The sequence below is a fragment of the Pedobacter steynii genome (assembly GCF_900103665.1).
Classification (GTDB): Bacteria; Bacteroidota; Bacteroidia; order Sphingobacteriales; family Sphingobacteriaceae; genus Pedobacter; species Pedobacter steynii.
The window spans coordinates 1-57,671 of the sequence record NZ_FNGY01000010.1 but is presented as its reverse complement, the minus strand read 5'-3'; the positions used below and the strand labels follow the sequence as shown (position 1 = coordinate 57,671).

Sequence of the window (57,671 nt, the reverse complement as noted above, 5' to 3'; positions counted from 1 at the left end):
GTTAAAATATTCACATGACACAATAATTTTACAAAACAATAAGATTGGCATCAGGTTTGATTAAAGCTCTGAGTAAAATAAATAATAAGATTATGATTACTTCAAAATTTAAAATAGCAACATTTAGTATCGCTTTAGCCATGGGTGCAATGACATTTCAAGGTTGCGATAGTTTAACTAAAACCCAAAAAGGAGCTGGTATCGGTGCTGCTGCAGGTGGTGTTCTAGGTGCTATTATAGGCAAAAAAGCAGGTAATACTGCCGTTGGAGCTATCATTGGTGCCGCTGTAGGTGGTACTGCCGGTGGATTTATTGGAAAAAGAATGGACAAACAAGCTGCTGAGATTCAAAATGCAATCCCTAATGCTGAAGTAATCCGTGAAGGAGAAGGTATCATTGTTAAATTTGATAGCGGTATCCTATTTGGTTTTGATAAATCTGACTTAACAGCTGCAGCAAAAACAAACATCCAATCTTTGGCTGGCTCGATCAATCAATATCCTGGAACAGACATTAAAGTAATTGGTCATACTGATAATAAAGGTACAGAGACTTATAACATGAGCCTTTCTGAAAGAAGAGCTGCTGCGGTTAAAGCTTATGCAGTTTCTCAGGGCGTTCCTTCTTCACGTTTAATCACGGTAGGAAAAGGTTTCTCTGAACCAATTGCAGACAATACTACTGACGCAGGAAGAGCTGCTAACCGTAGGGTTGAAGTAGTTATCGTTGCTAACGATCAATTGAAACAACAAGCCAAACAACAAGGCAAATAACACGCACATTTACATCTACCTATAAAAACGAAAACCCGTCGTACTCAGTACTTCGGGTTTTTTATTGTATTTTATTTTTCGGGTTCTTATTTTAAGAATAGATGTCCTCAAAATAATGGATCGCCAGAGATTTTAAGAGTAACTCCTGCTCCATCATTGCAAATGAAGGGACGGGTTTTACCAGTTTCCAATGTGGCCATCCATCCTGATCCAGTCCTTCCAGTTCATAGAATCCCATTTCACTTAACAAACGGCAGGTAGCGATATGCATCAGCTCCTCCTTTTGACGTTTACTGTACTTGCCAGGTCCTTTGCCCAATTCCTGCACACCGATTAAAAATAGCATGACCTTTAAATCGGGGATATCAGAATCGAACTCCTGAGCTATCTTTTGTTGCAAAACTTTCCATTTCGCGTGTATTTCTGCAGGTTTCATGCGACAAAGATACAAATTAGCTTTTGTGCTTTATTACATTAAGATTAAGCGTTAAGTAAACCGTTTTTGTTATTTTTAGCGTAATAAAAGCAGCAAACAGATTACTTATGGAAAAAGAAATAATAACAGGGCTGATGGCCTATGGAATGTCAGGAAAAGTCTTTCACGCTCCATTTGTACATGCCCATCCTGGTTTTAAACTACATGCAATAACAGAGAGAAACCATAAGCATGCAGAAAACGATTATCCTGGAATCATCAGTTATAACAGCATTGACGAATTAATCGGAGATGAAAAGATTGAGCTGATCATCATCAATACGCCAAACAATACGCATTACGACTACGCCAAAAAAGCATTGGCTGCTGGAAAACATATTTTAGTAGAAAAACCTTTCGCCGCCAGCTCTGCGGAAGCAAAAGAAATTTTTAACCTTGCAAAACAGCTGGATAAAAAAGTGCTTTTCTATCAAAACAGAAGATGGGATAGCGATTTTACCGCAGTACGCCAGGTCATTGAAAGTGGAAAATTAGGGAAGCTGAGTGAGGTTCATTTCCGTTACGACAGATACCGCTCTACTATCGGAGTAAAAAGCTTTAAAGAAGAGCCGGTAGCAGCGAGTGGCCTTATGTATGATCTTGGGCCGCATTTGCTGGATCAGGCCTTAAGCATTTTCGGAAAGCCGGATTCTTTTCATAAAATTTTAGGAAAGAACCGTGTAGATACAAAGGTGGATGATTATTTTTCTATTCACCTGAGCTACCCAAATAGCGTCAATGTATTTGTTCATTCCAATATGATGGTGGTAGATGCTTTACCAGCTTTTGTGATCAATGGCACCAATGGTTCTTTACATAAAGTAAGAGCGGATTCCCAGGAAGAGCAATTGCTGAAAGGGATGAAAGTTTCTGATCCTGCTTATGGCTTTGAAGCCGTCGGAACCGAAGGAAAGCTGACCTTAATTGATGAACAGGGAAACAAAACGAAACAGGACATTCCATCTTTAAGAGGAAGCTACCTGCCCCTGTTTGAAGCCGTATACCAAAGCATCGCTCATCAGCAAACTTACCCGGTAACCGAGGAACAAGTGATTACTCAACTGGAAATCCTCGAAGCTTAATCTATGCAGGCCTTTTTTATCCTTATTCCGATCCTTTTACTGGTGATCTATTTCATCTTCAGAAAAGATAACCATAAAAATTATGTGAGCCTTAGTGAGGCCGACAAACAACTGCTATTCCAGCATGTGACCTATTACCAGCACCTGACGGTAGATGACCGAATCAGATTTGAGCACAGAATCTCTGCCTTTTTGAGCGGGATACATGTGGAAGGCGTGGGTACCCCCATCACGGTATTGGATAAACTGCTGATTGCATCGAGTGCAGTGATCCCCGTCTTTGGCTTTGAAGACTGGAGATATGATAACCTGACGAACGTACTGTTGTATCCGGATACCTTTAATAAAGACTTTCAGTATGAAGGAGGAGACCGGAATATCCTGGGTATGGTGGGAACCGGTTATATGAACGGACAAATGATCTTATCGAGATCAGCATTGCAGCAAGGCTTTTCCAATGCAGCAGACAAGGAGAATACCGCCATCCATGAATTTGTACACCTGGTGGATAAATCAGACGGGGCAACAGATGGGGTTCCGGAAAACCTGATGAAACATGAGTACACCATCCCATGGATCAAAATGATCCATGAGGAGATGCATAAAATTGAACAGGGAAAATCAGACATTAACCCTTATGCGATTACCAATGAGGCAGAGTTTTTTGCCGTGGTATCGGAGTATTTCTTTGAGAAACCAGATCAGTTCAAATCGAAACATCCGGAGCTTTATGACAGCTTGTCCATGATGTTTTTACAGGACCTGGCAAAAAAAGAACTATAAACTGCCCAATAAGGCAACGTTGAATTCTGTGGGTATTTCTATATGAGGGATGTGCCCACAGCCTTCAAATTCAACAATCTTGGCACCTGGGATTTTCGCCGCAGTTTGCTTTCCAAGGAAGCGGTATTGTCCATGTAAAGCTTGCTGATCCGGGCTGAGTAAGCCTTTTCCTACGATGGTCTTGTCTTCCTTACCGATAAACAATATGGTAGGAACACGGACATTGATAAACTCATGTACGACCGGTTGCTCATAGATCATGGTAAAAGTCATTGCGGCAACCCTGGCCCATCTTGGGAAATCAGCGCTATTGGTTACCCCTCCGGCAATACGGACCAATTCATCATATTCTGGTTTCCAAACGGTAAAGTAAGAACTCTGGTAGTATTTTTTAGTGCTCTCGGCAGTGGCTTTTAACTCTGTTTTATATTGATCGTCTGTACTTACATAAGGAATAAAACTCCTGTAATCTTCCAGTCCGATTGGGTTTTCCAATAATAATTTCTCTGTACTTTCCGGATATAATAAGGCAAACCGGGTAGCCAGCATTCCTCCCATAGAATGACCAAGGATACTGGCTTTTTGAATGCCTAGGGTATCGAGCAATGCTTTATTCCAACGGGCCATCTGGTGAAAACTATAATGAATGAAGGCTTTTGAGGATTTCCCAAAACCAATCTGGTCAGGAACAATTACCCTGAATCCTCTTTCTCTTAATGCTTTAATGGTATTTGTCCAGTAATACCCTCCAAAGTTCTTCCCATGCAAGAGCACAACCGTTCTTCCGTTTGGTGCATTCAGCGGTGCAACATCCATATAGGCCATCCGCAAGTCCTGCCCTTCTGTATGGATTGGGAAATATTTTACGGGATAATTGTATTTAACATTTTCTAAAGTGATAGACAAAGTATCCGTTTGCTGGGCTCTGACAGCTGTTGCGGCAAAAAGTAATAAAAAGTAAAGTGAGATTTTCTGGTAGAACATAGATGAGATTTTAGGAAAAAACAATAAAAGGGATCGAAAGTTCTAAACTTAAGCATTATTTATAATTTTGCAGAAATATAAAAAGTATGAGCACTTACCAAATAGGTTTGGAAAGATTATCACTGTCGCAAATTGCAGAGATCATCACAGAAAAACAAACCCTACAATTATCCGATGCGGCCCTTGCTAAAATAGAAAAATGCAGAAACTATCTGGACGACAAACTTAAACGTCACGATGGCCCTATATATGGAATCAATACCGGATTTGGTTATTTACAAAATGTAGAGATCGAATCTGAGAAACTTTCTCAGCTACAACACAACCTGTTACTATCGCATGCTTGCGGAACAGGAGAAGAAGTATCCCCTGACATTGTACGCTTAATGTTGCTGCTGAAAATACAGTCCCTGAGCTATGGCCATTCTGCAATTGCACTAACGACTGTTCAGCGTCTTGTGGATTTTTACAACAATGATATCTTACCTGTGATCTATACCCAGGGTTCTTTAGGCGCTTCCGGCGACCTTGCCCCTCTTGCCCACCTGGCATTGCCATTAATTGGAGAAGGTATAGTGCTTTATAAAGGGGTAAAAACCAGTACTAAAGACCTATATCAGACTTTAGGATGGGAAACCTTAAAACTTCAGTCGAAAGAAGGTCTGGCACTGATCAATGGCACCCAGTTTATGAGTTCTTATGGCGTTTTTTGCTTGCTTAAAGCACAAAGCCTGGCGAAATGGGCGGATGCCATTGCAGCGATCTCTATAGATGGATTTGATTGTAGAATTGATCCTTTTGATACTTTTAGTCATGTCATCAGACCACATGCGGGACAGGTACATACGGCACAAAATATCAGCAAATGGCTAAGTGGAAGTGAGCTGATCAAACGTGAAGGAAAACAAACCCAGGATCCATATTCTTTCCGCTGTGTACCTCAGGTCCATGGTGCAAGTAAAGACAGCATCAATTATATACAGTCTGTTTTTGAAACAGAAATCAATTCCGTAACGGATAATCCAAATGTATTTCCGGATGAAGACCGCATCATCTCTGCAGGTAACTTTCATGGTCAGCCTTTGGCCTTAACTTTAGATTTTCTATGTATTGCGCTTGCTGAATTCGGATCTATTTCCGAAAGAAGAACCTTCCAGTTGATTTCAGGACAAAGGGGATTACCTCCATTCCTGGTAAAAGATGCAGGTTTAAACTCAGGTTTGATGATTACGCAATATACCGCGGCATCGATTGCCAGTGAAAACAAACAACTGTGCACACCGGCATCAGTAGACAGCATCGTTTCCAGCAACGGGCAGGAAGATCACGTGAGTATGGGTGCAAATGCGGCAACGAAATGCCTGCGGGTAGTGAACAACCTGGAAAGAATTTTAGCAATTGAATTGTTAACCGCAGCACAGGCATTGGATTTAAGAAAACCTTTGGCTTCTTCTCAGGCTATTGAAGCATTGATTGCCAATTATAGAAAAGTAGTTTCTTTTAATGATGCAGATCGTTTACTAGCGACAGACATTGCGGCTTCTGTAACCTTCCTAAGGACAGAAAAGATTTAATACTTCCCTCATAAGGAGGTCTATACCCTTTTATTTTGAAAAAAAAGAGCCGGTAGTACAAATTGTGCTACCGGCTCTTTTTGATCTAAAACTACGTTCTTCTACATAAAAGGAACATTGATTCCGAAAGTAACATTACGTCCTGTATTGTAAATACCGGCAGGTTTATACCTGCTCAGGTGGTTATAATATTTTTTATCCAGCAGATTCTGCCCTGTCACCCATAGATTCAGTTTCCCCTTCTTAGTATTGATAGATGCTCCTATTCCTGCATCCAACAAAGTATAACCGTCCGTTTGTGTTTCAAAACTATCAAAACGCGCCTGTTTTAATACATTACTTACCCCAACTTTAACATAGCTACCGGCAAGACCTTTAATATTTGGTTCAAAGCGCAATTCATTGTTAATAGATGCGGCAGGAATAAAGGGCAGCGGAGAATCATCAGCACGGTTAATTCCCCTTACGTAAGCAAAGGAATTTTCAAAGTGTAGTGATTTCACGAGGTGAAAGTCCATAGAAGCTTCACCACCGATCAAGTCTGCTTTCGTTTGTACAAATCGGTAAACAGGCAAAGTTTCTACTTCACCGGCCTCATTGGTCAGATCTTTTGTTTCTTTATTGAAGTTTCCCGGATAGATGTAATTAAAGATTCTGTTCGCATAAGCATTCAATCCGAAAGTCACATATTTAGCCGTATACTCTAATCCAAGGTCAAACTGTAAACTGGTTTCCTGTTTTAGCTTGCTATTTCCGATTTCATACCTGAACGTTCCCTCATGACGACCATTTGCTGCAAGTTCTGCAATATTTGGCGCTCTGAATCCCGACCCTGCATTTCCTTTTAATACCAGGTTTTTGGCCACCTCATAAGCAAAACCTATGGAACCGGAAACATTAGAGAATTTGTTATCAAAACCATTAAATACTTGCTCCCCATCTACAGAAAGGTCCTGACCATTTACTTTTTTGTAGTCATAGCGAGCACCGATATTGACCGCTCCTTTTTCAAAATTGCGTTTCAGGTATACAAAGGCACCAATGTTATTGCTGTTATAATCCGGGATCAGGAATTCATCACCCTTATTGACATTCTTCTGATACATGCCCTGAACGCCAATTGCTGGTTCCCACTTACCGGCATTCGGAAAGTAATATTTTACGTCATAAGTATAAGAGTTCAGGTTTAAATTCAAACCGGGCTCAGCAGCACTTTCTTCAAATTCCTTTCTCATGTTCCGCTGAAAAGCAAAAGTGGTTTTCAATTGTCCTTTGCCAAGGATGAAATTACTGTTCAATGCCGCGCGGTAATGGTTAATGTTCTGAAAAGGTAAGCCTAATCTTCTTTGCTGTGCTTCTGCTTTTGTAATGACCTCTCCATCTTCATTCACAAAATTACCGTCCTCGTTAGGTCCATCTTCTACAAGACCTATATTGGTATGGAAACGGGAAAAGGTCAGGTGAGAATATCCCCAGCTCTTATTTAGCCCCACCATTCCGTTGAGGTTAAATTCGTTAAATCCGGAGTTCGGAACCGTTGTATTTTTATAAGCAAAGCCATAGGCGTTTTTATAAGATACACGACCGCGGTATACAAATCCGTTGTCATTTCCCTGCATCATCAGCGAAGAGGCGCTAAGGCCATTATTAGTTCCATAAGAAGTGGTAAAATCTCCGTTGAACACTCCCGGAGGAGGAACAAGATCATCAATGATATTAATAACCCCACCTAAAGCGTCTGATCCATAAAGCAAACTCGCAGGTCCTTTTAAAATCTCCACTCTTGCTGCCGAAAACTGATCTACCTCAATCCCGTGTTCGTCACCCCATTGCTGGGCTTCCTCTCTTGCGCCGTCTACCATTGTCAGCACCCTGTTATAACCTAGTCCTCGGATAGTCGGCTTAGAAATCGCACCTCCTGTACTGACTTGCGAAACACCCGGAATTCTGGAAATCGCGTCTACCAGGTTTGTTCCTCCGGCCTGAGCCAGCTTATCTTTTCCAACGGTAACCACAGATAAACTGTTGGTTTTATTATTGGAACTGAAAGGAGATCCGGTAATCACGACTTCTGCGCTCTCTATGACTGAAGATTCCATCGCAATACTTAAGGTATTGATGGTCGCAAGGTCTACCATTTGAGAATGGGTTTTATATCCGACAAAGCGGACTTCCATCAGGAACCTTCCTTTTGAAGGGATATTTTTTAAAGTAAACTCTCCCTTACTGTTAGTGGTGGTTACTGCTTTTAAATCACTTATATATATCGTGGCGCCAACCAAAGGCTCCTGAGTACTGCCATCGGTAATCTTACCTTTAACTTCTGAAAGGTCTGCCGCAAAGCTGCTTGCAGAAAAAAAAGTATATAATAGAACAACCAATACAAGGTGTATTTTTTTCATGTGTGTTTTTATTTATCGGCAATAAGCCAATGATTCAATAGATGTATAGAATGAAAACTGCCAAATATAAATTCAGCGCCCGGGCATATAAAATGCACACATCAGTGTACGCGAATTTATATGCTCAGGATAACAATAAAAAAAAATTGATTAGGCTGTTGGGGGTCCACGGAGTGAGGAGCCAATAAGTTCAGTATAAGAACCGCTAACTAAAGCGTAATATTTTGACAGGTTTCTGATTTCCAGGAATACCTGAAAATGAGTGTATTCATGAAGGTAGTTTTTCTCGAAATGTGCTGCACAAACCAAACAGGTCTCGGTATGGTTACTAACGTGTAATTTGTGGGTACAGGTTTTCTCGTTTTTTAGACACTGAGGTGCTTCATCGTGATGATGTAAAGCCCCGAAAGGAGTCAATGCGATAGCAAATACCCATAGCAAAGCTATAGATATGATGCGGTTGATATGTTGCTGACTCTTTTTCAAATTTAAAGGCTAAAAATACTCAATTTCGTATAAATACATACATTTGTTTTATAACATTGCCCTTATATGACTTCAAATATGGATTTTAGTTTAGATTTAAGTAAAAAACAAACCCCAACAGGAAATACATTAACCTGTAAAGGATGGGTACAGGAAGCGGCATTACGTATGCTCCTGAACAACCTTGACCCGGAAGTAGCCGAACGTCCGGAAGATCTGATCGTTTATGGCGGTCGCGGTAAAGCTGCCAGAAACAAGGAAGCTTTAGCATTGATCGTAAAAGCACTACAAAATTTAGAAGATACAGAGACCTTACTCATTCAATCGGGAAAACCGGTGGGTGTATTGCCAACACATAAAGATGCACCAAGAGTATTGATCTCCAATTCTCAACTGGTTCCAAAATGGGCAACTCAACAACATTTTGATGAACTGGAAGATAAAGGACTGATGATGTATGGCCAGATGACCGCAGGGTCATGGATCTATATCGGTTCCCAGGGAATTGTACAGGGAACATATGAAACGTATGCTGCTTTAGCACGCAAACATTTCGACAGTAACCTGAAAGGCACCTTAAATGTAACTGCCGGACTCGGTGGAATGGGTGGTGCACAACCGCTTGCCATCACCATGAACCAAGGTGTTTGTCTCGCTGCTGATGTAGAAGAATGGCGCATTCAAAAACGCCTGGAGACCCGTTACATTGATGAAATTGAACATGATATCGATACGGCTATTGATAAAGCCTTACAATATAAGAAAGACGGAAAGGCCATCTCCATCGGAGTGGTATGTAATGCGGTGGAATTGTTGCAAAGATTAATCGACCGCAACATTACACCGGACACTTTAACCGACCAGACTTCTGCCCATGATCCACTAATCGGTTATTTCCCGGAAGGACTCAGCGTTGCTGAAGCCAATAAATTACGCGTTGAAAATGCAGAGGAATATGTGAAACAGTCTTATGCCACCATGGCAAAACATGTGGAGCAAATGCTGGAACTACAAAAACGCGGTGCCATCACTTTTGACTACGGAAACAACCTTCGCGGAAGGGCATTGGAAGCTGGGGTTAAAAATGCATTTGATTTCCCTGGCTTTGTTCCTGCCTATATCCGCCCTTTATTTTGTGAAGGAAAAGGACCTTTCCGCTGGGCTGCATTAAGTGGAGATCCACAGGATATTTATGAAACGGATAAACTGATTCTGGAACTTTTCCCTGAAAATGAAAGTCTGAAACAATGGATTACCATGGCACAGGAACGCATTGCCTTCCAGGGCTTGCCGGCACGTATCTGCTGGCTGGGACAAGGCGAAAGAGAAAAAGCAGGTTTGGCATTTAATAAACTGGTAGCTGATGGAAAAGTAAAAGCACCGTTGGTGATTGGCAGAGATCACCTCGACACAGGTTCTGTAGCTTCTCCAAACCGGGAAACTGAAGCCATGCTGGACGGTTCTGACGCCGTAGCCGACTGGCCGATTTTAAATGCGTTGATCAATACTGCCGGTGGCGCAAGCTGGGTTTCTTTACACCATGGTGGCGGCGTTGGAATCGGTTATTCCATCCATGCAGGAATGGTGATCGTTGCCGATGGAACCGAAGATGCAGCAATCAGAATCAAGCGTGTCTTACACAATGACCCTGCAATGGGGGTGATCAGACATGCTGATGCAGGATACGACATTGCAAAAGATACTTTACGCAAGCACAGACTAGGTCTTTAGACCTTTCTTCTTTTTTATCTGTCTTTATTTTTTATTACAAAACGATGATGGAATAATGAACTAAATTGAGCGGTCTGCGAAACTAAGCAGACCGCTTTAACGTTTATTAAAATAAAAAGAAATGGCAACGGCTCAGCAAATTAAGAATGCGTACATCGATTATGTACTCATCAATGATGAAAAACCAAAATCAGTATACAGTTTCGTTAAGAAATTAAAGATTACAGAGGCTGATTTTTATGAATTCTACGCTTCTTTTGAAAGTATTGAAAAGAACATCTGGGTAGAACTCACCCTGGAAACGATCAGTGCGATTGAGGAACAGGAAGTCTGGAACCAGTATTCATCCCGCGAGAGAATCCTTGCCTTCTTCTACAGCTATGTGGAAGTTTTGAAGAAACAAAGAAGTTTCATTATCTATACCCTTAAATCTCATGTCAGTAAATTCAGTACACCAGATGCTTTATCAGGTGTAAAACCAATATTTGAGAACTTCGCCGAAGAAATCATTAATGAAGGTCTGGAAAGTGGGGAATTGGCCGACCGTAAATTCTTAAGTAAAAAATATAAAGATGCAGTATGGCTGCAGTTCGGTTTTATTCTCAATTTCTGGATCAATGACAACAGCGCCGGCTTTGAAAAAACAGATGAGGCCATTGAAAAAGGCATCAATGTGACCTTCGACCTTTTTGAACGCTCTCCATTGGACAATCTACTGGAATATGGGAAATTTCTTTCCAGAAATGGCAAATTCAAGGAAAAGATGGGGCTATAACTCATGAAAGAACAAGAAAGTATTCCGGTAACGAAGGGACAAAGATCTGCAAAGTTTGTAAAAACGGGTATTCAGATTGGTGGCAATTACATCAAGCATTATTCAAAAAAATTATTCAACCCTAGCCTGAGCAGGGATGAACTGAATGAGGACAATGCAACCGACATTTATAAATCACTCAGTGAACTTAAAGGAAGTGCTTTAAAGATTGCGCAAATGCTGAGCATGGATAAAAATATACTGCCTAAATCTTATGTCGACAAGTTTACCCAATCTCAGTACAATGCGCCTCCCCTTTCCGGTCCGCTGATTGTCCGGACTTTTAGTAAGAACTTTGGCAAGACACCCGATCAGATCTACGATAAGTTTAATATTCATTCCAGTAATGCGGCTTCTATCGGGCAGGTACATCAGGCAGAACTGGATGGCAAAACACTGGCCATCAAAATTCAATATCCCGGAGTGGGCGATAGCATCTCTTCAGACCTGAAACTCGTAAAGCCCTTTGCTTTCCGGCTATTGGGAATGAGTGAAAAAGACCTCAATATTTATATCAAAGAAGTAGAGGAAAGGCTGTTGGAAGAGACAGATTATGAACTGGAAGTCAGAAGATCAATTGAATTCTCTGAGGCTTGCAAACACCTGAGCAATGTGGTCTTTCCAAAGTATTACCCAGCACTGTCCGGAAAGCGGATTATCACCATGGACTGGATCGAAGGCTTACACCTGAAAGAATTTTTAAAAACAAACCCTTCACAGGAACTTCGCAATAAAATTGGTCAGGCTTTGTGGGATTTTTATAATTTCCAGCAACACGAGCTCAGAGCAGTACATGCGGATCCGCATCCAGGTAATTTTATGATCACTTCCGATGAAAAGTTAGGGGTCATTGATTTTGGCTGTATCAAAGAAATGCCGGATGATTTTTACTATCCGTTTTTCTCCCTGATTTCCACAGATGTGATCAAAGATAAAGCAAAGACCATTGCAGCCTTCCGCAAACTGGACATGATTCATAAAGAGGATACGGAAAGCCAGATTGAATTCTACTATAAAGCATATCGGGAAATGATTGAACTGTTTGCCCGTCCATATACGAGCAAAACATTTGATTTCAGTAAACCTGAATTCTTTGAACAACTCTATGCTTATGCGGAAAAGGTAGCCACTATGCCCGAATTTAAGCAGGCCAGAGGCGTTAAACACTTCATCTATGTAAATCGCACCAACTTTGGATTATATACAATTCTACAGGAGTTAAAATCGATCGTCAACACAGACACCTTCCAACCACATCTTAAATGAAAATATTATCGACGGGTGCCAACGGTTATATTGGCACCCGTCTATTGCCTCTTTTTTTTAGAACAGGGTCTGGTTGGTAGGCGATGTTCCCCTTCCATCTTTTTCTTTTTAAAGGTATGGCCAGACAAATCACGCTTTTTAAAGCGCAATAAAAAAGGCACAATCGCCACAATTGCACCTTTTCTCTAACCTAAAACTTATATATAAGACGGTCTTAAACACAAAAGGTTTCATTTTTATTTATATTTCTTTCGATAATTCCTCCATTTGTCCGATAGCAGGATATTTACAGAAACTTGTTTATAAAAATCAAATAATATATGAACAAGCCGATCTTGTTAAATATATTTGTATTCCATAAAACACATCCTGATTTTGGCAAAAAGCTCTAAGACTCAAAAAAACATACTTGTCATTGAAGACAATCACGCCATCCTTGATGTCATCACGTTAATCCTTCAAAGTGAGGCTTACAAGGTTACTGGTCTGAATAAAAGCGCAGATATGATGATGCATATCGAACAGCTTAGACCTGATCTGGTTATTCTTGATATTATGCTTCCTGATGGAGACGGCAGGGAATTATTAACCCAACTTCGGTCTGAAGCCAGTACGGAAGATATTCCGGTGCTCATGATCTCCGCGAGATATACGGAGGAGAATATTCAGCATGGCGCTTTCAAACCAAATGGATTTCTCGCCAAGCCTTTTGATATTGACGATCTTCTGGATAGGATTGAAGGTATTCTTGCCGGAAAAGTTTATTAATCCAGACCATCGGTTCCTGTTAAATTCGTATCTTAAACTCAAATTACCGAAACGATATGAATGCCAACGAAGCGCTCATCACCAAGTTCTATACTGCCTTTCAAAATAAAGACATCTCCACAATGCAGGAATGCTACAGCGATCAGGCAACGTTCAGTGATGCAGCATTTATAGACCTCAATGCCACACAAGTTCGCGCCATGTGGGCAATGTTGATTAAAGGTGGAAAAGACATGCGTGTAGAGTTCAGCAATATCAGGGCTGATGAGCATGGTGCAAAAGCACACTGGGATGCTTACTATACTTTTTCAGCAACGGGAAGAAAAGTTTTAAATCAAATCGACGCCAGCTTTATCATTGAAAACGGCAAAATTGTGAAGCATACCGACCACTTTGACTTTTATACCTGGTCAAAACAGGCATTGGGACTTCCGGGACTTTTATTGGGATGGACTTCTTTCCTAAAAAACAAGGTAAGAAAGCAGGCCAGCGCTAAACTGGCTGCTTATATGGCAAAAGAATAATCAGAAGATTAATCCTTGATTTTTTCGATGATGGTTTCCAGGGATAATTTATCCTGTTGTCCGCTCTGCATGTCTTTTAACGTTAGTGCTCCGCTTTGCATTTCGTCGCTGCCAATCAGAATTACATAAGGGATATTCTTTGCATCTGCATAGCTCATTTGTTTTTTAAGCTTCGCCGCACTTGGATATAATTCAGCAGCGATACCTGCATTTCTCAATTGCTGAACAATTGGCAGGGCATATAATTCAGCAGCTTCATCAAAGTTACTGATCAGGACTTTCGTTCCCGCAGCAACAGACTCCGGGAAAAGGTTAAGTTCCAATAATACGTCATAGATACGGTCTGCACCGAAAGAGATGCCGACTCCGGTTAAACCTTTCAGGCCAAACATTCCGGTCAGGTCATCATAACGACCACCCCCACCGATGCTTCCCATTGCAGCTTCATTGGTTTTTACCTCAAAAATACAGCCTGTATAATAATTTAAACCACGTGCCAGGGTAATGTCCAGCTCGAGGTCAGGGCTAAACGCCGGATTAGACTGCAGTAATCCTTTTAAATATTTAAAGACAGTTTCTATCTCTGCAATACCGCTCATTCCGGTAGCAGAATCCGCAAGTACCGTACGCAGGCTATTTAATTTTTCTTCGTTACTTCCCTGCAATAAAATCACGGGTTTCAATTTCTCCAAATCAGCTTCCGTGAATCCACGTTCCAGCAATTCTTTACTTACACCATCCAAACCAATCTTGTCCAGTTTATCAATCGCGACCGTCATGTCGATAATCAACTCTGGCTTACCAATAATTTCAGCAATTCCTGATAATATTTTACGGTTATTGAGTTTGATGGTAAAATCTTTCAGGCCGAGGTTACTTAAGGCTTCCTGATAGATCAAGACAAACTCCGCTTCATTTAATAAACTATCCGATCCTACCACATCCACATCACACTGATAGAACTCTCTGTAGCGACCTTTCTGTGGCCGGTCAGCTCTCCACACCGGCTGAACCTGGAAGCGCTTAAAAGGCAGAGAAATGTCATTCTGGTGCATCACCACGTAACGGGCAAAAGGCACGGTTAAATCATATCTCAATGCTTTCTCACTGATGGATGAAATCAGCTTCTGAGAATTAGCGTTGGCCAGTAATTCCGGATTTGCTTTAGAAAGAAAATCTCCGCTGTTTAAAATCTTAAAGATCAGCTTATCTCCTTCATCTCCGTATTTACCTGTTAAAGTACTCAGGTTTTCCATGGTTGGCGTTTGTATTTCGGCATATCCGTATTTTTTAAATACCGTTTTAATGGTATCAAAAATATGATTGCGTTTGACCATTTCCTGAGGTGAAAAATCACGGGTTCCTTTAACTAGAGAAGGTTTAATATTCGACATAGCGACAAAAGTACAAAAAGTAACAGGCATAAAAAAAGCTGCCGAAGCAGCTTTTCAGATTATTTAAATATTTTAAACCAATAATCTTACTGGTTCTTCTAACAATGCTTTTAGCGTTTGTAAGAAAGCAGATCCTGTTGCACCATCCACTACGCGGTGATCGCAACTTAAAGTTACCTTCATTACATTACCAGGAACTACTGCACCATTTTTAACCACCGGAACCTGAGAGATTCCTCCGATTGCAAGAATACAGGCATCTGGCGGGTTAATGATTGCTGTAAATTCATCAATTCCGAACATTCCTAAATTAGAAATGGTGAATGTTGAACCTTCCCAATCTGCAGGTTGTAATTTCTTTGCTTTAGCACGCTGCGCAAAGTCTTTAACTTCTGCTGAGATATGAGACAATGATTTACCATCTGCAAAACGAACTACAGGAACCAATAAACCATCTTCTACAGCTACAGCTACACCAATGTTCACATGCTCATTGTAACGGATCTTATCGCCCAACCATGAAGAGTTTACATTAGGGTGTTGTTTTAAAGCAATTGCTACTGCTTTTAACACCATATCGTTGAAAGAGATTTTAACAGGCGCATATTCATTGATTTTAGTACGGGCAGCAATTGCACCATCCATATCAATAGACATTGTTAAATAGAAATGCGGTGCTGTGAATAAGCTTTCAGATAAGCGTTTAGCAATTACTTTACGCATCTGGGTAACCGGTTTCTCTGTATATTTTTCTTCGCCAACAAATACAGGAATACTTACCTGAGCTTGTTTCTCCGCAGGAGCTGCTGAAGTTGTAGCTGCCGTTGTGGCCGCCACTGCTGCTGCAGGCTTGAAGTTCTCAATATCTTTTTTGATGATACGTCCGCCATCAGCACTACCTGCCACCTGAGCAAGGTCAATACCTTTGTCTTTCGCAATTCTCTTTGCTAAAGGAGATGCTTTTACACGATCTGAACCTTCAGCAGTTGCAGTTTCTGCTGCCACAGATGAAGCGCTTTCCGCTACCGGAGCGTCTGCTTTTTTATCTGCTGCAGGTTTTGCAGGAGCATCGCCTTGCGCAAGGATACCGCTGATGTCAGTCCCTTCAGGACCAACAATAGCAATAATACCGTTCACTTTAGCTGCTGCACCTTTTTCTACACCAATATGTAATAAAGTCCCATCTGCGTATCCCATTACTTCCATAGTTGCCTTATCGGTTTCTACATCAGCAAGGATATCATCATTTTTAATTTTATCACCAACTTTTTTATGCCATTCTGCAATTACGCCTTCAGTCATGGTATCACTTAGCAAAGGCATTCTTACAACAGTAACGCCCATTTTTTCTAAATCTGCATCAGTGATCCCTGCCGCAGCAGTTGCTTCTTTTTTATCTTCAGCAGGTTTTCCAGCCGGAGCAGCTTCTGCTGCCGGTTTTGCTTCTGCCGCTGGCGCCGCAGCACCTTCAGCGTCTAATGCTGCTTTATAATCTTCACCTTCTTTACCTATGACTGCAATAACCGCGTCAACAGGAACAGCTTGACCTTCTTCTACACCAATGTATAATACGGTACCGTCCCAATATGACTCTAAATCCATGGTCGCCTTATCGGTTTCCACTTCGGCCATTACATCGCCACTTTTAACTTTATCGCCAACTTTTTTATGCCACTTCGCCATCACACCTTCGGTCATGGTATCGCTCATTTTGGGCATTCTAACTATTTCAGCCATTCTATATTATTAAATGAAATGCGTTCTAAATTAATCTAGTACGTAAGGATAATCCTGTTGTACATAAACATCTTGATATAATTCTGATTCTTCCGGCCAAGGTGACTCTTCCGCAAATTTAACAGCATCATCGACAATTTGTTTCACTTTAGCTTCAATCTCTTCAATCCATGCCTGATCAGCATATTTTTCCTGAAGGATTGTCTCTCTTACAGCTTCAATAGGATCTTTAGTTTTGTAAGATTCTAATTCGTCTTTAGAACGATATTTAGCAGGATCAGACATCGAGTGACCGCGGTAACGGTAAGTTCTGATCTCCAGGAAGGTTGGTCCGTCACCATTTCTTGCACGTTGAGCAGCTTCGTCCATTGCAGTGTGAACTGCTACAGGATCCATTCCGTCTACCGGTGCACATGGCATATCAAAACCTAAACCTATTTTATATATATCAGTCATGTTTGTGGTACGCTCAACAGAGGTTCCCATTGCATAACCATTATTCTCACAAACAAAGATGACAGGAAGTTTCCATAACATCGCCATATTAAAGGCTTCGTTTAAAGCACCCTGACGAACGGCTCCATCACCCATGTAACAAACATTTAAGTTTTTAGTGCCTTTATATTTCTCAGCGAAAGCGATACCTGCTCCTAATGGGATCTGTCCACCAACGATACCGTGTCCACCGTAAAAGTTATGTTCTTTGCTAAACATGTGCATAGAACCACCTTTTCCTTTAGAACATCCGGTAGCTTTACCATACATTTCTGCCATAATACTGTTAGCACTCACACCTTTTGCTAAAGCATGTGCATGATCGCGGTAGGCAGTGATCATAGAATCTTCTGGTTGTAGTGCCGAAATAGCTCCTGCTACCACAGCTTCCTGACCTATGTATAGGTGACAAAAACCACGGATTTTCTGTTGTCCGTATAATTGACCTGTTTTCTCTTCGAACTTGCGCATCAGCAACATCGACTCAAACCACTTCAGATAGGTATCTTTATTAATTTCTACTGCACTCATTTTTGGGTATTGGTTTTTATTTACAAGAGCAAATCTACTTTTTTATTGCAACATATAGAAGAAATACATGTAAAATGAACACTAAGGTTACATAAAATGTGGATAACTTTTAGATTTAAACATTTTACATTTGGATAACATTTGTAAAATACATAGTTTTGGCACCGGACAATAAGCCCCAAGTGGTGTACGTTTAAGTGTAAGTGTCTATTACCCAAACTTAATAGTATGATAAAAAAATTTTTGTTTTCTACCCTCATTGTCTCGTGCAGCCTTTCTGCCGTTCACGCACAGACAAAAACAAAAGAAACCAATAAATTAGAAGATCCTGATAATTTAGCTTCACAATATTTTTCTCAGGTAATGGGTGTTGCGGTAGATGCAACCTCTAACATCAAACTCTACAAATTCATTTATGAATGGATTGGCACTCCTTACCGTTTTGGAGGAAATACCAAGAGAGGCATTGATTGTTCTGCTTTCACAAAAGCGATTTACGATAAAGTTTTCAACACCACCATACTCCGCAATTCACGTGATATCTTTAGCATGGTAGATCCATTGCCAAAGGATGAACTAAAAGAAGGAGATCTGGTATTCTTTAAGATCAAAAGCCGCAGCATTACGCATATCGGCATTTACCTTGGAGATAACCGCTTCGCTCATGCATCTTCCAGTCGTGGAGTCGTGATCAGCAATTTAAACGAACCTTATTATTCCCGGTATTTTTACAAAGGTGGCAGAATTCTCGATCCTGTAAAAAATGACCTGATTGAGGAGTAAGCCTCAGCAAACTAAAAATATATTGAGTCCTCCTAATTTTTAGGAGGACTTTTTTTATGACAAAGCACTACCTCTAAACAAATGAAATTCTCAAACACCATTGCCCTTGCACTTTCCTCAGTTATATTTATGTTCAGCTGCCAGGGAAACAGCGCCAGTGTCCCTCAACAACTCAAATCAGACACGACCAGGCAAACGATAAAAAAAGATACACTTTCCATTACAGACACGATTTCTATTACTGCGGTTGGAGATATGATGCTGGGATCGGCTTTCCCCGACAAAGCTAACCTCCCGGCCGACGACGCCATCAACAGTTTCAAAGAAGTGGATCGCTTTCTAAAAGGAGACATCATTTTCGGAAATCTGGAAGGTTGTTTACTCGACAATGGGAAATCCACTAAATGTAGCGACCCTAACAGCAATAGCTGTTTCGCTTTCAGAATGCCGGAACGGTATGCTGGTATCTTCAAAAAAGCAGGTTTTAACCTCTTCAGCGTGGCCAACAACCACGTGGGAGACTTTGGCAAAAAAGGCCGGACAAGGACTACCGAAATCCTGGATTCTCTTCAGATTAATTACGCAGGTCTTCAATCTCACCCTTTTAAAATTTTTGAAAAAGACAGTGTGAAATATGCGTTCTGTGCTTTTGCGCCCAATGAAAATACGGTTTCCATCAATAAGATCGATAGTGCAAAAGAATTTGTAGCACGGTTAAAAAAACAGGTAGATATTGTCATTGTCTCTTTTCATGGTGGTGGAGAGGGTGCGAAATTTGAGCATGTACCCCGAAAAAATGAAATCTTTTACAAAGAAAACAGAGGTAATGTTTACAAATTTGCCCATTCAGTAATTGATGCAGGAGCAGATATCGTGATAGGACATGGCCCCCATGTAACGAGAGCAGTAGAAGTTTATAAAAATAAATTTATTGCTTATAGCCTCGGTAACTTCTGTACCTATGGAATGTTTAGTTTAAAAGGCCCCAATGGCATTGCTCCACTGATGCAGATTAAGCTCAATGGCAAAGGAGATTTTCTCTATGCAGACGTCGTATCCGTAAAACAGGATAAATCAACCCGTCTGACCCTGGATGAAAACTATGGCGCATTCAAAAAAATAAAGTTTCTTACAGATACAGATTTTCCGGGTCATCGCCTTGATTTCTCAGAAAACGGACATATTGAATTGAAAAATAACTAAGCCTCGTCTTTTGTATTTTTCACCAGTCCGATTCCCGAAACAAAGAAAATCAGACCAATAATAGCCGCTACAATCAGCTCTCTGGTTTGCAGGCTATGTTTAATAAACCCGTAACCGGCATAAATTAGGCCTATAATCCCTAAAATAGTTAGAATAGTTCCAAAAGTGCGTTTAACATTCATCATATTTTAGTTTAAGTTCAACTCATCAATGCAAAATCTATGCCCCATCGTTCTTCTCCCTATAAAATAATTTTGCCTCCACCATACGGCAGGAATTCTTTGTATCTTGAAGAAGTTATTTTTTAATCAAAAACCCATACTTATGGACTATACATCTTACATTTTCGTATTCATTGTTCTTGTTGTTCTGGTCAGCTCTTTTGTTACGGTAAAACAAGGAACGATTGCCGTGATCACCATCTTTGGGAAATACCGACGCCTGCTAAGACCGGGACTGAGCCTAAAGATTCCTTTAGTTGAAAACATTCATTCCAGAATTTCGATTCAGAATCGTTCTGTTGAACTTTCTTTCCAGGCGGTAACACAGGATCAGGCAAACGTCTATTTCAAGGCTATGCTGCTTTATTCAGTCCTTAATCATGATGAAGAAACCATTAAGAATGTAGCGTTTAAGTTTGTAGACTCTACCAACCTGATGCAGGCCTTGATCCGTACGATCGAAGGATCGATTCGCGCATACGTAGCCACTCAGCGTCAGGCCAATGTTTTGGCGCAAAGGAATGAAATCGTTGACCATGTAAAACATCAGATTGACCAGGTACTGGAAAGCTGGGGTTATCACCTCCAGGATTTGCAGTTGAACGACATCACCTTTGATGAGGAGATCATGCGTTCCATGAGCAGAGTGGTGGCTTCAAACAATTTAAAAGCCGCTGCAGAGAATGAAGGTCAGGCTTTACTGATTACCAAAACAAAAGGCGCAGAAGCAGATGGTAATGCCATCAAAATTGCCGCAGCTGCGGAAAGAGAAGCTGCCCAGTTACGCGGGCAAGGTATTGCGTTATTCCGCGCAGAAGTTGCACACGGGATGACTAAAGCAGCCCAGGAAATGGAAGAAGCAAACCTTGATATTTCCGTGATCCTCTTCACGATGTGGACAGAATCTATTAAACATTTTGCAGAGAATAGCGATGGCAATGTGGTATTCCTTGATGGTTCCACAGAGGGAATGAATAAAACCATGAAAGAAATGATGGCCATGCAAATCCAGAAGAACCGAGACGATAAGCCGGCGAAATAAGCAAATAATAAAGACATAAAAAAAGAGTTCATCAGCTGATGAACTCTTTTTTTATGTCTGAACTACTGCTCAGTCTCGAATTTATCTAGTTAAATCCGCCTTTAACTTTCACCAATTCTGCTTTATTGGGATTGGTAAATCTCATTAAGTCTGCCATTATCTGTAAGCTTTCATCTTCAATGAAATCAAAGTTTTCTTCCTTCTTGATCTTATCTCCTTTTTTAACAGGGGCCAAACCTTTAGCTGCTCTTAACTGATTAATTCTGGCAAGTGATTTCGTCTCCAGACTATCACGTTCTGCTTTCAGTTTCGTTTCATTTAACGTCACTGATACTTCTCCTTCGCGTTTTTTAACATCAGCAATATCTTGTTCCAATGTTTTATAATCTAATGAATTTGCCATTCTTGCCTGATGAAGTTTCATCAATTCCGGTTTCAATGGATTCAGGTCCGCTACCGCCTTGAAATTAGATCGTTGTACTTCGTCCCAAGGCAAGGCCGAAGGTTCCGTATCTTCTCCAATTTTATTCAAAGGGTAAAGTGAAGGAAACTGAATATCAGGCATTACCCCTTTATGTTGCGTGCTACTTCCGGTTACACGATAAAACTTAGCCATCGTTAAGTTGATCTGTCCCAATTGAACCGGCGCACCGTTTTTCCCATCAACGGTTTTAATTGTTGTCTTCGCATCTTTACTGACTAAAGCAGCAATTCTTTGCAAAATAGATGGATTTACCAACCTGTTCAAGTCTATTGAGGATTGCACAGTTCCTTTACCATAAGTTTGTGTTCCCATGATTATTCCTCTTCCGTAATCCTGAATAGCACCGGCAAAGATCTCGGATGCAGAAGCACTCAGACGATCCACCATCACTCCAAACGGACCACTCCAGGCAACGCCTGCGTTGGTATCCTCACTTACCTCAACACTGTTCTTAATGTCTTTTACCTGCACTACCGGTCCTTTATCAATAAACAAACCCGTCAGATCAATTGCTTCTACCAATGAACCACCACCATTGGCACGTAAGTCCATCACAATCGCATCTACTTTATCTTTATTCTTTAAGGTATCAATCAGTAACTTCACATCACGGGTTGTGCTTTTATAGTTCGGATCACCAGCATTCGCCGCTTTGAAATCTGCATAAAAGGCAGGAACCCTAATGATTCCGATTTTATAAGATTTGCCATCCGACTGAATTGTCTTTACTGTCTTTTTGGCCGATTGATCTTCCATCACGATCCTTTCTCTTGTCAATTCAATGATGACAGGCTTAGAAGAAAGCTCACGCCCTACAGGGATGATTTTCAACCTGACCTTAGTTCCTTTAGGCCCTTTTATCTTAGCAACAGAATTATCGATTCTCCATCCGATGATGTCTTCAAATTCACCAGCTCCCTGAGCTACGCCCACAATTCTGTCGCCGGCACTTAGGAGCTTGCTTTTGAAGGCTGGTCCACCCGGAATGATCTCTTCAATTTTAAGAATATCATTATCCTGTCTCAGTCTCGCACCGATTCCCTCAAACGAACGGGCCATATCTTCATTGAACTGCTGCGCATTTGCCGGATTAAAATAATTGGTATGCGGATCGATGGTTTCTGTAAAGGCGTCCATAATCGTCTGAAATACATCCTGGTTATTTACCTTCGACGCCTGCGATTTTAGACTTTCATATCTTTTAGTTAATGTTTCTATATTTTTTGCCGGAGTTGCTCCCGCAATCTTCAGATTTACAAGGTCATATTTCACCTTTTTTTTCCAGACATCATTAAGTCCTGCAACAGATGTGATCCATGGCATTTTCTCTCGGTCAAACACATAGGTATCGTCCTGGGTAAAATCATATTTCGTCTTTACCTGTGAAAGCGTATAGGTAAGCCATTCATTATATCGTTTTAGATATACATTAAAGATGTAGAAAGGCGCACTCAGATCACCATTTCTGAAGTCATCATCCAATGAATTCCTAAATTGCTCAAAATCTTTAATGTCAGAAGCCAGAAAATAGTACTTATAAGGATCCAGGTCCTTAATGTACTTATCCAGGATTAATGAGGAAATAGAATCATTTAGCTTTATCTTTTTATAATTGTAGTTTTCGATCAGTCCAACAACCTCTTTAACTACGAGAGCCTGTCTTTCATCCGGCACAATATTACTTACGCCCTTCACTAATTGTTGTGGCTTCGGGGCAGCAGCCTGGCACGCAAGTACAGCCGCAGTAAAGGCCACCAGTAATGTTCTTTTTAACATCTCTTTGAATAATTTAAAATCCATTTTGTAATGCACAACTAATATGATACCAATATCACTAATAAACAGAAAAGAGACAGTAATATTACCGTCTCTTTTCTGTAAACTTATCAAAAGTAATTAAAAATTCTATACAAAAAACAATAGGTCCGAGATAATTTCACACCCCGACCTACGACTTCTTAACCGTTAGTTTAGAAGGAATTAAGGATTTCACTTCCTTAATCTTATTTTTAAATTGAGTCGTATTTGACGATTTGGCCAATAATTCAGCTCTGTTAATATCTCTTAAAGCAAGGGTGTATTCCTTTTTCTTGATTTTCACCTGAGCAATACCAAGAACAGATTCAATATAAGCATTATTGTTGTTTACCTGCTTCGCCAAAATTCCCTGCTGTGTGTAAAACCATAAAGATTGTGTCAGTTTATTTGCAGCAAAATAAATCCTTCCCAATTGATAGTAAGATTCCATTTGCCCTGTTTTACTTCCAATACGGGAATAGTTCTTTAATGCAACATTCAGGATTACCTGTTCTGCTTCTCCATAATGGCTCATCAGAAAATGAACATTTCCTAACCTTAACAATGCTTCTCCATAGCGAACAAACAGTTTAGAGCTGTTATATTCAAATGCTGCTTTACCAAATAAAGTGAGGGCATCATTCAAATCGCCTCTTTTTTCGTTTTTTACAGCCTCAGCAAAATAAGTATTTCCATCTGCTTCTTCCAGACTGGAAGTCACAATATTTATTGCTCCGCTGGTCACCGGAGGCTCTTGTGGTAGAAAAGTATTGGTTTGTGTCATCGCCCTCCCTGAAAATAACAGGCAAATGATTACTAAACAAATTTTGTTCATCCGATAAAGATATAACAAATTTAGTTAAACACCTGTAAACTACCGTCAAAAGCAGCCCAGACCATATAAGGATGGGAGTCAGTATGATAAACCTCTCCTTTGGAGGAGATTCCGATTACCCCTGCAAAACCATCAAAAGTTTTTAATTCTGCAAAGGATTTATCGCTTGCATCTTTCAAGGTAAATCCATCTGTAACACGCGTCACAATCTTCGCCGCAAGCGCTGTGCTTACAATATCTTCACCAACCCCGGTACAGGAAATACCTGCATATTCGTTTGCAAAATTTCCCGCAACAGTAGCGGAATCACTCACACGACAGGGAATTTCAAATCCTTTTCCTCCGGTAGACGTTGCTGCAGCCAGATTTCCATCTGCATCTAGCGCGACACACCCAACAGTGCCTATCCTGCTGGATTGAGCTAGTTTTTGTTCATATTCCCGTTGTCTCTGTGGAATAATGGGATTGAAAAAATCAAAACCATGGTCACGTGCAAAATCCAGAGCCCCGCCTCCACTAAGAACTTTATCCTCGTAGTTTAGCAACTGCTCAGCAACCTGAATTGGGTTTTTGACATTTTCAATATTGATTACACCGCTAAATTTTTGGCTTTTACCATCCATCAATGAGGCACTTAGCCGCACCTTCCCATCACTTTGAATCTGGGATCCCAGTCCGGCGTTAAATAGTTCATTATCTTCCAGCAGGCCAACTGCATAAATAACAGTTTCTAATGCCGTATGTGTCTGTAAATAGGTATAAGATTGACTCACAATTGCCGATAAGGCATCTTGCTTTGCTTTTTTAGTTTCCTGGTTGGTTCCAGACTCACTAAAAAATCCACCGTGAATGATTATTTTCATTGATTTAATCTATTGGAACAACCTTCGGGTGGTGAATGGTCAGTTTATGTGCAGTAAGGTCATAAATGTCTCCATCACACATCACATGGACGGTCATATTGTTAATAGAAACAGGTTGCCCCATATCCACATCAGTAAGGTTCGTATCGGCCATATTTCTGCCATCCACCAGGATAACCATTCCGGACCCGATGGCTTCCATAATGTTACCATTTGAAATATATAAGCCTGTATCTTCGCCAAGGCCAATCCCAAGGATTCCGGGATTACTTGCCGTAGCATATAAAAGCCTGCCTATTCTGCCACGCTGTACAAAATGGGTATCTACGATTACGCCGTCAATAAAGCCCAGTCCACCGGTGATCTTAACTTCTCCTTTCAATAACGCATCTTTACTGCTTCCCTGATAGATCATATTTTTAGAACTAGCCGCAGCCCCGGCAGAAGTTCCGGCTATCACTACCGGTTCATCCTGGTATTTATCCAAAAGAATCTGATGAATAGCAGTGCCCCCAAATATGGACGACAAGCGCAATTGATCACCACCGGTAAAAATGATGACGTCTGCCGCCTTTACACGACCGCTGTTTTCTTCAGAATTCGCCTGCTCACGGCTATTGATATTTAAAACGCCTACATCCTGGACATCCAACTGCCCGAAAGCTTTGATATATTCTTCTCCAACCCTTTCCGGAACCAGGGATGCTGTAGTAATGATCTCGAAACGAGATGCCGTTCCCTTTAATGATTCCGTTGTAATTTTCTTTAAAATACCTCTTTCAAAAAAGTTCATATTCTGGGGCAATCCAAAAGTTGTCTCTGTGAAACTTCCTGTATTAATTGCACCGCCTATAATTATTAGTTTACCCTTTGGAGTCATCTTAAATCTTTACATTTCCTATAATTCCAAATATATATGCATTAGCCTAATATCAAGGAATTATTTATCAATATTACACCCTTATTAACAATTTCCTGTAGAGTTATCCCCCATCAATCCCTTGCTTAAAATATATTCCTAACATTTAACGGGCCAATAGCGGAACTTTCGAAAAATATTTATACTTTAATCTCTCCATTGACCTTATCAAATTAGCTACTAACAGTTCCCGTAATATGGTCACTACCAACACAAAATAACCAATCTAGAATGAAAATATTAGGCATACAGGTGCTACGAGGACCAAACATATGGTCTATAAACAGAAAAAAGTTAATTCAAATGCGCCTTGACCTGGAGGAGATGGAGCAAAATCCGACCAATGTAATTGATGGATTTGCAGAAAGGATTGAAAAATTAATACCAAGTCTATACACACACCGTTGTTCAAAAGGGGCACCTGGAGGATTCCTGATGAGGATTCAGGAAGGTACCTGGATGGGGCATGTAATCGAACATATTGCATTAGAAATTCAAACGCTTGCTGGAATGGATACCGGCTTTGGCAGAACCCGGCAAACGAAAACAGACGGCATCTACAATGTCGTATTTAGCTATCTGGAAGAAAAGGCTGGTCTATATGCTGCAGAAGCTTCTGTAAGGATTGCAGAAGCGCTCATCAATGGAACGGATTACGATCTGGAACACGACATTCACCGCATGCGCGAGCTAAGGGAGCTGGAGCGTCTTGGGCCAAGTACAGGCTCTATCGTTAATGAAGCCATTTCTAGACACATCCCCTGGATCCGATTGAACAAGAGTTCGCTGGTACAGCTGGGATATGGAAAGAATCAAGTTCGTTTCCGCGCCACGATGACTGAGAAGACAAATTCAATCGCAGTTGACATTGCCTGTAACAAGGACGAAACAAAGAGACTATTGCAGGACTCTGCCATCCCCGTTGCAAAAGGTGTAACCATATCCGACCCTAATGACCTTGCCGATGCCATTCGAAAAGTAGGATATCCATTGGTATTTAAACCCCTTGATGGAAACCATGGAAAAGGAGCGACCATCAATGTAAAAACGGATGAAGCCGCCAAAGAAGCCTTTGAGTATGCACAAAACTATTCCAGGAAAGTCATCATTGAGCGCTTCATTAACGGCTATGATTTTAGAATTCTGGTGATCGATCATAAAATGGTTGCTGCAGCACTTCGTGTCCCTGCACATGTGACCGGAAATGGTCAGCTAACGATTCAGCAACTTATTGATAAAGAAAATACAGATCCCAGAAGAGGCTATGGTCATGAGAATGTGTTAACGGAGATCACAGTAGACCGAGACACATTAGACCTTCTGGCAAAAAAGGAATATACACTGGAAACGATCCCTTCACAAGGAGAAATTGTCTACCTCAAATCTACTGCAAATTTAAGTACCGGTGGGACCTCCATTGATGTGACGGATCTTGTCCATCCACAAAATGTATTTATCAGTGAACGGATCTCCAGAGTAATCGGACTGGACATATGTGGGATTGATATCATGGCAGAGAATCTGACACAGCCCTTAACCGAAAATGGAGGCGTGGTACTGGAAGTAAATGCAGCTCCCGGTTTTAGAATGCACCTGGCCCCAAGTGAAGGCCTCCCAAGAAACGTTGCCGCTCCGGTAATTGATATGCTTTACCCTCCTGGAAAATCTGCGATAATTCCAATTATCGCCGTAACCGGAACCAATGGAAAAACCACCACTACAAGGCTAATTGCCCATATTGTTAAAAGTAACGGAACCAGGGTTGGTTTTACCACATCAGACGGGATCTATGTACAGAATACCATGCTGATGAAAGGGGATACTACCGGCCCTGTGAGTTCAGAATTTATACTCAGAGATCCTACCGTAGAATTTGCCGTTCTGGAAACCGCAAGAGGCGGAATTCTGAGGGCAGGACTGGGTTTCAACAGATGCGATATAGGCGTCATTACTAATATTCAGGCCGACCATTTAGGCATCTCCGACATCCATACCCTTGACGATCTCGCCAGAGTAAAAGGAGTTGTTATTGGTGCGGTGAAAAGAAGTGGCTGGGGCGTTTTAAATGCAGACAATAAATACTGTATTAAAATTGCAGCCAATGCAGAATGTAACGTTGCCTACTTCAGTATGGATGAAAACAATCCTGTGATTGTGGAGCATTGTAAAAAAGGAGGAATAGCTGCCATCTATGAAAACGGCTATATCACAATCAAAAAAGGCGACTGGAAAATTAGGGTAGAGAAAGTAACCCACGTTCCATTGACCTTTGGTGGTAGTGTTGATTTTATGATTCAGAATGTGCTCGCGGCAACACTTGCGACCTTCCTTTGGGGTTATAAGATTGAAGACATTCGCATGTCTCTGGAAACATTTATTCCTTCCGCAGCGCAAACGCCAGGCAGGATGAATACCTTTAAATTCAAAGAATTCCAAATCATGGTCGACTTTGCTCATAATCCTGATGGGTATAGCGGCATTAAGTCGTATTTAAAGACCATTGATGCAACAGAACATGTCGGCGTCATCTCTGCTACTGGCGACAGAAGAGATTCAGACATTAGAGAGACTGCAAAAATTGCTGCTCAAATGTTCAATAAGATCATTATCTGTCAGGAGAAATACCTGCGTGGCCGAAACCAGCAAGAGCTAATTGACTTACAGATTGGAGCTATTCGCGAGATTAATCCGGATATGGATATCATCATTAACAATAGTGGCGATGATTGTCTTAAATATATTATTGCTACTGCTCGCTCAGGTTCATTTATCACCATTTTAAGTGACACTATAGACGAAGCGATCATTAAGGTCTCTGACTACCTGGATAAAGAATTCGGAATGTAATAAGAAGACACTTATCTTTTGAAATGCCCCATAAAGTTAATTTATTGGGGCATTTTTTTTAGAGTTCCTGTTAAAAAAGAAGCCATTACTATTCAAAGGCTGGAACCTTTGCCCTGAAGAGGGCAAAATTCCTATGCCTTTTCTTAGAACGGCTTCTTTTTTTTGAAATTAAGGTCTAAATCACAGCTGGTCATCAAACCGATCACTAGAATGATCAAATTAAAAATCCTGCACGTTTATACCCTCTGTAAGAGCGGTACAAATGTGCAGGATTAAAAAAAGAGGAGTTTCTTTGAAGACATTCGAATATTTGCCCTCCAGCAAATATTCGGGGATGAAAAGAGACTCCTCTTTTTTAAAGTATTATATTTTACTGAATTTCAGATAACCGAGATTGATCTCATCTTTTGGTAGCCCTTTGGTAAGCTCAATCTTCAGGTCATACTGAAGTTTCAGTTCATCAGAAAGAACATCAACGATTTCAAAAGCATCATCTATATCTACTCCATATTTATCATCTATGTGAGAAGTTGCTCCTTCAAAACCGGTGTGTTTATAAAATGCCGTTTGCTTTGCCTGCTGAATGGCTGAAGCCTTATCCGCGGCGACAATTAGCATTTTATAATGCGGTTCATCAAACTCCCCAGGCTTATACCCACCAAGATTCATAAAGAATAAATGGTTGGTTTGATTGGGGATGCTTCCTTTAGCCACCACCTGTATTTGGTAACCATCTACTTCGGTTACTTCACGCCAGGCATCTACATGAATTTTCTCCCCCGCTTCAGGCCAGAAATCAAGAATCTCCTGTTTCAAATCCTTTAATGAATCCGCGATAGAAAAAAACATATCGTGTTGTTCAATGCGACGGGGTGGCGGTGTGCAACCGAGCATCAACATAAATAATTTGGGTGACTGCATCGAATTAGGCATTTTTCTTCTTTAATTATTGGCTTTGATCTCCTCGATTAGTTGCTTACAGCGTTCTTCAATTTGTAGAAATACAGGCTCAAAAAGCCGCTCATCAAAGTAAGGGTCAGCAACTTCAAGGTCTTCTGGAAGGAACAGGGACACTTTTTCTCGGTGTTCCTGTTCCCTGGCCAGCTTAAGTACATCTTTTAAATTACTCTGATCCATCACCAGAATCAGGTCAAATTCATCGAAGTAATTTTTGTTAAAGTGTCTGGCTCTTTGCTTAGAAATATCATAACCAAATCTTCGGGCAACAGAAATACTTCTTTTGTCGGCAGGCTCATTTATATGCCAGTCTCCTGTACCGGCAGAAGCGATCTCCCAGCCTAGTTCCTGTTCATCGACTAAATGACGCATGATCCCTTCTGCTAAGGGAGAGCGGCAGATATTGCCTAAACAAACCATTAGGATTTTCATTTATATTAATTATAGATGTCGTTAAGGATATTCGCAAGACATACACCACCTTTTAACAATTGAGTGTTTAAAAGTTCCAGAAAGTCGAAGTTGTACCTATAGCTCAATTTATCTTCTGGCTTGGTACTTGCATATATTTTATTGCAGGCTTCGTAGGACCCATAAACGTAATCTTTTAACGAACTGCTTTTCCATTCTGTTAGTTGACCTTCAGAAGGATGGTTAATGGCAGCTGTATATTCTGTATAACTCAATTGCTGATAATCAATCAGTCCTTCGTCCCAAACTTTATGCAGATTAGATTTTTCACCGAACCAGGTTACATACACTTTGTTTCCTCCCAGATCTTCTTTGCGCGCTGTATGCATTGGCTGGTTTAAATCGCCAACCAAATGGACAAGCATTCGCATGGCCAGTCTTTTCTGATCTGCGGTACTTTGAGGATTTTTCAGCACAGATACCATTTCAGGAATCTTGTTGTAAACATTTGGACCATGATCCGTATCCAGGAAGTTGAAAACTCCTTGTTTGTCAAGGTCAGCAGGAAGGTTTACAAAGTGCCAGTTGTACAGATAATTATAGGCGGTATCGGATTTAATGAAATCTCCCCATGTACTCGCCATGGCCAGACTTTCCGTACCTAAAACTCCCTTGACACCTTGAAGTGCCCTGCTTGTAAGGTGTGCCTCGGCAACCTGTCCAACGATTCTGTGGCCAAGCATTCCCCATGCACTGGCGTTTAGTGGAAGGTAGGCCATTACCGCAATGGTTAAGGCAACCCTCATTGATTTGTTGATTGATTTGATTTTCATAAGAACGTATTTTAAAAGGTTTATAGCGCTTTGGGTTTACAAATAATTTTCTCTTTCAAAACCAGGTTGCATTCTCTTTGGTCACTCGCACTTTGAAGGAATAGCTTATTGGGCTCAAAGGACTTAATATAAAAGCTTTTGATATACCTCCCAATCTGATAACAACCGGAAATCTTTTGTTTATAGTTGGCTTTGGTATAAGTACCTTCCAGAATCAGGCTGTCATTACGAACCTCATAAACTCCTTTAGCATACTCTTTCCAAACGCCGTTATTAAAACAGGAATCAGGATAGTAGTTTACTTTAGAATGCGTGGTTAAGTCTACATAGAATGAATCGCAGGTAAACTTAAATTTATGCTGCGTATAATTCAGCAACTTCCCGGCATTGGGGATACTATCCTGATTCCAAACACCCTGCAAAAAAGCCTCACCCTTCCCTTGTACATTAGGCAACCTGCTACACGAAGCGAACAGGCCTGAAATGAGTAAAAGGGAACTTATCAATCTCCACATATCGGGGTATTTTTATAAATTATTTTAAACTTCCGACCATATCTTCCGGACGAACCCATTCATCAAACTGTTCGCCAGTCAGCAAACCAAGCTCAACAGCCGCTGCACGTAATGTTTTGTTTTCTTTATGTGCTTTTTTTGCAATTTTTGCTGCGTTCTCGTAACCTACATGAGGATTCAACGCCGTCACTAACATCAGAGAGTTTTCTAAATGTTTCTTAATTTCAGGAAGGTTGGGCAAGATACCTTCGGCACATTTATCATTAAATGAGACACAGGCATCTCCAATCAGGCGACCTGATTGTAATACATTTGCTGCGATTACCGGTTTGAAAACATTCAGTTCAAAATGACCATTGCTTCCACCGATTCCAACAGTAACGTCATTACCCATTACCTGAGCACATACCATAGTCAATGCTTCCGGTTGTGTCGGATTAACTTTACCTGGCATAATAGAAGATCCTGGCTCATTGTCAGGAATGATGATTTCACCGATTCCACAACGAGGTCCAGAGCTTAACATTCTTACATCATTGGCCACTTTCATTAGAGAAACTGCAGTGCGTTTATACGCGGCAGACAATTCTACCATCGCATCATGAGCTGCAAGGGCCTCAAATTTATTTGGAGCAGTTATAAAAGGAAGACCTGTTAATTCTGCAATTTTCTGAGCAACCAGCACATCGTATCCTTTTGGGGTATTTAAACCTGTACCTACGGCAGTACCACCGAGAGCCAGTTCACTGATCATAACCAATGCATTTTTGATTGCTCTGATGCTATTGTCAATTTGCTGAACATACCCGGAAAATTCCTGGCCTAAAGTAAGTGGGGTTGCATCCATAAAATGGGTGCGTCCTGTCTTAACAATGGTGCTGAATTCTGTAACTTTCTTTTCTAAAGTATTGCGTAATTTCTCTAATCCTGGAATGGTAATTTCTACCGCTTGTTTGTAAGCTGCAATGTGCATTGCAGTAGGATAAGTATCATTAGATGATTGAGATTTATTCACATCATCATTAGGATGCAATACCTTTTTTTCATCCGCAAGGTCGCCACCATTTAAAACATGGGCACGGTAAGCAATCACTTCATTTGCGTTCATGTTACTTTGGGTTCCTGAGCCCGTTTGCCAGATCACCAAAGGAAATTGTTCATCTAAAGCACCTGCGATCACCTCATCACAAGCTTTTGCAATTAAATCTGCTTTTTCTGCCGTCAATACACCTAATTCTGTATTCGCTAAGGCCGCTGCTTTTTTAAGGTAACCAAAAGCATGTATAATTTCCTTTGGCATAGATGCCTCAGGCCCTATTTTAAAATTATTACGTGAACGTTCAGTCTGAGCCCCCCAATATTTATCGGCAGGTACCTGCACTTCACCCATGGTATCGTGTTCGGTTCTAAAATTCATAGAGTTAAATATTTTATTTCACAAATTTAGGCTTTTTATACTTTTAAAAGGGGCATTATTGTCAGATGTTTAATACAGTTCAAAAAAAGCAATAAATCTATCCTAAAGCCCTCATTTCAGTTTCTAAATGCATCACAAAAAACGGATCTACAGGATTACGTCAGCTAAAAAACAAAACATTCTGAAAACAAAGCTCCTAATTAACAATGTTTAAAACTCTTTTGCGTTTAAAGCCTTAATATTCCTTATTTTTCGGGCGTTTAAAAGTATTTTATTATTCATGACTTATCGTAATATTTTAGCCGTGGCTTCAGTGGCCACTTTTTTGTTTTTTGCCTGCTCCAATTCAAAGAAAAACGCAGCCCATACCGTACCTAGTAAGGAACGGACTGCGGAAGACGACAAAGCCGACAGCCTTTTACTGGCATACAATCCTGCCAAAGGCGATAAGTTCATTGCTGATTTTGTAGAGAACCTACATAAGAAATATGGCTTCAATGGGAACATGCTTGTCGCAAAAGATGGTAAAATCCTTTACGAAAGAGCCATAGGATGGGCAGATTACCTACACCGCGACAGTTTGAAAATAAATTCAGAATTTGAACTCGCCTCTGTGACCAAAACTTTTACAGGTACTGCAATTATGCAGTTAATAGAACAAGGAAAACTACATCTCACAGATGATGTAAAAAAGTTCTATCCTAATTTCCCTTATGAGGGCATTAACATTAAGTTACTCCTGACCCACCGTAGTGGGATGATGAACTATGTTTATTTTTCTGATGGCATCTGGAAGGACAAGAAAAAACCGATGAGCAATAACGATGTGATGAACCTCATTGCAGAATATAAACCAAACCGATACGCAAAACCTGATACCCGCTTCCATTACAACAATTCCAATTACATGGTATTGGCTGCGATCATTGAAAAAGTGACAGGTAAACCTTATGCAGATTACATGATGGAGAATATCTTCAAGCCATCAGGAATGAAACATACGCACGTATATTCAACAACTGTTTATCCAAAAATCCCTGTGGATGTAGTTGGCCACGACCGGACCTGGAGGTATTCAGTCGTACAAAATTTCCTGGATGGCCCGGTTGGTGATAAAGGAATTTACAGCACATTGCATGATCTCGTTTTATATGACAAAGCGTTGAAAAATGGCCGTCTTTTGAAGAAAGAAAGTTTAGATTCCGCGTATAAAGGACATAATAAAGCCATCAATGGACACTTTAATTATGGCTACGGATGGCGCATGTTTGATGGTGAGAATGGCAGAAAAGTGGTGTACCACACCGGTTGGTGGCATGGTTTCAGACATATCTATGTACGTGATTTTCAGAAGAACATTGTCGTTATCTTCCTGGGCAATTTAACCAACGGGAGCCTGATGCATTTAGATGATTTATATAAACATCTTGGCATGCCAATTATCAGAAAAGGCGCATATTCCGGCTCAGGATCTCTTCCGGGAAGCGACGAAGATTAAGAAATTTTATCGAAAGCAATGCCTATGCTTCTTTTGTTGAGGTATGTTTTCAACAAACTATTTTCAGGGAGTTCCAGCTTTGGATCTCCCTCAAGAATATTGATAACTGTATTTCTTGCTTCCTGCAAGATCAGTTGATCTGTAGCCAGATCTGCCAGTTTTAATTCCAATACCCCACTTTGCTGTGTCCCAGTAATATCCCCAGGCCCCCGCAACTGCAGGTCGATTTCAGAAATCTCAAACCCATTGTTTGTTTTTACCATAGTATCCAATCTCAGACGACCATCCGCACTCAATTTATTTCCAGACATTAGGATACAATAAGACTGTTCTGCCCCCCGCCCTACACGCCCCCTTAACTGGTGCAACTGGGACAATCCAAACCGTTCCGCATTCTCAATGATCATGATAGAAGCATTAGGAACGTTTACTCCGACTTCAATCACAGTAGTGGCCACCATGATTTGGCTCTTCCCCTCTATGAAGCGCTGCATTTCAAACTGTTTATCCGCGTTACTCATTTTTCCGTGCACAATACTAATTTGGTAATCAGGTCTTGGAAACTGATAACTCATTTGCTCTACTCCTGCTTCCAGGTGTAAAAGATCCAGTTTTTCGCTTTCCTTGATTAAGGGATAAACGACATATACCTGTCGCCCTTTCGCAATCTCGTTCTTCATGAATCCGAACATTCTCAACCTTTGCCCTTCGTAGAGGTGTCGGGTTTCAATGGGCTTTCTACCGACTGGCAATTCATCAATCACAGATACATCCAGATCGCCGTATAAGGTCATCGCCAAAGTTCGCGGAATTGGAGTAGCAGTCATCACCAGAATATGTGGAGGCACTGCATTCTTACGCCAAAGTTTAGCCCTTTGTTCTACTCCAAAACGATGTTGCTCATCAATCACTACTAAAGCCAGATTTTTAAACACCACCTTATCTTCAATCAGTGCATGAGTACCGACCAGGATATCAATCTCTCCGGCCTCCAGCTCCTCATGGAGCTTCGTTCTTTGCTTTTTGGTCGTACTACCTGTCAGGATTGCGACTTTAGCCAGACGTCCGTCCAATAGCGACGTAATAGATTCATAATGCTGTCGGGCCAGGATTTCTGTCGGTGCCATCATGCAAGCCTGGTAACCATTATCAATTGCCAGCAACATGCTCATCAGCGCAACTACAGTTTTTCCACTGCCTACATCGCCCTGCACTAGCCTGTTCATTTGAATACCTCTTTGGGTATCCATTCTAATTTCTTTAACTACGCGCTTCTGCGCACCGGTGAGTTCAAAGGGGAGTATTTCCTTATAAAAAGTATTTACAGCTTCTCCAACCGCATTAAACTGATGTCCTTTGAACTTCCATTCCCTGATTTGCTTATTGTGTAGAAGTTGAAGCTGAATAAAAAACAACTCTTCAAATTTCAATCTTCTTTCCGCCCCCTTTAATGCTTTTACATCCCTGGGAAAATGGATACTCAAAAGGGCTTCCTTTTTAGTTACCATTTGATATTTATCCAAAATATAGGCCGGCATACTTTCCCTTACCTCCGGTAGAAGTTGTTCGATCACCAGAGTTTGCAATTTCTGAATGCCCTTACTATCGAGAAAGAACTTCTTTAGTTTTTCTGTAGAATTATATACGGGCTGTAACCTTAAATTCCCGGTGATGGTGGCTGGTCTTGGGTAGCTTTCCAGTTCAGGATGAGAAATACTGAAGGAACCATTGAAGGCCGTAGGCTTGCCGAAGACGATATAGACCTTTCCACGGGAAACATTTTCATCCACCCATTTTAAGCTTTGAAACCAAACCAGTTCAATAGATCCCGTTTCATCCGTAAGACGTGCAACAATTCTCTTTTTATGTTTTTCTCCGATCTGCTCCTTCCCTGTGATCCGTCCAAGAATCTGAACATAGGGGAGATCGGTATCAAGCTCATTAATTTTATAGAACCTTGTCCTGTCTATATACCGGAAAGGAAAATAGTTCAACAGGTCATCATAGGTAAAAATGCGCAATTCTTTCTGTAAAAGCTCAGCGCGCTTAGGCCCTACACCTTTAAGATATTCTATGGTGGTATCTAAAGTAGCAGCAAACAAGTCTTTAAATATTTTTTTTCTTAAATGTAAGTATATCTTTTAGTATGCTCCAATTAAATACAACGACAGAGATCAGCAGCAAAAGATAAGCAAGTAGCTTATTTGTATCCACGTGTTCATTGAAGTGCAGAATTGCCACAGTAAAAGCAATTATGGGGTTGATATAAATGATGATCCCTAATGTAGAGGAAGGAATACCGATGAGGGCATACAAACTCAAAAACAATGGGATGATGGTGAAAAATACGGCTACGACAATAATATTCCCCCAAAACCAGGAGTCCATCGGGATCGCCGCATGCTGAAAAACATAAAAAGGCAGCATTAGCAATACAGCAAGACCAATTTGCACCGACAATACATTCAGTTTATCAAGGTGTTGCATTTTGCGTTGGATAATCAGGTAGAAGGCATACAGAGAGGCGATGACTACAGACCACATTACTTCCACCAAAGAACCTGTTGCCAACAGGATAATACTCAGCAGGGCGATGGCAAGAGAGATGAGCTTTAACCGCGACAAATGTTCTTTAAGCAGGATAAACCCACCAAAAGCAGTAATCAACGGACAAACCATATAAGCAAAAGCTGCCGATTGAAGGCTTACATTGTTTACGGCATAAATATAAGTATACCAGTTTGAGGTTAATAAGACAGTAGAGGCAACAATCTGTAAACCGATCGTACGTTTCCCTTTTCTGTCCAATCCCCCAAGATAATCAAGGTCTTTTCTAATTTGCTTTTTTCTGAAGATCAGAATCGCAATCCAGAGAAAAACCATGGACGTAAAGATTCTGTAATAAAGAATTTCCTGAGAAGGAAAGGCTTTAAGATTTCTAAGTGGAATAGAGAAAAACCCCCATATAGCAAAAGATAAAACCCCTGCAAAGAAGTACCTCAAATTTGATTTCCCCAAAACTTAGCCTTTACAAGCAATCATAGAGATCTCTACATTTACGCCTTTAGGCAAGCCTTTAACGGCAACCGTTTCGCGTGCTGGAAAGTTACTGCTACTTTCAAAATAAGTGCCATACACTTCATTTACTTCTGAAAACAAAGCCATATCCGTTAGAAATATCGTGGTCTTTACGACATCATTAAAACTGTATGAAGCTTCTAACAATACCGCCTTAATATTTCTCATCACCTGATGGGTTTCTTCAGAGATAGATGACTGAGTAAGTTCTCCCGTTTGCGGGTTTATAGCAACCTGGCCTGACAAGAACAAGAAACCATTCGCTTTTACAGCCTGGCTGTAAGGACCAATTGGTGCCGGGGCATTATTGGTGTTAAATATCTGCTTCATCTTTTATATCGTTTTATTTCGTGCTTAAAATTCAGGGGTTCAGGTAGCTTCCGGCTTTGTTTACTTCAGAAAAATCAAGTCTATTAATTTCCAGAGGATGCCGGCCACAAAGACAGTAATCGCAATGGCATTAATCACATGCATGATTTTCAAATTAATATTAATGGGCCTGTTAGGGTCTTTTTTTCTGAATAGATACATACCATTACAAATGTAGGAATAAAAAAAAGAGGGCTTCAAAATTGAAGCCCTCTTTTTTAATATTTACTTAGAAATAATTAGTTTCTAGCAGATTCAACGCGACGGTTTTGGATACGACCTTCTTCAGTATCGTTTGAAGCGATTGGATTAGCTTCACCATGACCTTTAGTTACAACTTGACTAGCGTTAACACCAGAGTTAACTAAGTAAGTTTTAACAGAGTTAGCTCTGTCTTTAGATAATTTCACATTGTATGCAGCAGTACCTTCGCTTGAAGCATAACCGTTTACAGTTACTTTACCACCGTTTTCACGCAATACTGAAGATAATTTATCTAAAGTAGGGTAAGACTCAGTTTTTAAAACTGAACTGTTGAATTCAAATTGGATAGTTTCGAAACCAGTTACATTGCTAGCGTTTGGGGCTACAACTGTCTCTACTTTAGGTAGAGGACATCCTGAACCGTCAACTGCTGTTCCTGCTGGAGTACCTGGACATTTATCGAATTGATCAGCAACACCGTCACCATCAGAATCTTTTTTCAAAGCTTCAACAGATTGTTCAACGTTAGATACACGAGTTTTCAAAGCTTCAACTTCTTGACGTAATGAAGGATCTTTCAATTCATCATACATTAAAGCAAGTGGGTTAACCCAGTCAAGGTTTGGTTTAGATTTAGAACCTAGAGAGAATTCTAAACCAGCATATCCGTAAGAGAATTTATCTTTAGTAGTTGCATTTGCCCAAGTTCCATCAAAGTTATCTGAGTCAATGAAGTGCATAGTATAACCTAAGTTAAATGACACACGGTCAGAAACTTTAAATTTAACACCTGCTCCAACTGGAATATAAGCTTCTTTAATAAAGTCTTTATCTCCGTCTTCACCAAATTTACCTTTGTTGTCTTTTCCGTCAACTTTAGGGTTGTAAGCTACTAAACCGTAACCAGCAGTCACGAAGAAGTTTACAGAGTTTTCGCGACGTAAGAAGTCAACAGTTGCTACGTTAACAACACCTCTTAAATCTACTGCATACTGCATTTCAGTTTCAAATTCTTTTAGTCCACCAACAGAACCACCTGGAGCATCTTTGTTAGTTCCAGAAACTTTTCCACGGAAAATGTTACCTTCTAAACCAAATGCATGACCTAGTTGCTTTCTCAATGAAAGACCGTAACCTAAGTTTACATCAAAGTTAGTGAAATCATTAGTACCACCGATTGCAACAAATGGAGATAAAACACCACCGTTAACACCGATTGACCATGATCTGTACTGAGATCTTCCACCAAATACCTTGGCTGAAGATGAAGTCGCTGGAGCATCTTGTGCACTAGCAAGAGTCGTTGCTCCCATTAATGCTACGAAAGAGACTGCAAGACCCTTTTTTAAAGTAGAATAATTCATAATTTTCTTTTTTAAGGTTAAACAAATTTTAATTGTATAATTTTTTTGTGTAGCAAAATTAAACAAATTTTTAAATTCTCACAATAGCTACACAAACTCCGTTCCAAACTTGGAAAGTGTCACTAATTACCTAAATATGCCCTTTAATCAGGGGAATATTATCCAACAGGAGAACATACAAACCAAGACGAACATTTGTTTTAAAAAAATCAAAACACACTGAGGACCAATGTGATAAGACTTTTTCTACAAGGTTACAATTCCTTAACATAAAAACACGATAATTGTGGTGTAAAATATACACCCCGACACGCTTATACCGGATAATCCGTCATGCCATGTCACCATCTGACACCTGTTGTCCTATTCGTTTGGACAAAAAAGTCCTTTTTTCAAGACAACAATAGATCGTTGTCCTCCTGTTTATGAGGAAATCCATGCATCTGTAAATTTATAGATGTTAAACTCCTTCTTTTTCGCCGCTTCACGAACGTCGGCTATTAACTTCTGTTTATCAATCCCGCCCATCCGATAATGCTGTATAATCTTCAATGCTTTTTCGGCAAGCAGGAATGGCTTCCTTTCATTAGCAATCAGAACCGGTTCAATTAGCCAATCGCACAACTCCTCAATCCCTTGTTTTTTATCTGCAACAGTCTTAAACACCGGAATCTTTGAATGTTGCTGGTAGACCAATTTCTTTAAATTATTTGCAAAAGCATCAGCTCCGTCACGATCGGCCTTATTCACAACAAAGCCCTGAGCAATTTCCATCAGACCAGACTTTATATTTTGAATTTCATCTCCGGATTCCGGCACAAGAACAACCACAGTTTTATCAGCCAATCCTGCAATTTCTATCTCAGACTGTCCAACTCCTACCGTTTCCACAAAAATCAAATCAAAATCAGCCGCTCGCATGACATCAACCATTTCGATAGTTTTTACCGAAATCCCTCCCAATGCCCCTCTTGTCGCAATCGATCTGATATAAACATTCGGGTTATTAAAATGCTGAGACATCCGTATCCGGTCACCCAGCAAAGATCCAAAATTGAATGGGGAAGTAGGATCAACCGCCAGGATAGCAATCCGTTTATTTTGAGCGGTAAAATGCTCTGTAATAGCGTTCACCAGTGTGCTTTTACCTGCGCCTGGCGGACCGGTAATTCCAATAACGGGCACTTCTTTACGAACAGTTAATGAACGCAACAGTCTGGCGGAAGGAGCAATATCGTTCTCTACAAGGGTCAGGCCCCTTGCCAAGGCAATAAAGTTACCCTGTTCAATTCCTTTCAAAAGTGATTCACAAGTGTCCATTCAAATTATTTATAAGCAAAGAAATACATTTATATTTAATATTTCACAACATCAGAAGAATGACGGAAGAAGCAATTTTCATTGCATTAAAGCGAATTGTATAATCTAAGATAGCATCTTGCAGTATCATCCCAATTAAATTGAGCAGCTCTTTTCTTTGCTTTGTTTGATCCATTATTCAAATCAAAATGTATTAGTCCCGCTTTCAAAATGTGCTGCATATGTTCTCCTTCAAAATTTTGAAAATAATAGGCTGCGTCAGCCCCGACCTCCGGCAAGGACGTGTGCGTTGACAAAAATACAGGCTTACCATAGTGCATAGCCTCTATTACAGGCAAACCAAAACCTTCCGCAATAGAAGGAAACACAAATGCGCAGCAATTCCTATAATACCAACAACGCTCTTCTTTCGTAATTGATCCAATAATATGAACCCGGTCCTGCAAACCAAGACGTTTTGCTTCTTCTAAAATTTTATTCACGTATTCAGGAGCGCTTAAATTCCCTGCAATAACCAGTTCGTAATCATTCTCTTTTAACAGTGCCGGCAGCACATGGAAATTTTTTTTGGGCAGAACAGTGCCAATACTAAACAAAAAAGGCTTAAATGGTCGAAATGCAGGCATATTAAACTCCGGATATTCATTAACTGTGCAACCATTATAAATAACGGAAATCTCCTTTCCCTTAATATCAAGATATTCCCTGACCTGGTCTAAAACGAAATGGGAAATACAAACAATAGCAGAAGACCTGTTAATTCTATTTTGGATCTGATCAAGATGTTGCTTAATTCTGGAAGGCCGATCTTGCTTTTCAATCAAAAAATTCAGGTCATGTATCGTCAATAACACTTTAACCCGCCCCTTGGGCGGGTAATATCTGGAGACCTGATTGCTGATGTGCCAAACATCAAATTTTGATGTTCCGGGGATCAACAGTTTATGCCACGATTTTTGAATGAAATAGTTAGCCCGATCGCCAAGAATACCCTTTTCAGCAATAGGAACATAAGCAGTAATATGTTGATCAGCATTTGCATTCCTGACCAATGCGGCACCTAAACTTTCGCAAAAAGTATATAAGCCGGTGTTTGGATATTTTAACCGTTCACAATCAAATAATATATTCATCTAATCATTTTATAATTTGTGTACTCAAATCAACGTAAAGCCATCGTATTTGCAATACCTCGCGATATCTTCTGTTTTTTACCACAACCTCCGGTCTATACGCCCCCTTAGGATTCAGCAGCCTCCATCCGTTCACATCCCGGATAGTTTCAATTATTATAAGCATTGAAGAATCCGGGATGTGAACAATGGTAAGACCTCAAAGATAATTTTATTATTCCACATGGAACTGAATCATCAGCAGAACTGATTCCGGCTTCTGTATTGTTTAAATCTTGCTATACAAGGCAAACGTATGGAACAGCCCTGTTTTGTACATGCGGGTAATTACGTACCTTTGGAAAATTTTAAATTCTTAATGAAAGACTATTTCAGGTTATTGTCCTTTGCAAAACCCATTGAAAAATTTGCAATACCGTACGTAATTACAACATTACTTTATATCCTATTCAATACATTGAATCTGGCACTATTAGCCCCTTTACTGGACACATTATTCAATAGTAAAGAAGTAGTTGAGGGAGCAAAAGCAACCACAACAACTGTACAAGACAAATCTTGGTGGGATATTATGGCGCGTTTCAGAGAAGTCACAGATTATTACATCCACAATTATGGCCCACAGGCTGCATTGAAATTTGTCTGTTTAGTCATCGTAGCTTCTGTATTATTATCGAATATTTTCAGATATCTTTCTTCAAGAATCATGGAAGATCTTCGTGTACATACCCTTTTAAACTTACGGAAAACGGTATTTAATAACGTAATGAACCTTCATCTGAGCTTTTTCAACAGTCAACGAAAGGGAGACATCATATCTAAAGTATCTTCAGATGTACAGGTCGTACAATTTACAGTGACTAATACGTTACAGGTTGTATTTAAAGAGCCAGTAACCTTAATTGTCTACATAGTCCTGCTTTTTGCCATATCGGTAAAACTTACACTTTTCTCTCTGCTGATCATTCCACTTTCCGGACTAATCATTGCAAAGATTGTGAAAAGGTTAAGACAGCAAGCGACGCAAGCACATGAGACCTTTGCCAATATGCTTGGCTATCTGGATGAAGCATTGTCAGGAATTAAAATTGTTAAAGCGTTCAATGCGACAGAATATGTAAAAGACAGGTTTCAACAGGAAAATGTCAACTATTCGAATATCACCAGAAAAATGGTACGCAGGCAACAGCTTGCTTCTCCGGTATCAGAATTCCTGGGCGTAACCATGGTTGCTGGAATCGTTTATTTCGGGGGATCTCTCGTGCTGACTGGCGAATCCACACTTACCTCATCACAGTTCATCGCATATATTGTTGTATTTTCACAAGTGATGCGCCCTGCAAAAGCGCTTTCGGATGCATTTAGTGCCATTCATACCGGCTTAGCTGCAGGAAAAAGAGTACTTGATCTGATCGATGAAAAACCAGAGATTGTTGATGCTCCCAACGCAGTTGACATCACTAACTTCGGTAAGTCCATAACTTTCAAAGATGTCTCGTTTGCATACGGCGACAGGACCATATTAAATCATATAAATATAGAAATTCCCAAAGGTAAGACCGTCGCACTTGTAGGTCCATCAGGAGGAGGTAAATCCACGCTAATGGATTTACTGCCAAGATTTATCGAACCTCAAGAAGGAAGTATCCTAATTGATGATGTAGATATCCGTGAAATTACAGTCACCTCCTTAAGAAGTCAAATGGGCTTTGTAAATCAGGAATCCATTTTATTCAATGATACCATTTTCAATAATATAGCCTTCGCAAAACCAAATGCGAGCAGGGAAGAGGTGATGACTGCGGCTAAAATAGCCAATGCACATGAATTTATCATGCATACTGATAATGGTTACGATACCTCCATCGGTGATCGGGGTATTCGCCTCTCTGGCGGACAAAGGCAAAGACTTTGTATTGCCAGGGCGATATTAGGAAACCCGCCAGTGATGCTATTAGATGAAGCAACTTCAGCTCTTGATACAGAATCTGAAAAGCTGGTACAGGACGCTTTATATAAGCTCATGGAAAACCGGACTTCGCTGATCATTGCACATCGTTTATCAACCATACAAAACGCAGACCTGATCATCGTTTTGGACAAGGCCGCCATTGTAGAACAGGGATCTCATAGCCAGTTGATGGAAAACAATGGCCTGTACAGACGATTAATCGATATGCAGACATTTGAAGAGTAAGATGAAAAAGGTTCTGTTTTTCATGCCCGATAATCCGCTAAAGAAAAATGCAGGAAATAAAATTCGGGCAATGAGCTTTCTTGAGTATTTTAAATCAAGGAATTTTGACATCCATTTTGTAAGTGAGTACTCCTGGGGAGAATGGAATAACGAAGATATCAGGCAATTTGAAAAAAGTAATCTGGTCGATACAGTCTCGGTTTTAAAGCGCAAGGCTTCCAAAAGAAATCTTATTTATTACCTGTTTTGCCATAAACTACTCAATTTTTTTTATCAGAAAAAATGGGGAGTTCTGCCTTTCGGATTTCCAGATTTGGTCACCTATAAGCTAAAGAAAGCTTTTGATCATCTTTTAAAGCAGCACAACTACGATTATATCTTCATTAACTATGCAAGCTGGTCTACGTTGATAGAAAAGAACCCTTTGATCGGAAATGCCAAAACAATATTGGATACCCATGATTTCCTGACTGCGCAAAACCAACGAAAATATCCTATTGGAAAATCCTTTCAGGAAGAGATCAGAAGGCTTTCTCTTTTTGATCATGTGCTGGCCATCTCCATAGAAGAGCAATACATCTTTAGTCAGTTTTGTAAAACAGCCGTTAAGCTTGCTCCAATGATGATTGAGCAACCGCCCGTTAGCACAATACCGCTCCCGGAAAGGAAATTTGATCTGCTCTATGTAGCCAGTAAAAATCCACATAACGTGGAAGCGGCAAATTGGTTTATGACACAGGTCTATCCCTTCTTACGCAAGTCCATTAAAATATGTGTTATTGGTCAGATCACTGAATTCATCAAGGGAGATCAACCCAATATCACCACAGTTCCATTCGCAGAAGATCTGACAACCTATTACCATCAGGCCAAAGTTGCCATTTGCCCGATGCTCTCCGGCACGGGAACAAAAATCAAGGTGGTTGAAGCGCTTTCCTACCATCTTCCTGTGGTCTGCAACACCCGTGGGATAGATGGCCTGATCAACAAAACAAATAACGGTTGTCTCGTAGCTGATCTGCCAGAGGCGTTCAAAGATCATATATTAAATCTTCTTGATGATACAGAAAACTATACAGAACAATCTTTATACGCAAAGTTCACCTATGAATCTGGTTATGAACAGGAATCCTGCTACAAAAAATTAGACCAGCTATTTTAATTATGACTCAATTCTTCACCATTGCTACGACGAATTATCTTCCATATGCAGTTTCATTATTAGATTCTGTGAAACAATATCATCCCGAGTTTGAGGTGAGCATCTGCCTCACCGATTACCTTGACCAGGATACGATAGCGAAGAACCCATTAATGAGCAAATACCCTATGGTACAGCTCCACGAGATAGAAGCAGAAGAATTCGATTTGATTACGAAAATATACAGTCCGATGGAACTGGCCAATTCGGCTAAAATCTTATTTGCCGAATACTTTCTGAGTAAAAAAGAAGTCGAACAGGTGATCTTTTGTGATTCGGACATTCTTTTTTTTAACCGCCTTCCGGAAAGCATGATCCGGAATCATGAGTTGATTTATACGCCACACTTCACTTCAGCACCAAGCCTCGACATGAAAAGACAAGAGTTGGAGGTATTGAATGCCGGAATGTTTAATGGTGGCTTTTTTAAACTTAAAAAATCCGAAGAAGCTACAAAATTTATAAAATGGTTCCGCCCCAGATGCGTTCCCAGCTGCATTTCTGATCGTTGCAATGGATATTATTACGACCAGCTGTGGATAAACTTCGTTCCTCTATACTTTAAAGATGCCCATATTGAACGTGACCAGGGTATGAATATGGCCTATTGGAATTTACATGAACGGGTGATTTCGGAGAAGGACAACCAGTTTATCGTTAACCAGGCAACTCCCTTATCCTTTTTTCATTTTAGCGGATGGGACTATAATCAGCCACTGGAAATCTCGAAATGGTCACTATTTAATCTCGATACCCGCCCTGATATCGCTCCTTTGTTGGCGAGATATCATGAGGTACTACAAAAGAACGAGTATGAGGCCTACATCAAACTTCCTAACTACTACACTGCCAGGAACGATTCTCAAAAGAAATCATTTTTTAAAAAGCTAAAACAGAAACTCTTTAAGAAAAAACGATAGCGTTTATCGGGAGGGCCCTAGTTTAGCGGCCTTGATCATTTTTTTCACGAAATACCGGGCCTTTCTAAAATAGGCAATCTTCTGCATTTCTCTTTCCATGACCGCGAACCGCTCATAATCTTTATAGAAGAACGGGAAATACTGTTCAAAGACGTCTAATCTTTCCTTAGCTAAAGTTGGATAGTTAACCGGATCAGAGCTAATGCCGTCTTTATTAAACAACGCAATGAACCGATCCACATGCCGGTAGGAACAACCGTGTTTTGACACTGCGATCAGAAAGAATGCCCAATCAGAAATAATGGTGTAATTTTCATTGTATAACCCAACAGTATAAAAAAGATCCCTTTTAATAAACGTGGATTGATGAGGAATACTTGTTTTAAAAAACGTACTGAAAGTTAATTCAGCATCCGGGATCCACTCCGTTCTCAAAGCCCCGTCAATGATCATCTGATTTCCGTACACCAGATCTTCTTTCAGGCCCATATCGATCACATCCTGAATCACGTGCTCATCCATTAAAAGATCGCCGCTATTGATAAAAAGCAGGTAGTCTCCGGTAGCCGCTTTAATTCCCTTATTCATGGCATTAAATATCCCCTTATCCTGCTCGCTTACCCAATAGGCTATCCCTGTTTCATGGTTTGCTATAATGGCTTTACTATGATCCGAAGAACCGCCATCAATAACAATGTACTCTATATTTTTGTACGTTTGTGCAATTACAGAACGAATTGTTTCTTCCAATCCTGCAGCATTGTTATAGCTAATTGTTATAATGGAAATTTTCAAACCGTCCAAACCCATCTGAGACTTTTATAATTAGTTTTAGTAATAATGCCTTGCTATATTTACGTTTTTTAATACGGCGCAGGTTGAGGTCTTCCTCAAAAAACATCTTCAACAAAAATAATGATTAAAATACTCTTAGACCCACAAATATTCAATAATCAAACATTTGGGGGAATTTCCAGGCAGTATACAGAGATATACAAACATTTAGATCAGAATGAGGACGTTTTGGTTCAATGCCCTATTTTTTACACCGATAACATCTACTATAAAGAAAGTGAATTGTTTAGCGATACCTATCAGCAAAATCACGATTTTAAAATCAGGTACAGCCAGATTTTTCGCAATTACCGGCCAAAAAAATTAAAGAAAAAAAGTCTAAAAGAGACCGTCGATCAATTGAAATCAAAAACTTCAGAAGTTTTTATTCCCACTTACTATGATCCCTATTTTCTGGACGCACTAGGTCAAACGCCTTTCGTTCTTACGGTATATGACATGATTCATGAGTTATTTCCAAAATACTTTGCCGGGGATAAATTCACAGCAAGCAGTAAAAAACTGTTGCTGGAAAAAGCCACAAAAATAATTGCTATTTCACAAAACACCAAGGACGACATTCTGCGGATTTATCCACACATAGCAGCCTCCAAGATTGAAATCGTATATCTGGCATCCAGTATAAAGCTTGATGATACAAGCCCGCCAAATCTTCCTGAAAACTACCTTCTTTTTGTAGGTCACAGATCATTATATAAGAACTTTAACTTCTTTATACAAGCCGTTGCCCCTATTCTGACAGATTGCCCTGATTTAGTTGTCCTTTGTGCCGGAGGTAATCAATTTTCCGAAGAGGAGTCTCAGTTAATCGAGGAATTAGGGATTAAAAAACAAGTAGTCCAGCAAGATTTCGAAGATGCCCAGCTCGCCTTATATTACAAGAATGCCAAGTGCTTTATATTTCCTTCAGAATACGAGGGCTTTGGCTTGCCCGTACTTGAAGCAATGATCAGCGAATGTCCTGTGGTATTGCCGCACCATAGCTCCTTCCCTGAAGTGGCGGGAGAAGCAGGTGTTTATTTTGAGCTGAACAATGCCGAAGACCTTAGAAAGAAAATATACGGACTCCTGGAAGATCCGGAAAGCCGACGCCATTATATCGACAAAGGACTAAAACAGGCTACAAAATTCAGTTGGAAAAAAACAGCTTTAGGCTATCTTAATGCCTGTAAGCAGGCCATACAACAATCCTCCTAAAAAGGATCCGATTTATGGTTAACTGTTCAGTTTTCTTTTAATGTCATGAAAATCTTTAGTCAGCAGACTTTCTCTTGGCATCATTTGGTTGCGGTCATATCTGGCCACTTTCCTTTTCATCACCTTTAAAAGATAAGGCGGTTTCTGTTCTTCGAATGGATTTTCACTTAACTTCTTTTTAGTAAACAAATGCGTATTCACACCATCAGAATAACAATTAAAACCCAGTTCTTTGGCAATAAAATGAAGGGATTTCTCGGTATATAAGGCAATATGCTGGCCGGTTTCAGGAACAATGTACCACCAATCAGAAAGGTTATTTAACATTTCTTCGGGTTGGAGTTCTGTAGTGAATAACAGACTGTCAGAGAGCATCAGCATCTTACGAATTTCTTCCATTGGGTTGACCAGATGTTCCAGCACTTCAAAAGCAGTAACCAATTCAAAATTGTCCTGCTGGGGGCAATTGGCGAGGTCAAAATACTCTGCAAAAATATTTTGGCAATAGATATCGCTATGGTAATAATCGTATCCTTTATCCCGCATCAAACGGGTAAAAATACCATAACCGCCTGCGTAATCAAGAAAGCGTTTATTGGCATCAAAATGACGGGAAAGTATTTTTAAGGTCTTATCCCTGACCACTTCATTTCTGGACAACATACCTATATCCAGTTTTGTAATTGCAGATGAATAAGCTTCCTCCAGCCAATAAGGCTCCTCAGTCTGTATAAACCCAGTATCCAAACACCTGTAATATTTTACGTCGTATTTTTTTAATACTTTAGTGACAAAAGCAAGCTCAGTCTGTCCCCCGGTAATTTTACTCTTCATTAGCTCCTATTTTCTATAATTTAATACGCCTGAAAGCTCAGACGTCAATATGCTCATTAATTCCTTTTTCATATGATCACCTGAAAAATTAGCTCGGGTGTATTCCTTTACCGCATTACTGTATTCCATATAAGTATCATCATCCAATGCCAAAACCTGATTTATAGTCTCATTCAGCACCTCCGGCGATAAACCTTCCATTTCAAAAATAAACCTTTCCGCAGGCAGACCGCAATACTTACTCACAATAGGAATTAGTCCGCCGGCCATTGGCTCAATAGTGCCACCAGGAAGGCCATCGATGTAACTTGGGGCAACACAATAAGTACAAGCCTCCACAATCCCTTTCATCTCTTCTGAGTCCATCCTGATGTTCTTATAAAGACGAACATTTGTCCCTTCCTGCAGCAGCAGATCCTGGTAGTACCGCTCAAAGCTTTCATCCATTTGCTGTACGACAATGTAAAAATTTAAATCCTGTCGCAATCTCGCTACCTCCAATAATATAAAAAGGCCCTTGGTAATTAGCTTTGCCCCACTTAAAAACAAGAAATTAGAAGTTCGTCCTTCCTTAGATTTTGGTTTAAATCCTTCAAAGGCGTTGAGAACGTTATTATTTAGACTGCAAACCGGATTTTTTACTCTCGCCCGATAATCATTCAGCACAAGCCCATGTGCAAATATGATGTCCAAATCTGCACTGAAATTGGAATAATAGCAGATATTTTTCATTACGTTGGCTTCATTTGCAAGCCATAAGCCCGAAAGCTGATAGAAATCTTCCATGCTAGCCAGACTCATCTTATTATGCAAATCTTCATGAGCACCGGTTACAAAATGAATTCGGGGAATAGACCTGTCGGGGTGGTAAAATGATTGCTCAAAATTATACCCCAAGCCAAAAATAACAGAATACTTACCGTAATCTATCACCAGATTCTGATCCATATAATCGACTACATCTACATTGTATCCCAGAGCCGAAAAACACTCTGCAGCAATATGAGCAGTTATATAATTCTGATGTGTAAACTGATTAGCGGATTGAAAAGGATAAACAATATAGGAAATCAAAACATGCCTGTTGTGGCTGGTATGATATACATTGATGATTTCTTTCTTAGCATCGGTATGCTTTCCAAACCGATTTTTTATAATCCTCCTTAATCCCATGGTTAAACTCAAAATATGGAAACGAAGTTAATCTAAAATCAAACATGTTTCAAAACTTATCTCCTATCCTGCATTTAAAACCTTCCCATAAATAATTTTATATTTGCGCTTAAGCAAAAATGCTTGTCCGAAAGCAAATTACATGACCGAAAACATCCTGGATAGTTATGCTATCACCCGAAAAATGCCAGAAAACTATATAGAAGGTGAACTCGACTTCTGTAAAGATGAATTTTCGTATCGCACTTACGACGTGCAGCTGATTGATTTAAAAAATTGTATTGTTGATAAAAGAGGGTTTATCTACGAAGAGGCGAAATTCCGGTTAAGCAAAATTAACCTGATTGATGAACAGCTCTACCCAAAATTTTTCAGCATCAAGCATTATATAAAAAGGGTCCTGATCAAGAAAAAAAAAATCCTTAAAGAGGCGAATTACCTGTTGGTCTATGATGATTGGACCAATGCACACTACCATTGGTTTTGTGACCTTCTGCCCAGGTTATTTGTCGTAAAAGACAGACTTAAAGATTACACCCTTCTACTCCCGGACACTGCTTACGTAAGGGATCAGGGCTTAAAAAGTCTGGCTTTTTTAGAACTCCAACCTGCTGCTATAGAATTTATCCAGGAGGACGAGTTGGTTAAGGTGAAGAAACTGTCTGTGCTAACCCATACCTGCCTGAGCGGCTATATCAATGATAAGATCATGCAGGATATGCAGGCATTTATTTCGACGAGGGTCGATTATTCGCAGCGCCCGAACAGAAAATTATACATTACCAGGGACAAGGCAAGATATAGGAAAGTATTAAATGAGCCCGAAGTATTGGCGGCTGTTAAGGATTTTGGGTATGAAGTAATCCGATATGAAGATTATAGTTTTGAAGAACAAGTTGCCCTTACTGCGACTGCAAAATCCATTGTTGCAATGCATGGGGCAGGCCTGGTCAACATGCTGTATCTACATCCGGAGGGATCTGTACTCGAATTCAGAAGAAATAAAATCTACCACAATCAGTGTTTCTGGCATCTGGCTAAGGCACTTCGTCTAAAATATTATTATTTATTTGGGACTCCAGATGATGAAAATCTGGTAATTGAAGGAGAGGGTTGCAATTTAACAATCGACATCGCATTACTAAAAAGTACACTTTCGATGATGGAATAATCTTTCCCAAAGAAAAGAGCCAGTCATCACAATGATGCTGGCTCTTTTATGTATTCGATAACAGGGAATTTAAAGTTTCCTTTTTACTTCTACCTGCTCGTAAGCTTCAACGATATCACCTACTTCGATGTTGTTAAAGTTATGAATGTTCAATCCACACTCGTAACCTCTAGCTACCTCTTTCACGTCATCTTTATAACGTTTCAATGAAGCAAGTTCACCTGTGTAAACTACCACACCATCTCTAACGATACGGATTTTGCTGTTACGTGTAATCGTACCATCCAATACCATACATCCTGCAATGGTTCCCACTTTCGTGATTTTAAAGGTTTCTCTGATCTCCACATTCGCGGTGATTTTCTCTTCAAACTCCGGAGCCAACATACCTTCCATCGCCGCTTTAATCTCATTGATTGCATCGTAGATGATAGAATATAACCTGATGTCAATTTGTTCAGCCTCGGCCAGTTTACGCGCCCCTGAAGAAGGACGAACCTGGAAACCAATGATGATCGCATCAGAAGCAGAAGCTAACAATACATCAGATTCAGAGATCTGACCTACCGCTTTACTAATGATATTGATTTGAATCTCTTCAGTAGACAGTTTCAGCAATGAGTCAGATAATGCCTCAATTGAACCATCCACGTCACCTTTAACAATCAGGTTCAGCTCTTTAAAGTTACCGATTGCCAAACGGCGACCGATCTCATCCAGTGTAATGTGTTTCTGCGTACGAAGACCCTGCTCACGCATTAGTTGTAAACGTTTGTTGGCAATTTCTCTCGCCTCAACTTCACTTTCCAATGCATTGAATCGATCACCCGCTGTAGGGGCACCCTGCATACCCAATACCTGTACCGGTACTGAAGGTCCTGCTTTATCTACTTTCTGCCCACGTTCGTTAAACAACGCTTTAACACGTCCGCTATAACTACCTGCCAGAATCGGATCTCCGATTTTCAACGTACCTGCCTGAACAAGCACTGTAGTTACAATACCACGTCCTTTATCTAAGGTCGCTTCGATTACACTACCTGTAGCACGTTTGTTAGGGTTCGCTTTAAGGTCAAGCAATTCTGCTTCCAATAAAACTTTCTCTAATAACAAGTCTACGTTCAGTCCGCTCTTACCTGAAATCTCCTGCGACTGGAAGTTACCTCCCCAATCCTCTACCAGGATATTCATGATGGATAATTGTTCACGTATTTTATCTGAGTTTGCACCCGGTTTATCAATTTTTGTGAAGGCAAATACCAATGGTACGCCTGCAGCCTGAGCATGGTTGATGGCCTCTTTAGTCTGTGGCATCACCGCATCATCCGAAGCAACAACAATGATGGCAATATCGGCTACTTTCGCACCACGTGCACGCATCGCCGTAAAGGCTTCGTGACCGGGAGTATCTAAGAAAGTAACTTTCTTACCTGTAGGTGTGGTCACCATATAAGCACCAATGTGCTGTGTAATACCACCGGCCTCACCAGCCACTACGTTTGCTTTACGGATATAATCCAGCAATGAGGTCTTACCATGATCGACGTGACCCATGATCGTCACTACCGGAGCTCTTGGCTCTAAATCTTCGTCATTATCTTCTTCCTCGATAACGATATCGCTTTCATCATCCGGTTTAACGAATTGAATTTCGTAACCAAACTCATCTGCTACAATGGTTAATGTTTCTGCATCCAAACGTTGGTTGATGGATACGAACATTCCCAGGCTCATACAGGTTCCGATAATTTTAGTTACCGGCTCATCCATCATCGTAGCCAACTCATTTGCCGTAACAAATTCCGTCACCCTTAACACTTTGGATTGTAATTCCTGCTCCATTGCTGCTTCATCTGCCGAAAGGGCAACATCATCACGTTTCTGACGACGTAGTTTAGCACGTTGAGCAAATTTACCCGATTTACCAGCGCCACTTAAACGTGCAAGTGTTGCTTTGATCTGGTCTTGTATTTCTTTTTCCGTAGGTTCTTCCTTAGGACCGCTTCCAGGAGCTCCTGGTTTGTTGTTTCTAAAGTTAGGCCTGTTGGCGGTATTGTTAGTATTGTTCCTGAAATCAGGTCTGTTGGTAAAGGTCGGAGCCGGTTTTGGTGCTGTAGTACCTTGTCCTGCCTGGCCGCCTGCCTGCTGATTTCCTGTTGGAGTGTTACCTCCCTGTCCCGGGTGTTGCCCTGGAGTCTTTTTACGCTTACGTTTCCTTTTCGCATCATTGCTGTCGGCCGAAGAGGCTACAGGAGATGATTTACGATCTGGTGTGGTAGGTAAAACGATCTTACCGATGATATTAGGTCCTGAAAGTTTTACAGAACGTGCTTTAATCACTTCTACCTCATCTGTTTTTTCAACTTTAGGGGTTTCCACAACTTTCGGCGTTTCAACTATTTTTGGTGCTTCCACTGGTTTAGGAGTTTCTTTTACTTCGGGCTCTGTTTTTGCAACAGGTTGCTCAACAGGCTTTGGAGTCTCTTCCACCTTAGGTTGTTCTACTACAGGTTTAACCACTTCTTCCTTTACGGCTTCCACTGGTTTCTCTACTGGTTTCTCTTCTACAGGTGCTTTCTCCACTGGAGCAGGGGCTGGTGTTGGTTCTACCACTTTAGGAGCTTCAGCCACAGGCTGAGGCGCTTCAGGTGCTTCTTCTTTCTTCACCGGACGGGTTTTAGCGTTTAAATCATCAAGATTGATTTTTCCTACTATTTTCACACCCGGCAATGCTCCCTCTTCAGGTTTCTCTTCTGTTTTTTCCACCACTGGAGCTGCCGGTTTTGCGGGAGCTTCTTCTTTAGGTTTCTCTACAGGAGGAGTATACGAATGAAGGTTCTTAATAAGAATGCCTTCATTTTCGAATTCTACATTTTTTCTAGGTGCTTCCGCAACTTTCTCAGTCACTTCCGGCTCATCACGACGAATTTTACCAATAACAATCTGATTGGCTTCTTCTTTTACGATCTTATCGCCCTGAAACTCTTTCAACAGCGCATTATACATGTCGCGGGAGAGCTTAGTAGTGGGTTTATTCTCAACAGAAAAGCCTTTCTTTTCTAAAAACTCAACGGCCGTAGCAATGCCTACGTTAAGTTCCTTAACTGCTTTAAATAAAATTATTGGTTTGTCGTCTGACATTGATATCCTATTTTTTCTTTAATTCTTATACAAAAGTAACGTTTATTCTTGTTTATTTCATGGGTATGTGATTTGTTTTTAATTGCCACATAGTTCGCACCTATTCAAGATAACGTTTATTCAAACTCTGATTTTAATATACTCATCACTTCTTTGATGGTTTCTTCTTCAAGATCGGTACGTTTTACCAACTCATCAATTGAAAGTGCAAGTACACTTTTTGCGGTATCACAACCGATCGCTTTCAGCTCATCGATGATCCAGCTATCGATTTCATCCGAGAATTCTTCGATATCCACATCTTCATCTTCTTCGCCTGCTTCACGATACACATCAATTTCGTAACCGGTTAATTTACCAGCCAGTTTAATGTTGTGTCCACCTCTACCGATAGCCAATGAAACCTGATCTGGTTTCAAATATACCGAAGCGTGTTTTGTTTCATCATCTAACTTAATAGAAGTGATTTTTGCCGGGCTTAATGCCCTGGTGATGTATAGTGAAATATTGTTGGTGAAATTGATCACATCAATGTTTTCATTTTTAAGTTCTCTTACGATACCATGTATCCTTGAACCTTTCATACCCACACAAGCGCCAACCGGATCAATTCTGTCGTCATAAGACTCCACAGCAACCTTCGCTCTTTCTCCTGGCTCGCGAACGATTTTCTTAATGGTAATTAAACCATCAAAAATCTCCGGAACCTCAATTTCGAACAAACGCTGTAAGAACTCAGGGGCGATCCTTGAAATGATAATTTTAGGAGTAGCATTCACCATGTCTACTTTTAAAATTACCGCACGGACAGTATCGCCTTTTTTGAAGTAATCGGCAGGGATCTGTTCAGTTTTAGGCATCATCAACTCGTTGCCTTCATCATCCAGCACCAACGTTTCTTTTTTCCAAACCTGGTAAACTTCTCCTGTTACAATCTCTCCAACCCTATCCTTATATTTTTTAAAGATCTCGTCTTTTTCTAATTCCAATACTTTGGAAACAAGCGTCTGGCGTGCAGCTAATATCGCTCTGCGGCCAAAGCTTTCTAAAGTGATCTGCTCAATGTAATCGTCGCCAACTTCCATATCAGCATCCAAAAGCTTTACTTCAGCAAGTTCGATCTCCAGGTCATCATCTTCAGAAAAACCATCCTCCATCACTTTTCTTGTACGCCAGATTTCCAAATCTCCGTTGTCCGGGTTAACGATTACGTCACAATTCTCATCAGTACCGTATTTTTTACGCAACATACTGCGGAATACCTCTTCCAGCACACTAATCACTGTAGGACGGTCGATGTTCTTGAACTCTTTGAATTCCTGAAATGAATCGATTAAATTAATATTGCTCATTTTTATTTAAATGAAATTAAAACCTTTGTTTCTGTTATATTACTAAAGTCGATGCTGGTTTCTACCAGTTGCGCCTTTTTACCTTTTTCTTTCACCTTCGCTTCGATGGTTATGCTATGATCCTCTACAGAAAGCAGCTTCCCTTCTTTAATTTCTCCGCCATTCAATTTCACACTTAATTCTCTTCCAATATTTTTCACATATTGTCTTTGAAGTTTAAGCGGCTCGCCTACACCAGGAGAAGAAACTTCTAAATTATACGCTTTTTCAATCGTATTTTCCTCTTCCAGATGGAAGCCTACATGTCTGCTGATTGCGGCACAATCCTGAATACTGATTCCCTCATCGCCATCGACATGAATAATAAGCTTATTGTTTGGAAGCATTTTTACCTCTACCAAAAACAACTCCGGCCTATCCGAAATTTTCTCTTCAACTAACGCTGTAACTCTTTTTTCTACCTGCATAACCAATTTCCAAATAAAAGAAAAGAGGGGACTTCTGCCCCCTCTTGCCCTCTATTACAAATGCAAAGATAGGAAATATTTTTTCAAAATAAAAATGAGAATCATCTTATGTGCAATGTATGTACAACTTTTTCAACAAGATACATCCGAAGAGCAGGAGGCACAGCCATCTGAGGATCAGCAAAACGATCGTTTACCTCTTTAAGAATTTTTGTTGAGGCTTGATGCTATAGCTGACTTTCCCTTTGACAATCTCTTCAACACCTCCAAAGCGGATGTTTAAATGCGTAATCACCAGATAATCACGTCCTTTTACGAAAGGCTGCGCAGGAACAAACACGATATTGCTATCAGTTAACATCACCTTTCCTGCAATCGGCTCTTCTCTGATGGCAGAATCCTGTTCCGAAGGAGTCTGAAGAACAGAGAGCATCTCATTCAGGCTCGAATCCCCTTTACTGCTATTTTTAAGCTCCAGCAATCCGGTCCTGTCAATATGGCTAATTACAATTTTTGTACTATCCGAAGAAAAATCTATGGAAAGTGGCTTATTATTTGCATTGGAACAGGCAAAAAACAAACCCATGGAGCACATTACTCCTGTCAGCTTTACAAAACATTTTAACATACCACTAAATTAAACATTATGAGACTCATTGTAGAAATTTTATTATTAGGACTCGCTGTATTTCTGGGCGCAAAACTCATTCCGGGAGTTCATGTAGACAGCTATTGGGCCGCTATCGTCGCCGCAGTACTAATTTCATTGGCCAATGCGACCATTGGAACGATCTTACGCATTTTCACCTTTCCCATCAACTTTCTTACACTTGGCCTGGTATCCTTTATCATTACGGTGTTAATGATTTTATTGGTAGACAACATGATGAGCAGCTTCAATACCAGTGGATTTTGGGCAGCTGCATTTCTTGCGATTGTAGTCGCTTTAATTAAAGCAGTATTTGGCTCGATTGCAGGAACAGATAAGGACTAAACAGCTAAACAGCTTCGTATAAAGCACGGATAGAACAGGGACAAAATTCGTGTTTTATACGGGTTTGATCTGAGGTTGATCCCTGGCTCATTGCTCTTCGTTCCGAACCAGTCTCCGGATAGGCCAATCCCGGCCTGCAGCCATATCTTTTAACAAAAAAAGTGGTGTGACCCCAAAAAGTTGGACAGATTCAAAATTAAGTTTTTTGTACGAGAGCTCGGTATTCCACCGGGCTCTTTCCATTTAACCTGTTTTTT

General features: G+C 40.4%; 51 protein-coding genes. 20 read left to right on the top strand and 31 right to left on the bottom strand.

What is annotated here, in order from left to right:
- Nucleotides 1-92 precede the first annotated feature (92 nt).
- Entirely contained in the window at nt 93-773 is a 681-nt protein-coding gene (locus BLQ87_RS24620; protein WP_074611590.1) for a YiaD family glycine zipper/OmpA-like lipoprotein, read from the top strand.
- 91 nt (nt 774-864) lie between these two features.
- On the opposite strand, the gene BLQ87_RS24615 is transcribed toward BLQ87_RS24620, so the two are convergent.
- The gene (locus BLQ87_RS24615) at nt 865-1,209 is read right to left on the bottom strand and encodes a hypothetical protein (protein ID WP_074611589.1); all 345 of its coding nucleotides are present in this window, start codon (nt 1,207-1,209) and stop codon (nt 865-867) included.
- 107 nt (nt 1,210-1,316) lie between these two features.
- Between BLQ87_RS24615 and BLQ87_RS24610 the strand changes: the two genes are divergently transcribed.
- Nucleotides 1,317-2,330: a Gfo/Idh/MocA family oxidoreductase gene (locus BLQ87_RS24610; protein WP_074611588.1), complete on the top strand. Its 1,014-nt coding sequence runs from the start codon at nt 1,317-1,319 to the stop codon at nt 2,328-2,330.
- Between the two features lie 3 nt (nt 2,331-2,333).
- Complete coding sequence (locus tag BLQ87_RS24605; RefSeq protein ID WP_074611587.1) at nt 2,334-3,113, top strand: M90 family metallopeptidase; 780 nt, start codon at nt 2,334-2,336, stop codon at nt 3,111-3,113.
- Here BLQ87_RS24605 and BLQ87_RS24600 read toward each other — a convergent pair.
- On the bottom strand, nt 3,108-4,097 hold the full coding sequence (locus BLQ87_RS24600; RefSeq protein WP_074611586.1) for an alpha/beta fold hydrolase: 990 nt from the start codon (nt 4,095-4,097) through the stop codon (nt 3,108-3,110). The two genes, BLQ87_RS24605 and BLQ87_RS24600, sit on opposite strands and share 6 nt — an antisense overlap.
- 86 nt (nt 4,098-4,183) lie before the next feature.
- On the opposite strand from BLQ87_RS24600, the gene hutH reads away from it, so the two are divergent.
- Nucleotides 4,184-5,671 (top strand): histidine ammonia-lyase, encoded by a 1,488-nt coding sequence (gene hutH, locus BLQ87_RS24595; RefSeq protein ID WP_074611585.1) that lies wholly within the window; start codon nt 4,184-4,186, stop codon nt 5,669-5,671.
- A gap of 101 nt (nt 5,672-5,772) precedes the next feature.
- Here the strand turns inward: hutH and BLQ87_RS24590 are convergent, their stop codons facing one another.
- Nucleotides 5,773-8,073 (bottom strand): TonB-dependent receptor, encoded by a 2,301-nt coding sequence (locus BLQ87_RS24590; protein ID WP_074611584.1) that lies wholly within the window; start codon nt 8,071-8,073, stop codon nt 5,773-5,775.
- Nucleotides 8,074-8,223: 150 nt separating this feature from the next.
- The gene (locus BLQ87_RS33595) at nt 8,224-8,559 is read right to left on the bottom strand and encodes a hypothetical protein (RefSeq protein WP_143010538.1); all 336 of its coding nucleotides are present in this window, start codon (nt 8,557-8,559) and stop codon (nt 8,224-8,226) included.
- A gap of 66 nt (nt 8,560-8,625) precedes the next feature.
- Between BLQ87_RS33595 and hutU the strand changes: the two genes are divergently transcribed.
- The 5 genes from hutU (at nt 8,626) to BLQ87_RS24565 (ending at nt 13,662) form a co-directional block, all read left to right on the top strand.
- Nucleotides 8,626-10,290, top strand: coding sequence for a urocanate hydratase (gene hutU / locus BLQ87_RS24585; RefSeq protein ID WP_083362042.1), 1,665 nt, complete (start codon nt 8,626-8,628; stop codon nt 10,288-10,290).
- Between the two features lie 121 nt (nt 10,291-10,411).
- A complete protein-coding gene (locus tag BLQ87_RS24580) occupies nt 10,412-11,065 on the top strand; it encodes a TetR family transcriptional regulator C-terminal domain-containing protein (RefSeq protein ID WP_074611583.1) in 654 nt (217 codons plus the stop codon).
- 3 nt (nt 11,066-11,068) lie between these two features.
- Complete coding sequence (locus BLQ87_RS24575) at nt 11,069-12,370, top strand: ABC1 kinase family protein (RefSeq protein WP_074611582.1); 1,302 nt, start codon at nt 11,069-11,071, stop codon at nt 12,368-12,370.
- A gap of 375 nt (nt 12,371-12,745) precedes the next feature.
- Nucleotides 12,746-13,138 (top strand): response regulator transcription factor, encoded by a 393-nt coding sequence (locus tag BLQ87_RS24570; protein WP_074611581.1) that lies wholly within the window; start codon nt 12,746-12,748, stop codon nt 13,136-13,138.
- Nucleotides 13,139-13,194: 56 nt separating this feature from the next.
- Nucleotides 13,195-13,662 carry a nuclear transport factor 2 family protein gene (locus BLQ87_RS24565; RefSeq protein ID WP_074611580.1) on the top strand — a complete coding sequence of 156 codons (468 nt, stop codon included), beginning with the start codon at nt 13,195-13,197 and terminating at the stop codon, nt 13,660-13,662.
- Nucleotides 13,663-13,670: 8 nt separating this feature from the next.
- Here BLQ87_RS24565 and hisS read toward each other — a convergent pair whose 3' ends face one another.
- From hisS to pdhA, 3 genes are all read right to left on the bottom strand, one after another.
- Nucleotides 13,671-15,056 carry a histidine--tRNA ligase gene (hisS, locus tag BLQ87_RS24560; RefSeq protein ID WP_074611579.1) on the bottom strand — a complete coding sequence of 462 codons (1,386 nt, stop codon included), beginning with the start codon at nt 15,054-15,056 and terminating at the stop codon, nt 13,671-13,673.
- Between the two features lie 72 nt (nt 15,057-15,128).
- A complete protein-coding gene (locus BLQ87_RS24555) occupies nt 15,129-16,793 on the bottom strand; it encodes a pyruvate dehydrogenase complex dihydrolipoamide acetyltransferase (protein WP_074611578.1) in 1,665 nt (554 codons plus the stop codon).
- 30 nt (nt 16,794-16,823) lie between these two features.
- Nucleotides 16,824-17,819 carry a pyruvate dehydrogenase (acetyl-transferring) E1 component subunit alpha gene (gene pdhA / locus BLQ87_RS24550; protein ID WP_074611577.1) on the bottom strand — a complete coding sequence of 332 codons (996 nt, stop codon included), beginning with the start codon at nt 17,817-17,819 and terminating at the stop codon, nt 16,824-16,826.
- A 228-nt stretch (nt 17,820-18,047) separates the two neighbouring features.
- Here pdhA and BLQ87_RS24545 point away from each other — a divergent pair, with 228 nt between their 5' ends.
- Together BLQ87_RS24545 and BLQ87_RS24540 are read left to right on the top strand one after the other, a co-directional pair.
- Complete coding sequence (locus tag BLQ87_RS24545; RefSeq protein ID WP_073231909.1) at nt 18,048-18,602, top strand: C40 family peptidase; 555 nt, start codon at nt 18,048-18,050, stop codon at nt 18,600-18,602.
- Between the two features lie 81 nt (nt 18,603-18,683).
- Nucleotides 18,684-19,805: a CapA family protein gene (locus BLQ87_RS24540; RefSeq protein WP_074611576.1), complete on the top strand. Its 1,122-nt coding sequence runs from the start codon at nt 18,684-18,686 to the stop codon at nt 19,803-19,805.
- On the opposite strand, the gene BLQ87_RS24535 is transcribed toward BLQ87_RS24540, so the two are convergent.
- The gene (locus BLQ87_RS24535) at nt 19,802-19,990 is read right to left on the bottom strand and encodes a hypothetical protein (protein WP_245723921.1); all 189 of its coding nucleotides are present in this window, start codon (nt 19,988-19,990) and stop codon (nt 19,802-19,804) included. The genes BLQ87_RS24540 and BLQ87_RS24535 overlap by 4 nt on opposite strands.
- Before the next feature lie 139 nt (nt 19,991-20,129).
- On the opposite strand from BLQ87_RS24535, the gene BLQ87_RS24530 reads away from it, so the two are divergent.
- A complete protein-coding gene (locus BLQ87_RS24530) occupies nt 20,130-21,068 on the top strand; it encodes an SPFH domain-containing protein (protein ID WP_074611575.1) in 939 nt (312 codons plus the stop codon).
- A gap of 85 nt (nt 21,069-21,153) precedes the next feature.
- On the opposite strand, the gene BLQ87_RS24525 is transcribed toward BLQ87_RS24530, so the two are convergent.
- The 4 genes from BLQ87_RS24525 to BLQ87_RS24510 all read right to left on the bottom strand — a co-directional run bounded on the left by BLQ87_RS24525 (nt 21,154) and on the right by BLQ87_RS24510 (nt 25,927).
- Complete coding sequence (locus BLQ87_RS24525; protein WP_317048292.1) at nt 21,154-23,328, bottom strand: carboxy terminal-processing peptidase; 2,175 nt, start codon at nt 23,326-23,328, stop codon at nt 21,154-21,156.
- A 172-nt stretch (nt 23,329-23,500) separates the two neighbouring features.
- Nucleotides 23,501-24,184, bottom strand: a complete 684-nt coding sequence (locus BLQ87_RS24520) for a tetratricopeptide repeat protein (protein ID WP_074611573.1) — start codon at nt 24,182-24,184, stop codon at nt 23,501-23,503.
- Nucleotides 24,185-24,204: 20 nt separating this feature from the next.
- Complete coding sequence (locus BLQ87_RS24515; RefSeq protein ID WP_074611572.1) at nt 24,205-25,047, bottom strand: isoaspartyl peptidase/L-asparaginase; 843 nt, start codon at nt 25,045-25,047, stop codon at nt 24,205-24,207.
- Nucleotides 25,048-25,051: 4 nt separating this feature from the next.
- Complete coding sequence (locus BLQ87_RS24510) at nt 25,052-25,927, bottom strand: cyanophycinase (protein WP_074611571.1); 876 nt, start codon at nt 25,925-25,927, stop codon at nt 25,052-25,054.
- A gap of 270 nt (nt 25,928-26,197) precedes the next feature.
- Here BLQ87_RS24510 and cphA point away from each other — a divergent pair, with 270 nt between their 5' ends.
- Nucleotides 26,198-28,813, top strand: coding sequence for a cyanophycin synthetase (gene cphA / locus BLQ87_RS24505; RefSeq protein WP_074611570.1), 2,616 nt, complete (start codon nt 26,198-26,200; stop codon nt 28,811-28,813).
- A 363-nt stretch (nt 28,814-29,176) separates the two neighbouring features.
- Here the strand turns inward: cphA and BLQ87_RS24500 are convergent, their stop codons facing one another.
- From BLQ87_RS24500 to fumC, 5 genes are read right to left on the bottom strand one after another with little or no spacing between them, the layout of a single operon-like run.
- Complete coding sequence (locus tag BLQ87_RS24500; protein ID WP_317048295.1) at nt 29,177-29,707, bottom strand: DUF1543 domain-containing protein; 531 nt, start codon at nt 29,705-29,707, stop codon at nt 29,177-29,179.
- A 48-nt stretch (nt 29,708-29,755) separates the two neighbouring features.
- Nucleotides 29,756-30,202 carry a low molecular weight protein-tyrosine-phosphatase gene (locus BLQ87_RS24495; RefSeq protein WP_074611568.1) on the bottom strand — a complete coding sequence of 149 codons (447 nt, stop codon included), beginning with the start codon at nt 30,200-30,202 and terminating at the stop codon, nt 29,756-29,758.
- Between the two features lie 5 nt (nt 30,203-30,207).
- Nucleotides 30,208-31,014 carry a S1/P1 nuclease gene (locus tag BLQ87_RS24490; protein WP_074611567.1) on the bottom strand — a complete coding sequence of 269 codons (807 nt, stop codon included), beginning with the start codon at nt 31,012-31,014 and terminating at the stop codon, nt 30,208-30,210.
- Between the two features lie 20 nt (nt 31,015-31,034).
- Entirely contained in the window at nt 31,035-31,529 is a 495-nt protein-coding gene (locus BLQ87_RS24485; RefSeq protein WP_074611566.1) for a fumarate hydratase, read from the bottom strand.
- A 19-nt stretch (nt 31,530-31,548) separates the two neighbouring features.
- A complete protein-coding gene (fumC, locus tag BLQ87_RS24480; protein ID WP_074611565.1) occupies nt 31,549-32,946 on the bottom strand; it encodes a class II fumarate hydratase in 1,398 nt (465 codons plus the stop codon).
- Between the two features lie 280 nt (nt 32,947-33,226).
- Here fumC and BLQ87_RS24475 point away from each other — a divergent pair, with 280 nt between their 5' ends.
- Nucleotides 33,227-34,444 carry a serine hydrolase domain-containing protein gene (locus tag BLQ87_RS24475; protein ID WP_074611564.1) on the top strand — a complete coding sequence of 406 codons (1,218 nt, stop codon included), beginning with the start codon at nt 33,227-33,229 and terminating at the stop codon, nt 34,442-34,444.
- On the opposite strand, the gene recG is transcribed toward BLQ87_RS24475, so the two are convergent.
- The 7 genes from recG to BLQ87_RS24445 form a co-directional block, all read right to left on the bottom strand.
- Nucleotides 34,441-36,546 (bottom strand): ATP-dependent DNA helicase RecG, encoded by a 2,106-nt coding sequence (recG, locus tag BLQ87_RS24470; protein ID WP_074611563.1) that lies wholly within the window; start codon nt 36,544-36,546, stop codon nt 34,441-34,443. The two genes, BLQ87_RS24475 and recG, sit on opposite strands and share 4 nt — an antisense overlap.
- 4 nt (nt 36,547-36,550) lie before the next feature.
- Nucleotides 36,551-37,447, bottom strand: a complete 897-nt coding sequence (locus BLQ87_RS24465; protein WP_245723919.1) for an EamA family transporter — start codon at nt 37,445-37,447, stop codon at nt 36,551-36,553.
- Between the two features lie 18 nt (nt 37,448-37,465).
- Nucleotides 37,466-37,852, bottom strand: coding sequence for a RidA family protein (locus tag BLQ87_RS24460; protein ID WP_074611561.1), 387 nt, complete (start codon nt 37,850-37,852; stop codon nt 37,466-37,468).
- Between the two features lie 60 nt (nt 37,853-37,912).
- Nucleotides 37,913-38,053: a DUF6728 family protein gene (locus BLQ87_RS34200; RefSeq protein ID WP_317048291.1), complete on the bottom strand. Its 141-nt coding sequence runs from the start codon at nt 38,051-38,053 to the stop codon at nt 37,913-37,915.
- Nucleotides 38,054-38,130: 77 nt separating this feature from the next.
- The gene (locus BLQ87_RS24455) at nt 38,131-39,459 is read right to left on the bottom strand and encodes an OmpA family protein (protein ID WP_074611762.1); all 1,329 of its coding nucleotides are present in this window, start codon (nt 39,457-39,459) and stop codon (nt 38,131-38,133) included.
- Nucleotides 39,460-39,882: 423 nt separating this feature from the next.
- Entirely contained in the window at nt 39,883-40,779 is an 897-nt protein-coding gene (gene meaB / locus BLQ87_RS24450) for a methylmalonyl Co-A mutase-associated GTPase MeaB (protein ID WP_074611560.1), read from the bottom strand.
- An 86-nt stretch (nt 40,780-40,865) separates the two neighbouring features.
- The gene (locus BLQ87_RS24445; RefSeq protein ID WP_074611559.1) at nt 40,866-41,912 is read right to left on the bottom strand and encodes a glycosyltransferase family 4 protein; all 1,047 of its coding nucleotides are present in this window, start codon (nt 41,910-41,912) and stop codon (nt 40,866-40,868) included.
- Nucleotides 41,913-42,270: 358 nt separating this feature from the next.
- Here BLQ87_RS24445 and BLQ87_RS24440 point away from each other — a divergent pair, with 358 nt between their 5' ends.
- The 3 genes from BLQ87_RS24440 to BLQ87_RS24430 are packed head-to-tail and all read left to right on the top strand — an operon-like array spanning nt 42,271 to nt 46,230.
- Complete coding sequence (locus tag BLQ87_RS24440) at nt 42,271-44,109, top strand: ABC transporter ATP-binding protein (RefSeq protein WP_074611761.1); 1,839 nt, start codon at nt 42,271-42,273, stop codon at nt 44,107-44,109.
- 1 nt (nt 44,110) lies between these two features.
- Nucleotides 44,111-45,271 (top strand): glycosyltransferase, encoded by a 1,161-nt coding sequence (locus BLQ87_RS24435; RefSeq protein ID WP_074611558.1) that lies wholly within the window; start codon nt 44,111-44,113, stop codon nt 45,269-45,271.
- 2 nt (nt 45,272-45,273) lie between these two features.
- The gene (locus BLQ87_RS24430) at nt 45,274-46,230 is read left to right on the top strand and encodes a glycosyltransferase (RefSeq protein WP_074611557.1); all 957 of its coding nucleotides are present in this window, start codon (nt 45,274-45,276) and stop codon (nt 46,228-46,230) included.
- A gap of 3 nt (nt 46,231-46,233) precedes the next feature.
- On the opposite strand, the gene BLQ87_RS24425 is transcribed toward BLQ87_RS24430, so the two are convergent.
- Nucleotides 46,234-47,040: a glycosyltransferase family 2 protein gene (locus BLQ87_RS24425; protein WP_083362041.1), complete on the bottom strand. Its 807-nt coding sequence runs from the start codon at nt 47,038-47,040 to the stop codon at nt 46,234-46,236.
- A 105-nt stretch (nt 47,041-47,145) separates the two neighbouring features.
- On the opposite strand from BLQ87_RS24425, the gene BLQ87_RS24420 reads away from it, so the two are divergent.
- Entirely contained in the window at nt 47,146-48,282 is a 1,137-nt protein-coding gene (locus BLQ87_RS24420) for a glycosyltransferase family 4 protein (protein WP_083362040.1), read from the top strand.
- 18 nt (nt 48,283-48,300) lie between these two features.
- Here BLQ87_RS24420 and BLQ87_RS24415 read toward each other — a convergent pair whose 3' ends face one another.
- The gene (locus tag BLQ87_RS24415; RefSeq protein ID WP_074611556.1) at nt 48,301-49,116 is read right to left on the bottom strand and encodes a class I SAM-dependent methyltransferase; all 816 of its coding nucleotides are present in this window, start codon (nt 49,114-49,116) and stop codon (nt 48,301-48,303) included.
- 6 nt (nt 49,117-49,122) lie between these two features.
- Entirely contained in the window at nt 49,123-50,289 is a 1,167-nt protein-coding gene (locus BLQ87_RS24410; protein WP_074611555.1) for a glycosyltransferase, read from the bottom strand.
- A 142-nt stretch (nt 50,290-50,431) separates the two neighbouring features.
- Here BLQ87_RS24410 and BLQ87_RS24405 point away from each other — a divergent pair, with 142 nt between their 5' ends.
- Entirely contained in the window at nt 50,432-51,460 is a 1,029-nt protein-coding gene (locus tag BLQ87_RS24405) for a glycosyltransferase family 61 protein (protein WP_074611554.1), read from the top strand.
- A gap of 69 nt (nt 51,461-51,529) precedes the next feature.
- Here BLQ87_RS24405 and infB read toward each other — a convergent pair whose 3' ends face one another.
- From infB to BLQ87_RS24385, 4 genes are all read right to left on the bottom strand, one after another.
- Complete coding sequence (gene infB, locus BLQ87_RS24400; RefSeq protein ID WP_074611553.1) at nt 51,530-54,601, bottom strand: translation initiation factor IF-2; 3,072 nt, start codon at nt 54,599-54,601, stop codon at nt 51,530-51,532.
- A 116-nt stretch (nt 54,602-54,717) separates the two neighbouring features.
- Nucleotides 54,718-55,953, bottom strand: a complete 1,236-nt coding sequence (gene nusA / locus BLQ87_RS24395) for a transcription termination factor NusA (protein ID WP_074611552.1) — start codon at nt 55,951-55,953, stop codon at nt 54,718-54,720.
- A 2-nt stretch (nt 55,954-55,955) separates the two neighbouring features.
- Nucleotides 55,956-56,420 carry a ribosome assembly cofactor RimP gene (gene rimP / locus BLQ87_RS24390; RefSeq protein ID WP_074611551.1) on the bottom strand — a complete coding sequence of 155 codons (465 nt, stop codon included), beginning with the start codon at nt 56,418-56,420 and terminating at the stop codon, nt 55,956-55,958.
- 193 nt (nt 56,421-56,613) lie between these two features.
- Complete coding sequence (locus tag BLQ87_RS24385) at nt 56,614-57,048, bottom strand: hypothetical protein (RefSeq protein WP_143010537.1); 435 nt, start codon at nt 57,046-57,048, stop codon at nt 56,614-56,616.
- A gap of 18 nt (nt 57,049-57,066) precedes the next feature.
- Between BLQ87_RS24385 and BLQ87_RS24380 the strand changes: the two genes are divergently transcribed.
- Nucleotides 57,067-57,414: a phage holin family protein gene (locus tag BLQ87_RS24380; protein ID WP_074611549.1), complete on the top strand. Its 348-nt coding sequence runs from the start codon at nt 57,067-57,069 to the stop codon at nt 57,412-57,414.
- Nucleotides 57,415-57,671 lie beyond the last annotated feature (257 nt).

Excerpts from the sequence above, each read along its gene's own strand:
- BLQ87_RS24620 (WP_074611590.1), top strand. The coding sequence starts at position 93 with ATGATTACTTCAAAATTTAAAATAGCAACATTTAGTATCGCTTTAGCC.
- BLQ87_RS24615 (WP_074611589.1), bottom strand. The coding sequence starts at position 1,209 with ATGAAACCTGCAGAAATACACGCGAAATGGAAAGTTTTGCAACAAAAG.
- BLQ87_RS24610 (WP_074611588.1), top strand. The coding sequence starts at position 1,317 with ATGGAAAAAGAAATAATAACAGGGCTGATGGCCTATGGAATGTCAGGA.
- BLQ87_RS24605 (WP_074611587.1), top strand. The coding sequence starts at position 2,334 with ATGCAGGCCTTTTTTATCCTTATTCCGATCCTTTTACTGGTGATCTAT.
- BLQ87_RS24600 (WP_074611586.1), bottom strand. The coding sequence starts at position 4,097 with ATGTTCTACCAGAAAATCTCACTTTACTTTTTATTACTTTTTGCCGCA.
- hutH (WP_074611585.1), top strand. The coding sequence starts at position 4,184 with ATGAGCACTTACCAAATAGGTTTGGAAAGATTATCACTGTCGCAAATT.
- BLQ87_RS24590 (WP_074611584.1), bottom strand. The coding sequence starts at position 8,073 with ATGAAAAAAATACACCTTGTATTGGTTGTTCTATTATATACTTTTTTT.
- hutU (WP_083362042.1), top strand. The coding sequence starts at position 8,626 with ATGACTTCAAATATGGATTTTAGTTTAGATTTAAGTAAAAAACAAACC.
- BLQ87_RS24580 (WP_074611583.1), top strand. The coding sequence starts at position 10,412 with ATGGCAACGGCTCAGCAAATTAAGAATGCGTACATCGATTATGTACTC.
- BLQ87_RS24575 (WP_074611582.1), top strand. The coding sequence starts at position 11,069 with ATGAAAGAACAAGAAAGTATTCCGGTAACGAAGGGACAAAGATCTGCA.
- BLQ87_RS24565 (WP_074611580.1), top strand. The coding sequence starts at position 13,195 with ATGAATGCCAACGAAGCGCTCATCACCAAGTTCTATACTGCCTTTCAA.
- hisS (WP_074611579.1), bottom strand. The coding sequence starts at position 15,056 with ATGTCGAATATTAAACCTTCTCTAGTTAAAGGAACCCGTGATTTTTCA.
- BLQ87_RS24555 (WP_074611578.1), bottom strand. The coding sequence starts at position 16,793 with ATGGCTGAAATAGTTAGAATGCCCAAAATGAGCGATACCATGACCGAA.
- pdhA (WP_074611577.1), bottom strand. The coding sequence starts at position 17,819 with ATGAGTGCAGTAGAAATTAATAAAGATACCTATCTGAAGTGGTTTGAG.
- BLQ87_RS24545 (WP_073231909.1), top strand. The coding sequence starts at position 18,048 with ATGATAAAAAAATTTTTGTTTTCTACCCTCATTGTCTCGTGCAGCCTT.
- BLQ87_RS24540 (WP_074611576.1), top strand. The coding sequence starts at position 18,684 with ATGAAATTCTCAAACACCATTGCCCTTGCACTTTCCTCAGTTATATTT.
- BLQ87_RS24535 (WP_245723921.1), bottom strand. The coding sequence starts at position 19,990 with ATGATGAATGTTAAACGCACTTTTGGAACTATTCTAACTATTTTAGGG.
- BLQ87_RS24530 (WP_074611575.1), top strand. The coding sequence starts at position 20,130 with ATGGACTATACATCTTACATTTTCGTATTCATTGTTCTTGTTGTTCTG.
- BLQ87_RS24525 (WP_317048292.1), bottom strand. The coding sequence starts at position 23,328 with ATGTTAAAAAGAACATTACTGGTGGCCTTTACTGCGGCTGTACTTGCG.
- BLQ87_RS24520 (WP_074611573.1), bottom strand. The coding sequence starts at position 24,184 with ATGAACAAAATTTGTTTAGTAATCATTTGCCTGTTATTTTCAGGGAGG.
- BLQ87_RS24515 (WP_074611572.1), bottom strand. The coding sequence starts at position 25,047 with ATGAAAATAATCATTCACGGTGGATTTTTTAGTGAGTCTGGAACCAAC.
- BLQ87_RS24510 (WP_074611571.1), bottom strand. The coding sequence starts at position 25,927 with ATGACTCCAAAGGGTAAACTAATAATTATAGGCGGTGCAATTAATACA.
- cphA (WP_074611570.1), top strand. The coding sequence starts at position 26,198 with ATGAAAATATTAGGCATACAGGTGCTACGAGGACCAAACATATGGTCT.
- BLQ87_RS24500 (WP_317048295.1), bottom strand. The coding sequence starts at position 29,707 with ATGCTCGGTTGCACACCGCCACCCCGTCGCATTGAACAACACGATATG.
- BLQ87_RS24495 (WP_074611568.1), bottom strand. The coding sequence starts at position 30,202 with ATGAAAATCCTAATGGTTTGTTTAGGCAATATCTGCCGCTCTCCCTTA.
- BLQ87_RS24490 (WP_074611567.1), bottom strand. The coding sequence starts at position 31,014 with ATGAAAATCAAATCAATCAACAAATCAATGAGGGTTGCCTTAACCATT.
- BLQ87_RS24485 (WP_074611566.1), bottom strand. The coding sequence starts at position 31,529 with ATGTGGAGATTGATAAGTTCCCTTTTACTCATTTCAGGCCTGTTCGCT.
- fumC (WP_074611565.1), bottom strand. The coding sequence starts at position 32,946 with ATGAATTTTAGAACCGAACACGATACCATGGGTGAAGTGCAGGTACCT.
- BLQ87_RS24475 (WP_074611564.1), top strand. The coding sequence starts at position 33,227 with ATGACTTATCGTAATATTTTAGCCGTGGCTTCAGTGGCCACTTTTTTG.
- BLQ87_RS24460 (WP_074611561.1), bottom strand. The coding sequence starts at position 37,852 with ATGAAGCAGATATTTAACACCAATAATGCCCCGGCACCAATTGGTCCT.
- BLQ87_RS34200 (WP_317048291.1), bottom strand. The coding sequence starts at position 38,053 with ATGTATCTATTCAGAAAAAAAGACCCTAACAGGCCCATTAATATTAAT.
- BLQ87_RS24455 (WP_074611762.1), bottom strand. The coding sequence starts at position 39,459 with ATGAATTATTCTACTTTAAAAAAGGGTCTTGCAGTCTCTTTCGTAGCA.
- meaB (WP_074611560.1), bottom strand. The coding sequence starts at position 40,779 with ATGGACACTTGTGAATCACTTTTGAAAGGAATTGAACAGGGTAACTTT.
- BLQ87_RS24445 (WP_074611559.1), bottom strand. The coding sequence starts at position 41,912 with ATGAATATATTATTTGATTGTGAACGGTTAAAATATCCAAACACCGGC.
- BLQ87_RS24440 (WP_074611761.1), top strand. The coding sequence starts at position 42,271 with ATGAAAGACTATTTCAGGTTATTGTCCTTTGCAAAACCCATTGAAAAA.
- BLQ87_RS24435 (WP_074611558.1), top strand. The coding sequence starts at position 44,111 with ATGAAAAAGGTTCTGTTTTTCATGCCCGATAATCCGCTAAAGAAAAAT.
- BLQ87_RS24430 (WP_074611557.1), top strand. The coding sequence starts at position 45,274 with ATGACTCAATTCTTCACCATTGCTACGACGAATTATCTTCCATATGCA.
- BLQ87_RS24425 (WP_083362041.1), bottom strand. The coding sequence starts at position 47,040 with ATGGGTTTGGACGGTTTGAAAATTTCCATTATAACAATTAGCTATAAC.
- BLQ87_RS24420 (WP_083362040.1), top strand. The coding sequence starts at position 47,146 with ATGATTAAAATACTCTTAGACCCACAAATATTCAATAATCAAACATTT.
- BLQ87_RS24415 (WP_074611556.1), bottom strand. The coding sequence starts at position 49,116 with ATGAAGAGTAAAATTACCGGGGGACAGACTGAGCTTGCTTTTGTCACT.
- BLQ87_RS24410 (WP_074611555.1), bottom strand. The coding sequence starts at position 50,289 with ATGGGATTAAGGAGGATTATAAAAAATCGGTTTGGAAAGCATACCGAT.
- BLQ87_RS24405 (WP_074611554.1), top strand. The coding sequence starts at position 50,432 with ATGACCGAAAACATCCTGGATAGTTATGCTATCACCCGAAAAATGCCA.
- infB (WP_074611553.1), bottom strand. The coding sequence starts at position 54,601 with ATGTCAGACGACAAACCAATAATTTTATTTAAAGCAGTTAAGGAACTT.
- nusA (WP_074611552.1), bottom strand. The coding sequence starts at position 55,953 with ATGAGCAATATTAATTTAATCGATTCATTTCAGGAATTCAAAGAGTTC.
- rimP (WP_074611551.1), bottom strand. The coding sequence starts at position 56,420 with ATGCAGGTAGAAAAAAGAGTTACAGCGTTAGTTGAAGAGAAAATTTCG.
- BLQ87_RS24385 (WP_143010537.1), bottom strand. The coding sequence starts at position 57,048 with ATGTTAAAATGTTTTGTAAAGCTGACAGGAGTAATGTGCTCCATGGGT.
- BLQ87_RS24380 (WP_074611549.1), top strand. The coding sequence starts at position 57,067 with ATGAGACTCATTGTAGAAATTTTATTATTAGGACTCGCTGTATTTCTG.